This window comes from Bacteroidales bacterium, assembly GCA_021157585.1.
Taxonomy (GTDB): Bacteria; Bacteroidota; Bacteroidia; order Bacteroidales; family UBA12170; genus UBA12170.
In genome coordinates, this window is sequence record JAGGWH010000046.1 from 1 (window position 1) to 52,343 (window position 52,343).

Annotated in this window: 42 protein-coding genes; 15 read left to right on the plus strand and 27 right to left on the minus strand. The window is 34.0% G+C overall.

The features are described from left to right. Positions 1-313: 313 nt before the first annotated feature. Positions 314-1,786, minus strand: a complete 1,473-nt coding sequence (locus J7K39_02960) for a proline--tRNA ligase (GenBank protein ID MCD6178842.1) — start codon at positions 1,784-1,786, stop codon at positions 314-316. Positions 1,787-1,897: 111 nt separating this feature from the next. Here J7K39_02960 and J7K39_02965 point away from each other — a divergent pair, with 111 nt between their 5' ends. From J7K39_02965 to J7K39_02975, 3 genes are all read left to right on the plus strand, one after another. Further along, positions 1,898-3,427, plus strand: a complete 1,530-nt coding sequence (locus J7K39_02965) for a hypothetical protein (GenBank protein ID MCD6178843.1) — start codon at positions 1,898-1,900, stop codon at positions 3,425-3,427. 34 nt (positions 3,428-3,461) lie between these two features. Continuing rightward, complete coding sequence (locus J7K39_02970) at positions 3,462-4,922, plus strand: hypothetical protein (protein ID MCD6178844.1); 1,461 nt, start codon at positions 3,462-3,464, stop codon at positions 4,920-4,922. A 301-nt stretch (positions 4,923-5,223) separates the two neighbouring features. Continuing rightward, positions 5,224-6,009, plus strand: coding sequence for a carboxypeptidase-like regulatory domain-containing protein (locus J7K39_02975; protein MCD6178845.1), 786 nt, complete (start codon positions 5,224-5,226; stop codon positions 6,007-6,009). Between the two features lie 2 nt (positions 6,010-6,011). Here J7K39_02975 and J7K39_02980 read toward each other — a convergent pair whose 3' ends face one another. The 10 genes from J7K39_02980 to J7K39_03025 all read right to left on the minus strand — a co-directional run bounded on the left by J7K39_02980 (position 6,012) and on the right by J7K39_03025 (position 14,424). After that, the gene (locus J7K39_02980; protein ID MCD6178846.1) at positions 6,012-7,505 is read right to left on the minus strand and encodes a hypothetical protein; all 1,494 of its coding nucleotides are present in this window, start codon (positions 7,503-7,505) and stop codon (positions 6,012-6,014) included. A 3-nt stretch (positions 7,506-7,508) separates the two neighbouring features. Continuing rightward, the gene (gene radA / locus J7K39_02985; GenBank protein MCD6178847.1) at positions 7,509-8,876 is read right to left on the minus strand and encodes a DNA repair protein RadA; all 1,368 of its coding nucleotides are present in this window, start codon (positions 8,874-8,876) and stop codon (positions 7,509-7,511) included. A 70-nt stretch (positions 8,877-8,946) separates the two neighbouring features. Then, positions 8,947-9,438, minus strand: a complete 492-nt coding sequence (rfaE2, locus tag J7K39_02990; protein ID MCD6178848.1) for a D-glycero-beta-D-manno-heptose 1-phosphate adenylyltransferase — start codon at positions 9,436-9,438, stop codon at positions 8,947-8,949. Next, complete coding sequence (locus J7K39_02995) at positions 9,431-10,444, minus strand: flippase-like domain-containing protein (GenBank protein ID MCD6178849.1); 1,014 nt, start codon at positions 10,442-10,444, stop codon at positions 9,431-9,433. The genes rfaE2 and J7K39_02995 overlap by 8 nt, the downstream gene beginning before the upstream one ends. Beyond that, entirely contained in the window at positions 10,445-10,795 is a 351-nt protein-coding gene (locus J7K39_03000; GenBank protein MCD6178850.1) for an aspartate 1-decarboxylase, read from the minus strand. 91 nt (positions 10,796-10,886) lie between these two features. Further along, entirely contained in the window at positions 10,887-11,720 is an 834-nt protein-coding gene (locus J7K39_03005) for a pantoate--beta-alanine ligase (GenBank protein ID MCD6178851.1), read from the minus strand. Between the two features lie 4 nt (positions 11,721-11,724). Beyond that, positions 11,725-12,237: a thioredoxin family protein gene (locus J7K39_03010; GenBank protein MCD6178852.1), complete on the minus strand. Its 513-nt coding sequence runs from the start codon at positions 12,235-12,237 to the stop codon at positions 11,725-11,727. Positions 12,238-12,333: 96 nt separating this feature from the next. Continuing rightward, positions 12,334-12,810 (minus strand): hypothetical protein, encoded by a 477-nt coding sequence (locus tag J7K39_03015; GenBank protein ID MCD6178853.1) that lies wholly within the window; start codon positions 12,808-12,810, stop codon positions 12,334-12,336. Beyond that, entirely contained in the window at positions 12,764-13,897 is a 1,134-nt protein-coding gene (locus tag J7K39_03020) for a hypothetical protein (GenBank protein ID MCD6178854.1), read from the minus strand. The genes J7K39_03015 and J7K39_03020 overlap by 47 nt, the downstream gene beginning before the upstream one ends. A gap of 29 nt (positions 13,898-13,926) precedes the next feature. Next, a complete protein-coding gene (locus J7K39_03025) occupies positions 13,927-14,424 on the minus strand; it encodes a hypothetical protein (GenBank protein MCD6178855.1) in 498 nt (165 codons plus the stop codon). A gap of 155 nt (positions 14,425-14,579) precedes the next feature. Between J7K39_03025 and J7K39_03030 the strand changes: the two genes are divergently transcribed. From J7K39_03030 to J7K39_03045, 4 genes are all read left to right on the plus strand, one after another. Further along, the gene (locus tag J7K39_03030) at positions 14,580-15,386 is read left to right on the plus strand and encodes a hemerythrin domain-containing protein (protein MCD6178856.1); all 807 of its coding nucleotides are present in this window, start codon (positions 14,580-14,582) and stop codon (positions 15,384-15,386) included. A gap of 1 nt (position 15,387) precedes the next feature. After that, positions 15,388-15,957, plus strand: a complete 570-nt coding sequence (locus J7K39_03035) for a helix-turn-helix transcriptional regulator (protein ID MCD6178857.1) — start codon at positions 15,388-15,390, stop codon at positions 15,955-15,957. 55 nt (positions 15,958-16,012) lie between these two features. Then, on the plus strand, positions 16,013-16,867 hold the full coding sequence (tatC, locus tag J7K39_03040) for a twin-arginine translocase subunit TatC (GenBank protein MCD6178858.1): 855 nt from the start codon (positions 16,013-16,015) through the stop codon (positions 16,865-16,867). A gap of 138 nt (positions 16,868-17,005) precedes the next feature. Next, positions 17,006-17,776 carry a hypothetical protein gene (locus tag J7K39_03045; GenBank protein ID MCD6178859.1) on the plus strand — a complete coding sequence of 257 codons (771 nt, stop codon included), beginning with the start codon at positions 17,006-17,008 and terminating at the stop codon, positions 17,774-17,776. Here the strand turns inward: J7K39_03045 and J7K39_03050 are convergent. The 4 genes from J7K39_03050 to J7K39_03065 all read right to left on the minus strand — a co-directional run bounded on the left by J7K39_03050 (position 17,773) and on the right by J7K39_03065 (position 23,000). After that, positions 17,773-18,546, minus strand: coding sequence for an alpha/beta fold hydrolase (locus J7K39_03050; protein ID MCD6178860.1), 774 nt, complete (start codon positions 18,544-18,546; stop codon positions 17,773-17,775). The genes J7K39_03045 and J7K39_03050 overlap by 4 nt on opposite strands. Before the next feature lie 3 nt (positions 18,547-18,549). After that, on the minus strand, positions 18,550-19,266 hold the full coding sequence (locus J7K39_03055) for a pyridoxine 5'-phosphate synthase (protein ID MCD6178861.1): 717 nt from the start codon (positions 19,264-19,266) through the stop codon (positions 18,550-18,552). Between the two features lie 12 nt (positions 19,267-19,278). Continuing rightward, positions 19,279-21,051 carry a chloride channel protein gene (locus J7K39_03060; GenBank protein ID MCD6178862.1) on the minus strand — a complete coding sequence of 591 codons (1,773 nt, stop codon included), beginning with the start codon at positions 21,049-21,051 and terminating at the stop codon, positions 19,279-19,281. A 176-nt stretch (positions 21,052-21,227) separates the two neighbouring features. Next, positions 21,228-23,000 carry a chloride channel protein gene (locus J7K39_03065; protein ID MCD6178863.1) on the minus strand — a complete coding sequence of 591 codons (1,773 nt, stop codon included), beginning with the start codon at positions 22,998-23,000 and terminating at the stop codon, positions 21,228-21,230. Positions 23,001-23,153: 153 nt separating this feature from the next. Between J7K39_03065 and xth the strand changes: the two genes are divergently transcribed. Next, positions 23,154-23,918: an exodeoxyribonuclease III gene (gene xth, locus J7K39_03070; protein ID MCD6178864.1), complete on the plus strand. Its 765-nt coding sequence runs from the start codon at positions 23,154-23,156 to the stop codon at positions 23,916-23,918. Positions 23,919-24,175: 257 nt separating this feature from the next. Here the strand turns inward: xth and J7K39_03075 are convergent, their stop codons facing one another. Then, on the minus strand, positions 24,176-24,523 hold the full coding sequence (locus tag J7K39_03075) for a hypothetical protein (GenBank protein ID MCD6178865.1): 348 nt from the start codon (positions 24,521-24,523) through the stop codon (positions 24,176-24,178). A 54-nt stretch (positions 24,524-24,577) separates the two neighbouring features. Further along, positions 24,578-26,392 (minus strand): DEAD/DEAH box helicase, encoded by a 1,815-nt coding sequence (locus tag J7K39_03080; protein ID MCD6178866.1) that lies wholly within the window; start codon positions 26,390-26,392, stop codon positions 24,578-24,580. Between the two features lie 279 nt (positions 26,393-26,671). On the opposite strand from J7K39_03080, the gene J7K39_03085 reads away from it, so the two are divergent. The 4 genes from J7K39_03085 to J7K39_03100 all read left to right on the plus strand — a co-directional run bounded on the left by J7K39_03085 (position 26,672) and on the right by J7K39_03100 (position 32,370). Next, positions 26,672-27,901: a 6-phosphofructokinase gene (locus tag J7K39_03085; GenBank protein MCD6178867.1), complete on the plus strand. Its 1,230-nt coding sequence runs from the start codon at positions 26,672-26,674 to the stop codon at positions 27,899-27,901. Between the two features lie 103 nt (positions 27,902-28,004). Beyond that, entirely contained in the window at positions 28,005-30,359 is a 2,355-nt protein-coding gene (locus J7K39_03090) for an MMPL family transporter (GenBank protein MCD6178868.1), read from the plus strand. An 88-nt stretch (positions 30,360-30,447) separates the two neighbouring features. After that, positions 30,448-31,308 (plus strand): glucose-1-phosphate thymidylyltransferase RfbA, encoded by an 861-nt coding sequence (gene rfbA / locus J7K39_03095; protein MCD6178869.1) that lies wholly within the window; start codon positions 30,448-30,450, stop codon positions 31,306-31,308. A gap of 87 nt (positions 31,309-31,395) precedes the next feature. Then, on the plus strand, positions 31,396-32,370 hold the full coding sequence (locus J7K39_03100) for a polyprenyl synthetase family protein (GenBank protein ID MCD6178870.1): 975 nt from the start codon (positions 31,396-31,398) through the stop codon (positions 32,368-32,370). On the opposite strand, the gene J7K39_03105 is transcribed toward J7K39_03100, so the two are convergent. The 7 genes from J7K39_03105 to J7K39_03135 form a co-directional block, all read right to left on the minus strand. Beyond that, entirely contained in the window at positions 32,367-34,313 is a 1,947-nt protein-coding gene (locus tag J7K39_03105) for an ABC-F family ATP-binding cassette domain-containing protein (GenBank protein MCD6178871.1), read from the minus strand. The genes J7K39_03100 and J7K39_03105 overlap by 4 nt on opposite strands. A 72-nt stretch (positions 34,314-34,385) precedes the next feature. Next, positions 34,386-35,588, minus strand: coding sequence for an FprA family A-type flavoprotein (locus J7K39_03110; GenBank protein ID MCD6178872.1), 1,203 nt, complete (start codon positions 35,586-35,588; stop codon positions 34,386-34,388). A 36-nt stretch (positions 35,589-35,624) separates the two neighbouring features. Beyond that, on the minus strand, positions 35,625-38,399 hold the full coding sequence (locus tag J7K39_03115) for a DNA gyrase/topoisomerase IV subunit A (protein ID MCD6178873.1): 2,775 nt from the start codon (positions 38,397-38,399) through the stop codon (positions 35,625-35,627). Positions 38,400-38,663: 264 nt separating this feature from the next. After that, positions 38,664-41,255, minus strand: a complete 2,592-nt coding sequence (locus tag J7K39_03120; protein MCD6178874.1) for a T9SS type A sorting domain-containing protein — start codon at positions 41,253-41,255, stop codon at positions 38,664-38,666. A 500-nt stretch (positions 41,256-41,755) separates the two neighbouring features. Further along, positions 41,756-42,508 (minus strand): response regulator transcription factor, encoded by a 753-nt coding sequence (locus tag J7K39_03125; GenBank protein MCD6178875.1) that lies wholly within the window; start codon positions 42,506-42,508, stop codon positions 41,756-41,758. Next, on the minus strand, positions 42,495-43,562 hold the full coding sequence (locus tag J7K39_03130; protein ID MCD6178876.1) for a histidine kinase: 1,068 nt from the start codon (positions 43,560-43,562) through the stop codon (positions 42,495-42,497). The genes J7K39_03125 and J7K39_03130 overlap by 14 nt, the downstream gene beginning before the upstream one ends. A gap of 39 nt (positions 43,563-43,601) precedes the next feature. Next, positions 43,602-44,381 (minus strand): hypothetical protein, encoded by a 780-nt coding sequence (locus J7K39_03135; GenBank protein ID MCD6178877.1) that lies wholly within the window; start codon positions 44,379-44,381, stop codon positions 43,602-43,604. Positions 44,382-44,522: 141 nt separating this feature from the next. On the opposite strand from J7K39_03135, the gene mnmA reads away from it, so the two are divergent. Continuing rightward, on the plus strand, positions 44,523-45,596 hold the full coding sequence (gene mnmA, locus J7K39_03140; protein ID MCD6178878.1) for a tRNA 2-thiouridine(34) synthase MnmA: 1,074 nt from the start codon (positions 44,523-44,525) through the stop codon (positions 45,594-45,596). A 79-nt stretch (positions 45,597-45,675) separates the two neighbouring features. Continuing rightward, positions 45,676-46,884, plus strand: a complete 1,209-nt coding sequence (locus J7K39_03145; protein MCD6178879.1) for a hypothetical protein — start codon at positions 45,676-45,678, stop codon at positions 46,882-46,884. Between the two features lie 80 nt (positions 46,885-46,964). Here the strand turns inward: J7K39_03145 and J7K39_03150 are convergent, their stop codons facing one another. Continuing rightward, positions 46,965-47,657 (minus strand): ComF family protein, encoded by a 693-nt coding sequence (locus J7K39_03150; GenBank protein MCD6178880.1) that lies wholly within the window; start codon positions 47,655-47,657, stop codon positions 46,965-46,967. Between the two features lie 40 nt (positions 47,658-47,697). Between J7K39_03150 and J7K39_03155 the strand changes: the two genes are divergently transcribed. After that, entirely contained in the window at positions 47,698-49,425 is a 1,728-nt protein-coding gene (locus tag J7K39_03155) for an ABC transporter ATP-binding protein (GenBank protein ID MCD6178881.1), read from the plus strand. A gap of 65 nt (positions 49,426-49,490) precedes the next feature. Here J7K39_03155 and J7K39_03160 read toward each other — a convergent pair whose 3' ends face one another. Together J7K39_03160 and J7K39_03165 are read right to left on the minus strand one after the other, a co-directional pair. Next, complete coding sequence (locus tag J7K39_03160; protein ID MCD6178882.1) at positions 49,491-50,072, minus strand: periplasmic heavy metal sensor; 582 nt, start codon at positions 50,070-50,072, stop codon at positions 49,491-49,493. Positions 50,073-50,251: 179 nt separating this feature from the next. Further along, on the minus strand, positions 50,252-52,343 hold a 2,092-nt coding region (locus J7K39_03165; protein MCD6178883.1), incomplete at its 5' end, for a glycoside hydrolase family 2 protein.

A 52,343-nucleotide genomic window follows, 5' to 3' on the forward strand; every position in this document is an offset into this window, starting at 1 on the left:
AAAAAAATAAGCTAAAATACTTTGTGACTTTGTGTCTTAGTGGTAAAAAAAGACCACAGAGGCACTGAGGCACAAAGAAAAATTCAATGTTTTGAAAAGCAAGAAAATAATTTAGATTAAAATACTTTGTGACTCTTAGTGGTAAAACAAAACCACAGAGGCACTGAGACACTAAGAAAAACTCAGAATCTTGAAAGATAAAAAAAATAAGCTAAAATACTTTGTGACTTTGTGTCTTAGTGGTAAAAAAAGACCACAGAGGCACTGAGGCACAAAGAAAATTTGTCTCTATCTATTCACTCCGTTCGTCTTGTTAATACGCACGCGCAAAAACTACACGTTTGTTTGACGGTTTACCGGAATAAATACATTTCCCTTCTTCCTCTTTAGCATCCAAAGGAATAGTACGAATAGTGGCTTTTGTTTCTTCTTTAATTTTTTGCTCTGTTTCGGGAGTTCCATCCCAATGCGCATAAAGAAAACCACCTTTTTCTATTTCAACTTTAAACTCTTCCCAAGTATCGACATTTCTGGAATTTTTGGCTCTAAATTCAAAGGCTCTATCAAAAAGATTTTGTTGAATCTCTTCTAATAAAACAACTATCTTATCTTCAATACCTTCCATTGGCATTATTTCTTTTGTAAGATTATCGCGACGAGCGACTTCAATAGTTCCGTTTTCCAAATCGCGTGGCCCTATTCCAAAGCGGACAGGAACACCTTTATATTCATACTCGGCAAATTTAAAACCGGGTTTTTGTGTATCACGATTATCGTATTTTACCCTAATACCTTTTGCACGAAGAGCTTTAGTAATCTCTTTTACCTCTTTAGTAATAGCATCTAACTGATCTTGACCACGATAAATAGGAACAATTACAACTTGAATTGGAGCTAATTTTGGAGGAAGAACCAATCCTTTATCATCGCTATGACCCATAATTATAGCGCCAATCAAACGAGTTGAAACACCCCAGCTGGTAGCCCAGACATATTCTTGCTTATTTTCTTTACTTACATATTTAACATCAAATGCTTTTGCAAAATTCTGTCCTAAGAAATGCGAAGTACCTGCCTGTAAGGCTTTTCCGTCTTGCATCATTGCTTCTATGCAATATGTTTCAACAGCACCTGCAAAACGTTCGTTAGGCGATTTTGTTCCTTTTAAAACAGGAATAGCCATAAAATTTTCTGCAAAATCAGCATATACCTCCAACATTTGTTTTGATTCCTCAATAGCTTCTTTTTCCGTTGCATGAGCAGTATGACCCTCTTGCCATAAAAACTCAGCAGTACGTAAAAATAATCGTGTACGCATTTCCCAACGTACAACATTCGCCCATTGATTAATCAAAATAGGTAAATCGCGATAAGACTGTACCCAGCGTTTATATGTATCCCAAATAATTGTTTCCGAAGTTGGACGAACAATCAGTTCTTCTTCCAATTTAGCATCGGGATCAACAATTATATCTCCACTATCTTCATCAACTTTTAAACGATAATGAGTAACTACAGCACATTCTTTTGCAAAACCTTCAACGTGACTCGCTTCCTTTGAGAAAAAAGATTTTGGAATAAAAAGCGGGAAATACGCATTTTCGTGACCTGTTTCTTTAAACATCCTATCTAATTCGCGTTGCATATTTTCCCAAAGCGCATAGCCATAGGGCTTTATAACCATGCTACCTCTAACAGAAGAGTTCTCGGCAAGTTCTGCATGTTTCACGATATCATTGTACCATTGCGAATAATCTTCCGCACGTGTTGAAAATTTTTTAGCCATATTGAATTGTGGTATAGTATTTGCTTTTTCTTGATTGAATTTGTGCAAAACTAAGCAAAATTTGAAAATTGGCATTTGAAAAATTGAAATATAACAAATAAGGAGGTAATTATGAAAACGCTCATTAAACTTTTAACCATTCTACTAATTCCGTTAGCGTCCTGTGTTACTCCGCAATACTCCGGCATTTACAACGATGACGTTTATTCTTTTGGAGCTAAGTCGCAAGGGATGACTCCCGTGAAGGTTGTTAAAGAAATTACTTACACCTCTCCTGCTTCTCAAGAACAAAATTACGAAAACCAGGCAGAAGCCCAAGACAGCACTTATGGTGAAGTATTAATTGATGATAATTATTACTATGAAGATAATTTTAAATATGATGATTATTACGATTATTCTTATTCTTCACGTATAAGACGATTTAATAATCCACTGTATGGTGCCGGTTATTACGATTCGTATTATACTAATATTTATTGGTACGATTATAATCCTTATGCTTGGGGAACAAGTATCTATATAGGTTATGATTACCGTTATCCTTATGCATACAATAATTTCTACTCTCCATATTCAAGCTACTATCGTTATTCTAATTATTATCCTTACAATAATTTCTGGTATTATAACTTTTACAATCCTTATTACGGATATAATTATTGGAGTCCTTATTCTTATGGAAACGGTTATTATAATGGTTACTGGACCGGATATTATTCAGGACACTACAATTATGGTAATCCTTATGATTTGAATTCACGTTATTACGGACATCGCAACTACAGTACTGCAAATTTAGGAAGAAGTCGTAATTCAAGATCATCGAGTACACTTAAAAAGCCTCTTAGCAGTTCATCATATGTTAGAAATTCCGGCAGCTCCAATTTAGGCAGCCGTGTTTCAAGTTCACGTAACAATAAGGTAGCAGCAGAAAATCGCGGTTACTTTTCAAGCAGTCGTCAATCTTCCGGCATTAAAGCCGATAGAAACAGCTCTTCTTCTTTACGTTCCGAAAACAGAGGAACTAATCAATCTAGAACCGTAAAGGTTGGTAGTTCTACCAGTCGGAAAGTTTCTGATTCACGACAAAATGTTTACCGTAAGCCTAACAGCTCAACCAAAACAAATAGTCATAGATATTCTTTTGATAGGGAAACGACAACTACAAATACCGGATCAAGATATCAAAGACCCAGAGCTACTCAACCCTCAAGCTCAACAGTTAGAAATCCAAATACAAGTCGTACTTACCAGTACAATACGCCCTCAAACACAAATATGAGATCGAGTAGGGAATATTCCACTAGTCGATTAAATAACAGCAGATATCAACGTCCTGCAACTACTAATAGTAATGTACGTTCATCTAGGACTTATTCGCCCACAAAAAGTAGTGGAAGCACTAGAACATACAGAAGTACAAATACAAGAAGCAATCATATTAGTCGACCATCCGGCTCTTCTAAATCCATAAAAAGCTCGGGTTCATCAAGATCTAACCGTTCTATATCCACCCCTAGTAGAAGCAGTAATAGAAGCAGCGGATCCTCTTTTAGATCTTCATCAAGTTCGAGTAGAAGCTCAAGTGGTAGTTCAAGCAGAAGCTCCGGAGGATCAAGCAGAAGCAGCAGACGATAAGCCATAACTAAAATTAACTTAAAAAAATAAAGAAATGAAAACTCGATATTTAATTTTATTACTCGTAATAAGTTTGTTTTCTCAAACATCTTATACACAAAATAGCACTGATGCATTTCGCTTTTCATCTTATGATGTTTTAGGCTCTGCCCGATTTGTGGCTCTTGGAGGCGCATTTGGTGCTGTTGGTGGCGATTTAAGCACTTTAAATTACAATCCGGCAGGTTTAGGAATTTTTCAATCTTCGGAATTTAGTTTTTCACCTACATTAAATTATTCCTCTACTAATGCTACTTATAATGGTACCATAGGAACAAATTCTAAAACAAATCTTAATTACGGTATGTTTGGAATGGTAAATACCCGTCGTATTCGCAATAGAGCGGGAGGAAATAATTCGGGATGGAAAGCTGTTAACTATGGTTTTTCCATAAATAGAATAAAAAACTTTAACAATACATTATTTATGGCAGGAGACTCTTATAGCTCTTCTTTAGCTAATGTGTGGCGCGATAATGCTAATGGTACATTTTACGAAAATTTAAATTCTTTTTCCGAGGGCTTAGCCTGGGAGACTTATATCTTAGATACTGTTCCGGGTAATCCATATCAATATTATAGCGGAGCTCCTATAAGTGGCGTTTCACAAATGTATTGGGAAGAATCTAAAGGTTATATTGATGAAATGTCCTTTGCTATATCAGCAAACTATAACGATAAGCTTATTATTGGTTTTAGTTTAGGAATTCCAAGTTTACATTATGAGCGTCGGATAAGATATGATGAGTATGCTTTAGAAAGCCCTGCCGATTATGAATTTAGTGAATTTCATTATAAAGAAAGGTTGTTAACAGAAGGAAGCGGCATAAATGCCAAAATTGGATTTATTTATGTTATATCACCTAGTGTAAGAATAAGTGGAGCATACCACACTCCAACATATTATGGAGAGTTAATTGACGAGTATGATACCAGTCTTGAAAGTATTATGGGAGACGATGAGTATTATTATAGCGAATCGCCAATAGGGAATATGGTTTATAGTCTGAATACTCCTTCCCGTTTAATGTTTGGTATTAGCTCATTCTTTTACAAAAACGGATTTATTAGTGTTGATTACGAATATATGGATTATGGAAAATCTAATTTATCCTCTTCTTCCTACTCTTTTATAGATGAAAATCAGGATATTATGACTGATTTTCAAGTAACACATACTCTGCGTATAGGAGCTGAATGGAGACTGGACTTTCTTACTTTAAGAGGAGGTTATAATATTACCAGCTCACCTATGAATCCGGATATTAACGATATTATTAGTTCTACCATTTCGTGGGGAGCCGGCTATCGCATAGGCAGTGCATATTTTGATTTTGCTTATTCAAAAAGAAATACCGACAATTTATTCTATATGTATAATCCGGACTATGTTAATCCTGCAAGTATTTCTAATACAACATCAAACTACGTTTTTACAATAGGATATAAATTCTAAACTAAAAGTACATAAAACAATCCTTTTCAATCGGTTATCTTGGGGTTTACAGCTTTCCCTGAGGTAACCTTTTTTTTAGCTTAAGTATACGTTAACATTGAACCAATAGGGGGAGCGCAACAATTCTCTCATAACTCTTACTAATAAGTAATGAGATTTCTCATTCCGTTTCACTGCATTCGAAAGAGGCACCTAAAATATCGCCCAGTAAATATGGTAAATTAACAAGACTTAACAGCTATTAATGCTTCTTAACAATTTGCTTAGTCTCAGTGTTTTATCTTAGCAAAAAAATAATTTCATGAATTCTAATTCCATTAATAGGTTAATTATAATTCTTCTATTTGGATTTATCGGAATAAATCTTTCACTTTCAGCACAAGAATCACTACAAATTATAAGGGGAACTATTCGCGATAGCAGAAATTATGAGCCCATCAGTTTTGCTCTTATAAAAAACCAAATGCTTAAAACAAAGATTATTGCTGATGAACAAGGGCGATATATTATTTCTTTTAAACAGGGGGATTTATTAAAGATTACCGCCATTGGCTATGAAGATGGGTTTTATATTATTAACGACACATCAGAAATCGTTAATGATTTTCCCATACAACTAAAATCTAAAATCTATGAGCTAAAGGAATTTACGCTTACGCCTTATAAAACCGTATTACAATTTAAAAACGCTTTTGTTCAATTAGAATTACCAAAAGACAAACCTACACCTGAGCTTAATCTTCCTTTTTATAAAGTACGTCCGCCTGACAATAATGGAGATAATTTGGGAGGCGTTTCTTTTACGAGTCCGATATCTGCAATTTACAATACCTTTAGTCATAGAGGCAAGATGATGAAGAAATATAAATCGCTGATGACTAATGATTATAATAGTAAAATAGTACAAAAACGATTTACTAGAAACTTAGTCGCCAAAATTGTTCCCCTAAAAACTACTGATGAGTTAGATGCTTTTATTGAATTTTGCAAATTCGATTTTAACTTTTTACTTACTGCTTCCAAGTACGAATTGATATTAGCCATACAGAAAAAATACTTAGAATATATACGGTATAAAATGACATAATTCTATTTCACATGCTGTAAGCCTGCCTTAGCCTTCGCTCTAATACTTCTACGGTATTCTTCAAAATCAAGATCAAGACATTTTTCAAAATAGAATTTCGCTTTCTCATTTATACCTTTTTGTTCGTATATCTCCCCCATTTTAAGACAGCTGTTAGCAGCAAAATAGGAATTAAATTTTTCGCCTTCCTTTAAAGCAATCTGATAAAAAGTAAGTGCCTGATCCAAAGAGTCTAAATGATGATAAATACGTGCTTTTCGGTAAGACAGTTCTATCTTTTCCTTTTTATTAAACTTCGATAAATCAAGATTGTGAAATACCGCTAAAGCTTCTTTTAAATATCCTCCATCGAATAAAATTCTGCTTTTCAATAAATACAGATTTGGCAAATAACCATCTGATACTTTTTTTGCCTCTTTTAATGCAGCATCATCGCCATCGAGCTGAGTACTTGGAAAGTATAAAATTTTAAGCATACTTTGTTTGTAAACTAAAGTATCGCCTTGAACAAAGGCACTCCAAGCTTTTTTTTGTGCTGCCGAACGTTTAAAATTGTTTCCGGGATAGTTTTTCAAATAGTTATCAAATAGTTGATAAGCATCTGCATCCAAGCTATATAATTTTGCCTGTCCTAACATAAATTCGGGATAATAAAATGTAAGAGCATCTCCAAGTACAGGTCGATTTTCAAGAAAAGAAATTACACTATCATTATCTTCTTTCATCAGTAAAACGGCACGAGAGAAATTAAGTAAAGGACTATGCCTGCTCACCAAATCCATTTCTTTTTGCTGATATCTCAGTTTAAGCTCACCATAACGCTCTTCCCCACTTTGAAGATTCAGTTTTAAAAAAGTATATAAAAATAAAGCCTCTGGTTTAAAATGTTGGAATTCGGGATTATCACTATCCAACAAAGCCTCTAATTCGCCCAAACCCTGATCCACACTTCCGTATAATCCTAAGAAATTAATTGCCCATTGATATTGATCCGGAACAAGCCCAATCATAGCATGCAAAACCCCCAATCCCATTGCATTAGGTAAAAAATCGGGATAAAATTCTTTATTCTCTTCTAACAGATGATAAGCTTGATTTATTTCAAAAGCAGCCGTAAGATACTCACCGAATAACACTCGCACAAAAGCCCATTGCATATTCATCTGTGCAATTCCCATGCGGTAATACGGACTATCTTTAGGTCCTTCTTCCCATTTATTAACTCTGTTTTTCTTTTGATATCTGAGATTTTCGAAAAGCTCTTTATCTTCCAATAGAACTATACTTAAAAAATCGATATAATTTTCTAGAACCAAAGGAATCAAATTTTCAGGATGATCGGTATTAACCTTTTCGATATATTTTTTCGCAGAGTCGAATCTCAAGTCAATAATTAAACTGTAAGCTTTTTTACAATCATCACTATAATCAAATTGCGAGAATAGTGGCAAGCTGAAAGTCAAAAACAAAAAAGAGAAAACTATTTTTTTAAACATAGACTATGCAAAAACGTATTTGAAAACTTCTTCTACTTTATTAACGGCAATTACTTGTATTTTTCCGTTTTTGGGAAGTGATTTCTGATTAAATTTAGAAATAATTATTCGTTCAAAACCCAACTTTTCGGCTTCGGTAATTCTTTGCTCAATACGATTAACTGAGCGTATTTCGCCCGACAAACCCACTTCGGCAGCAAAACAAGTTTTATCATCAATTTCAATATCTTCATTCGATGATAAGATTGCACAAACAACAGCCAAATCTATGGCAGGATCGTCTACTTTTATGCCACCTGCAACATTCACAAAAACATCTTTTGTACTCAAGCGAAAGCCTGCACGCTTTTCCAAAACGGCCAAAAGCATATTTAACCTACGACCATCAAAACCCGTAGTAGAGCGCTGTGGTGTTCCATAAGCAGCAGTGCTTACCAAAGCCTGAATCTCTATTAACATCGGGCGCATCCCTTCCATTGTAGATCCTATGGCGATACCGCTTAGCATTTGCTCGCGATGAGAAAGTAATATTTCCGACGGATTGGATACTTGACGAAGCCCAGTATTTTGCATCTCATAAATTCCCAATTCAGAAGTTGACCCAAAACGATTTTTTACAGACCGTAAAATTCTATAGCCATAATTTCTATCGCCTTCAAATTGCAAAACGCTATCAACCATATGTTCTAAAACCTTCGGTCCGGCAAGGCTTCCGTCTTTTGTAATATGACCTATTAATAAAACAGGGGTATTACTTTGCTTTGCATATTTATGAAATTCGCCGGCACATTCGCGAATCTGAGAAACACTTCCTACCGTAGATTCTACCGATTCGGTATGCATAGTTTGTATAGAATCGATAATTAAAACCGTTGGTTGGATTAAGCGAATAGCCTGAGCAATTTTTTGAGTATTTGTTTCTGTCAGTATAAAAGTCTCAGACATTTCTAAATTCAAACGTTCTGATCTCATACGGATTTGTTGTTCGCTTTCTTCTCCGGAAACGTATAATACCTTTTGATTTCTCATCTGTAAGGCAACTTGCAACAGTAATGTCGACTTACCTATTCCTGGTTCTCCTCCCAAAAGAACAATTGATCCGGGAACAAGTCCACCACCTAAAACCCTATTCAATTCTTGATTTTGAGTATCAATACGTCTTATTTGTCCTAACTCAATTTCTGAGATTTTTTTAGGTTGAGCTTTAGCCTCCTGCATTTCGGGAATAGCCCATTGTTCTTTAGTCGGATTTTTTTGAACTACCTCTTCAACAAAGGTATTCCATTGCCCACAGGAGGTACATTTTCCTACCCATTTTGGTGATTCGGCACCACAATTCTGACAAAAGAATGTTGTTTTAATTTTAGCCATGAAAAATTATTCTTGAATGTACGAAGGTATGATATTCGACCTGAAATACCAATATATAAATGTAAAACGATTATCCCTCTTTGATTTTTTGTTCGATGGCAGTGGTAGAATAACCCGATAAAAATTCTATTGTTTTAATTTCTCCACCTCGAGCTTTTACAATATCGTAACCCACAATTTCCTCCGGTTTATAATCGGCACCTTTTACAAGAACATGTGGCTGTACCTTACGAATTAATTCTAAAGGAGTTTCTTCATCGAAAAGTATAAGAGCATCGACAAATTCTAAAGCAGCAAGAATAATCAGTCGGCTATCCTCATCTTGCAAGGGTCTGTTATTCCCTTTTATCTTACTAACTGAAGCGTCGGTATTTACCCCAATAAAAAGGATATCGCCTAAATCGGCTGCCTTAGAAAGATATTCGATATGACCTCTATGCAAAATATCGAAACAACCATTAGTAAAAACAATTTTCTTTTTTTGCTGTTCCCATTTATTTAACAAAACAGTTAAAGATTCCTGACTTTGGATTTTTGATTTGATTTTTGCTAGCTTACTCATTTCGGGGTTTTGTTTTCACCAAAATTAACAGAATATAAGATATCAACCCAACAACTATAATCATTATTGTTTGAGCGGCATGATTTGCCGTTGCATATGCTGCCGCAGCTTTTACCGGCACTTCGTATAATTGACTTAGCAATTCAGTTATAATAAAATGATAAGACCCAATACCTCCGGGGACAGGTGCTACAACCCCCAAACTACCTATTCCGAGTACGGTTATCCCATCTGTAAAAGTTAAAAATGAAGTTTCGGCAAAAGCGTAAAAAGGTAAAACAATCATTAAAAGATAGAGAAGCCAGATAGCAAAAGTATATAGGAAAAACAGTATCTTTTGTTTGAGTTTAGCAATACTCTTCAAGCCATCCATAAAACCATCGATAAACGATTCTATTTTTCCATAAACTGTAGTTGTTTTTAACCAAGGCTTTAGTTTTCTAAAAATAAAAAGAGAAAGTAAAATAAGTAAAACCAAGCCTAATACAACAACAATTATTACCATAAAATTGCCATAATATGCTCCCAAAAATGGTTTAACAAGAATTTCGTTTAAAAAGCCACCTATTATTTGAATTTGGGTTACTACTACCATAACGATAATAAACAGTAAAACCACTAAATCAAAAACACGTTCGGCTATTACTGTTCCGAATAATGCATTAAATGGTATATTTTCTTTTTTACTTAAAAAGCCACAACGGGTAACTTCTCCTAAACGAGGAAGAGCTAAGTTTGCCAAATAGCCCATCATAACAGAGTAAAAAGTGGTTGAAGTACGCGTTTTATATCCCATTTGTTCGATGAGTAAATTCCAGCGAAGGGCTCTAAAAATGTGGCTGAGAATGGCCAAAATAATTGCAACCAAAAACCACCAATAATTTGCTGTTTTTAGCTCTTCCCAAAGCTCATTAAAAGCCAAACCACGGAAAGCTAAAAATAATAGAGCTACTCCAAGAGCAATAAAAAATAAATATTTTAAAACAGAAATAACTATTCCTTTCACCTATAGCGGAATTTTGTTATTATCGTCGGGAAAGATAATCAAAGGTTTATGCTTTTTAGCCTCTTCAAAATCCATACTGGCATAAGAAACGATAATAATCTTATCTGTAATGGCAACTTTACGGGCAGCAGCTCCATTAATACCAATTACACCACTGGCACGTTCGCCTTTAATTACGTAAGTATCAAAACGATTTCCATTAGTAATATTATAAATATGAACACGCTCATTTTCAATGATATTAACAGCATCCATAAGATCTTCGTCTATGGTGATACTACCAATATATTCAAGATTGGCTTCTGTAATACCAACACGATGAATTTTAGATTTTAAAACTTCAATATACATAAGGCTGCAAAATTAACCATTATTTTATAATATTGTCAAGCTGTAACACTATTTAGAAATGATTTTTAAAAACTTCTTAGTATTAAAAGCTCTAAAGCTCCAAATTATCTATTAAACGAACATCCCCCAAAAAGGCAGCAGCACATACTACGGGATAATTTGTTTGATTCCAATCACTTATGGATTGAAGATTATTTCCATCAACAATTTGAATATATTCAACACTAAAGTTTGTCTTTAACATATTAATTGCTTCGCTTTCCAAATGAGCCGGATCGAAAGCATTTTTGTTCTGTTTTATAAAATTTAGTGCTTTAGAAAGCTCAACGGCAGTCTTACGCTCTTGTTTTGATAGTCGTGTATTTCGCGAACTCATAGCTAAACCGTCTTTTTCGCGAACGGTATCTAATCCAATAATATGAATATCGCTTTTCATCTGTTTTACCAAAGCTCTTATTATCGCTAACTGCTGAAAATCTTTTTTACCGAAAAAAGCGAAATCAGGCTGAACTAAGTCGAATAATCTTTTTACCACTACGGCAACACCATTAAAATGTCCGGGACGTTTTGCACCTTCCATTACAGTTTCTAATGATCCGAAATCGAACTTCTCCTCCACCTGAGTAGGATACATCTCTTCTACCGAAGGATAAAAAACAGCATCGCAATCCGCTTCTTCCAACATTTTACGATCACTTTCAAAAGTACGGGGATACTTTTTTAAATCGTCGGGATTATTAAACTGTATGGGATTAACAAAAATACTTGCTACCACCAAATCGCATTGTTCTACAGCCTCAGTTAGCAAAGCGATATGACCCGCATGCAAAGCTCCCATTGTAGGGACAAATCCTATACTTTTCCCCTCAACTTTTGCTTGACTGATAAATTTATTTAATTCAGCCTTTTGCTCAAAAACATACATAAAACTACTGCTTTTTAAGAATTGTAACTAAATCTTTTTCTATGCTATATATCGGGCTTTCAATAATTCGGCCTATTTCTTCATCGCCTTTATAAACAATAAAAGTAGGAACACGTTGAATATCCATCGCACTCATATCAATAGCTCCCGCATTCTTTTTTCGGTTTACTGCCAGGTATTTAATATTAGATATTTGGGCTAAATCTGCTACTTTATAAAAATCGGGCACCTGCATTTTAGAATCGCCACACCAAGTGGCAAATACTACAAGAATATTTAGGCTTTCATCAGCTTCAAAAGCATTTTTCAAAAAATCTATCGATTCCGTATCGGCAACATAAGCATCATATTTTAATTGTTCATCCTCAAGAAAATCTTGCGATATGGTTCCTTCCCTATTAACCCAACCAAACAATATATCTCTGTTCACATCGGCATCAAAAATTACTCGATTTACTTCTTGTGCTTGCACCCCAATAAAAAGCAACATAAATAATCCACTAACAATAGTCTTCATAATCCTTATTTTTTAAGAATAAACAACAAAGGTAAACATGATTTTTATTGCTATCAGAAAAAAGATGATTCTTACAGCATATACTTCAAAAGCATTTTATCTCAACTCTGTATTAAGGAAAAGTAAAAACTTATCGTAATCCGTTGTGCCAAAATTCAAAACCTTTATTATTTTATGTTTATTAGTTTTAATAATTGTAAAATCTGATATATTCATAGTAAGCCTAGAGATTAACTCTTTTTTATCATTAATAACTTTAGCTTTTAAATTCTCTAATGAAGAATATTTACTGCTATTAGCAACAATATAAGTAAAGCTGTCTTGCTTATAATTTTTACTTTTTTCTACAAAAATAGGCAGCAAACTTTTTAAGCAGGATTGACAGGCATACTTTGATAAAATGACATAAAAATGCTCTGATTCTGGTATTGACTCATCAAAAGCGGCAAGATAATTGTCAAAATCTTTAGATATGTTTGTTTTGCCAGAGCAAGAGAACAGGATAAAAAATATAAAAATCCACTTGCTAAGGTGATGGTATTTGAAATAAACTACCTCTGATTTCTTGTTCATTTTCTTGTTTATACTTTAAAATAAATAATCCAGCATCTGTCGGCATCATTCCAATAGGAGAATAATTTCCATCTACAAACTCATATTCAGTGATTTCAGAAAAATTAAGATCCGAAACGAGTAAGCTCCAAGAGATATCAATGCTCTTAACAACCTTACCTTCAACTAAATAATCGCTCTTATGCTTATATACCCTATACACTAAATTTGTATAGGGATCATAAATTAATTGCAAATATCTAGGTTCTTCTAATGTATATTTCCTTTTATAATTGCCATTCCGTAATTCCGTAAGAGAAAAAGGTTTGAAACCCTTCTTACTTCCACTCCCAAAAAAGCGAGCCTCCTTTTGGTTTTTATTATAAATATAAATACTGTCATCACAACTAAATGAATAAGCAACACCATTATTTGGTAATTCAGTTAATTTGGAATAAAAATCGTTATAAAAGTCTCCATTTTGATAACTTAAAGGAAAGTTGCCAAATAATTCTACAGCAGAAATTCCATCTTGTATAGAAACTGCGACTCCTATTTTTCGTGAAAAATAATTATAAATAGACTCTTTATTTTTTATAAAAATGTCGCTATAAGCAATAGGCAAATAAAGTTTCTCGGAAAATAACATAGAACTATTCCAGTAAGACAAGGGGAAAGTATTTCCAGCAATTAATGTATCATAACTTAATATTTCATACTTTTTATTGGCGAGATTAATTAGTACTAATTTACGTTCGTCACTACAAAGAAGAATCGCTTCGCTCCTTGATTTGAATATCAAATCTGTTCCTTGTGAGAATTCAATTTCATTGTTTAAAAAACTTAAATCAAATTTTGTACCTATTGCATTTAAATCACCTATAAAAACAGCCTTATCTTTCCATGAGTAAGAGTAAAGGTAAGTTGAAGATGAGTCAATAATATATTTAAAATTATTCGTGAAATTCCCTATGCTAGTAATATAATTAACATCAACAGGAACAGCGACATCCTTAAAACGGATATCGCTGCTTAATTTCTGTTCTTGATTTTTACAGCCAAATAAAAAAATAACGCTCCATGCTACAAAATATACTATTCTTTTCATACTAGAAAGTAAAAATTTATTTAAATATCTTATTTCTCTGAGAGACTAAGAGGATAAGCCGCAAGAACATTCTTCCCAAAATCTCTTACCGCAATAATTATCGTACCTTCTTGTTTCGAGTCTGGTCTAACTGAAATAATAAAACGCTTATCAATAATTCCAAGATAAATAGTTTCTGTCATGTACGGAAAAAGTTCCTGCCAATTATTTTCTAAAAAATATTCAATTAAATTATTGTCATTATTCGCTTTAATAAACTTGTCAAACTCTTTCTCAACAGAAGAATCACTCTTTGGATATACGATAACATCGTCCCAACAATCTACCGCAGGGAGGCAACAAAACTCATCGCCAGGATTAGGCCAATCCAAATTATACACTCTTCTCAAATGTGTACGCTCTACTTCAAGTACAGGAGATTTAATCAATTCGGCTGATTTAATATTATTCTCTTTTTCAATTCTTTTTGCGCAGCTAGAAAGAACAACTAAACTAAAAATAATGGAGCTAATTTTCAATTTTTCCATTTTGTTTCTTTTTAAGGAGTTATAATTTATAACTACAGTGCAATATAGTAATAATATTTGAAAAGAAAAAGGGTTAATAAATACCTTTAAACGATTAAAAATCAAGCCGTTATTTTTTCAGAAAAAACACCACATACTCCCTTGCATAGTTAGGTATGCTAACTCAAATTATTCTTATTCCATCAACATCCACAAAGAAATTTGTACTTTTGTATTCTAAGGCTTTAATTATGCATATCACTAAAGACATGAAAATGGCCGATGCCATTCATCGTAATTATTTATTGCTTCCGGTTATTAACAGGTTGGGCATTCAATTGGGATTTCAAGATAAAACAATTGAAAAAGTTTGTGCCGAAAACGACCTTGACACAGAATTCTTCCTTACTATCATTAACGCATTTATGGATACTGATGATAGCTTTTCGGAAAGACTTCAGGCACATTCGGTAAGAGATGTGGTATCTTATTTATTAAAAACACACACCTACTATTTAGAGCGAATTATTCCTGAAATAGAAAACAGAATAAACCTGCTTATCCAACATTCGCAACTAACCAAAGAAGAATTTATTCTCGTTAAAAACTTTTTTGAAGAATATAAAAAAGAGCTATACAGCCATATCTCTTTGGAGGAAGAACAGGTTTACCCTTATATGGTTGAGATAGCCGAAGCCTACCGTAAAAAATCGTTAAGTACAGAGCTGTTAGATAAAATAAACCACTATCCTATAAGTAGTTATCAAAAAGAACATTCCGATATTGAAGCAAAGCTTTTCGACCTTAAAAATATTTTGATTAAATACCTCACAACACCCAACGACAGCTACCTACGAAATAGGGTTTTAATGGAATTATTTACTTTGGAACAAGATTTGAGCGATCATGCGCGTATAGAAAATATGGTGTTAGTTCCACAGATTATAGAAATGGAAACAACTTTATTAGCATTAAAAAAATAATATGATAGTTATTGCTACAGCTTCTTTTATTGTTCGTAAAGGCTTAACCGATATACTTAAAGGATTATATACAGGGTGCAAAATAAGCAGCGTTTGCTTTGCCGAAGAGTTAAACAAATTAAATAACATAAATAATATTACACTTCTTTTGGCTTCTACCGAAATTATAACACACCTTGACTTAAATAAATTTAAAGAAACTCAACTTATAAAATTAATTGATTCGCGCCCTGAATATATTGATACTGACTATACAAATTCTGAGTTTCTTTTTTTAGACGATACCGAGAGTTCCATTTTACATATTCTGAAAAGGAATCTGGCATTGATGGAAAAAAACAGCTCAAGCACAAAGACAGAATCGATATTAAGCGACCGTGAGCTTGATATAGTTAGGGAAGTCGCTTTAGGACAAACCAATAAAGAAATTGCCGATAAATTATTTATTAGTGCACATACCGTTATCACTCATCGTAAAAATATCACTCGAAAGCTCGGTATTAAAACCGTTTCTGGGCTTACGGTCTATGCATTATTAAATAAACTGATAAAAATGGGAGACAATATTTAACATCTCCTATCCTAAATCTAACTAAGCCAAAAATATTCCTAAATTTGCCTTGTCTATGGCAGAACAAATAAGCTCAAACAAAAACAAGCGTAAAAAGCAAGCTCCCATCAAAGATGAGAAGGAAATGTCTTTTTGGGATCATCTAATCGAATTACGGGGCACTTTTATACGTTCGATTTTTGCTGTTTTTATTCTATCCATAGTAGCCTTTTTAAATAAAGATTTTATCTTTAACGAGATTATTCTTGCCGTTAAAGACAGTGATTTCATTACTAATAGAGGCTTGTGTTTTCTTGGACAATTAATAGGAATTAATTATTTCTGCGTAAAAGATATAGCTTTAGAAATTATCAATATTAATATGTCGGGTCAGTTTATGACACATATGTATATTAGTTTTGTTATGGGTTTTATAACTGCCGCTCCCTATATTATTTACGAATTCTGGCGTTTTGTAAAACCGGCTCTTTACGACGATGAACGCAAAAACTCGGGAGGAGCTGTAATTATATTTTCTTTTCTGTTTTATTCGGGAGTGCTCTTTTCTTATTTTTTAATCGTTCCGCTTACTCTAAATTTCTTTGGTTCTTACCACGTTAGCGATATGGTTCAAAATCAAATATCATTAAATTCATATATTAGTACTGTTGTTACCGTAACCCTTTCTATAGGCTTAGTTTTTGAACTTCCCGTATTAGTTTATTTTTTAGCTACAATAGGAATTATCAATGTGGAATCTCTGAAAAAAAACAGAAAATACACCTTAGTAGTAGTTCTAATTCTATCGGCAATTGTAACTCCTCCAGATGTCTTTAGCCAAATATTGGTAACTATTCCCTTAATGATTCTTTATGAGTTTAGCATTCTATTGGCAAAACGTGGTGAAAAAAAGAATATAGTATCCGATTAATATGAAAATGCAGCACTTTTTTAATTTGCTAATTTTGAAAAACATACTATATTTGTTATCGGAATTGCTTTGGAGTAATTTATCACTAAAATATTTTTGTAATTCTCGCGTTATCATTAATATATACACTATTTAAAGGTGAACAGACATAAGCTCAACATAATATTGGTATTATTTTTTGCAGGATTTTTAGTTCTTACTTCAAATGCACAAATGCGACCTCATTCTCAGCGTTGGTCTAAACTTTACCATACACCGGAAGCTTATCGCGATTGGATGTTCAACTTGTCAGGAGGTACTGCTCTTTATTATGGCGGTTTAAGTAATTACGATTTAGATCCTTTAAAGAAAATTCCTAATGAAAGTAATTTATCATATAGTGCTTCGGTAGGTAAATGGGTGAGACCTTATTTGGCAATGCGTATTAATTTTCAAAAAGGGAAGTTACATAGCCTAAAAAGCAGTTACGATATGAACTCCGAATATAATGAGTATACCGCTCAGCTAATGATCAACGTTACCGACTTTTTTAATTATCCGGCGGGCTATCAACGTAAGTTTTATTCTTACGTTTTTCTTGGTTATGGGCTAATTGATTTTCGTAGTTCTGTTTACAATACAAGTACAGGAGACTTAATAAAAGAATGGGGAGCTGATAAAATGATTACCGAATGGGTAGTTCCTGCCGGTATTGGCGTTGCATATAACTTTAATCAGAATTTTACTTTTGCTTTTGATGCAACCTACCATTATGTTAATACCGATAAGCTTGATGCTTACTCCAACGACTCAAAAGATTTTATGTTGTATTTAGCACTAAACGTTACCTACAATTTCAACCTTAAACAAATTAACGGCTATATAGTACGACCAAAAAGCAGACGCAGCTTAAAATGGGCTAAATTTTAGTCGCTTAAAAATTCCTCTACATACTTAAAAAACTGCTCAGGAGCTTCGGCATGTACCCAATGTGTTGCCTTTTCAATTGTTTTAATATTCGCTTGCGGAAAAGCATTTATTAAAGGCGGCAAATCTGAGTCTAAAACATAATCCGACGCTCCTCCTCTAACGACAAGAGTAGGTTTGTCTAATGGGTGTTCCGGCTCAATACCATCAAACATCTCATCTAAATTATTAGCAATACAATCTAAACACATGCGCCAAGCAAATTCTTTTTCTTCTTTACGATAAAGATTCTTCATAACAAACTGACGTATACGAGGTGATTCTATATCGTTAGCTAAGATTACCTCAACATCTTGTCGCCTTTCAATTTTAGAAAAATCGACTTTTTTCATCGCATTAATTACTTTTAAATGATAATCGCGAGGAGGATATTGACGTAAGCTGATATCTACAACTATTAATTTGGAAAGATAGTCGGGATTCTCTAATGCAAAACGCATAGCTACTTTCCCGCCCATAGAATGGCCAAGAATAATAGCGTCTTCCAATTCATGCTCATCAATAAATTCAAATAAATCGTCTACCAAAGCCAAATAATTAAAATTTGGGCTATGAGGTGATTGGCCGTGATTTCTCTGATCTAAAATAAAAACCTGATAGCCAAGTTCTGCAATTTTTTTTGCGAAACTTACCCAGTTATCAGAAATACCGAAAAGACCATGTAAAATAATAAATGGTTTTCCCTCACCGTAAGTTCTATAAAAAAGCTGCATCGTTTATTTCCTCAAGCAATTCAAATACATCTGAACGGTATTTTCCAATCCCAAATATAAAGCTTCACAAATTAGAGCATGCCCAATAGACACTTCGAGTAAACCGGGAATATTATCCGCAAAATATTTCAGATTTTCCAAATTTAAATCGTGACCCGCATTCAATCCCAAACCTACTTCATTGGCAACAATTGCAGCCTCAACAAATGGTTTTATTGCTTTCTCTTTATTAGCAGTATAATTAGCAGCATAGGCTTCGGTATAAAGCTCTACTCTGTCAGCTCCCGTTTTAACGGCATTTCGAATCATTTCCGCATCCGTTTCGATAAAAATGCTTGTACGAATACCTGCAGCTTTGAATCGACCAATAACCTCAGTTAAGAAAGCTTGATGCGTAATGGTATCCCAACCTGCATTAGAAGTTAGAACTTCCGGCGGATCAGGAACCAAAGTCACTTGGGCAGGAACAACTTCTAAAACCAAATCGATAAAGGCCTTATTGGGATAACCTTCAATATTAAATTCCGTAGCGATAGCTGGTTTTAATTCACGCACATCGCTATACCTGATATGCCGCTCATCCGGTCTGGGATGTACCGTAATTCCCTGTGCTCCAAAACGTTCTATATCTAAGGCAGATTGTAAAACATTGGGCATATTCCCACCTCGCGCATTACGTAAAGTGGCAATTTTATTAATATTTACACTTAATTTAGTCATAATATTTTGAATTTAATCGTCAGAAAAGTCTTTTAATAATTTCCGATAGGCAGAATACACATTTGCACGCGAAACAAAGCCAAGATATTTATCATTCTGAATAACCGGCATGGTATAATTACCCGTTTTATTAAATTTATTGGCAACTTCTTCCATTGATTCATCGGGACTAACCGTTGCCAAAGGCTGGAACATAAACTCCGATATTTTCACTTCATCATAAAGCTCTGACTTAAACATAACATTACGAATTACATCTAATGTTATTAAGCCATAAAAGTGATTTTTATCATCAACAACAGGAAAAATATTCCGTTTAGCTTTTGATACCAAATTCACCATATCGCCAAGAGTTGCATCAGGATCAATGGATCTAAAATCTTTTTCAATCAATTTATCTACCCGCATTAATTGCATTACTGATTTATCTTTATGATGGGTCATCAACTCACCACGTTTAGCCAGCTGATAAGTATAAACAGAATTTGGAATAAAAAGGCGAGCTGTGATATATGCCAATGTTGAAGTAACCATTAGAGGAACAAATAGCTGATATCCCGTTGTAATTTCGGCAATAAGAAAAATAGCCGTAAGAGGGGCATGAAGTACTCCGGAGATTACGCCAGCCATACCTACTAAAGCAAAGTTGGATTCAGAAAGACGAGTAAAAGAGGTGAGGTTGATTATTTTCGCGAAAAATATTCCAGATAGAGTTCCTAAAAATAGAGCCGGAGCAAAAACACCTCCAATTCCGCCAGCACCAAATGTAACAGAAGTCGCCACTACTTTTAAAAGTATTACAGCTACCATAACGCCAAGAAAAACCCATATTTGATTCTGATAATTTTCAAATAAACTATTTTCAAACATTAAAGATAAATCGCCATGTAAAGAGGCGTTAATAAATTCATAACCCTCACCATATAAGTTAGGGAATAAGAATATTAAAACACCTAAAATACTTCCTCCAATAAATAATCGCTTATACCATTTTTTTACTCTCGAAAAAAGCTCACTTATCTTTATGTAAACTTTGGTAAAATATACAGAGATAAAACCTGCAAAAACACCTAAGAGCGCATACCATAACAAATCAGAAATAGCAAACGGATCAATGGCTTGAATGGCATATACAGCTCCTCTTCCCATAAATAAATAAGAGGTAACTACAGCAGAAACAGAAGCTAATAATAAAGGAATTAATGCCATCATGGTAAGGTCAATCATAATTACTTCCATAGCAAATACAATTGCCGCAATGGGAGCTTTAAAAATGGCAGCCAAAGCAGCAGCACTTGCAATTGCTATTAAATGCGTGATTTGACGATAATTTAGCTTCACCACCTGACCTACACCACTTCCGATGGTAGCACCGGTAAGTACAATCGGACCCTCTAAACCAACAGAACCTCCGAAGCCAACAGTAAATATTGAAGTTATTATATTGGATATAACATTATGCTGAGGGATCATTCCTCCCTCTTTAGCAATAGCGTAAAGTACCGCTGGAATACCATGTCCGATATGACGCTTAATCACAAAATTGATAAACAAAACCGCCAAACTAATACCAATTATGGGGTAAATAAGATGAAAATATTCGTGATAAGGAAACCCATCTAATTTTTCTAAAAGCGATTGCACTAAATCTACTCCACGCTTAATAATTATTACCGAGATCCCAACTAAAACACCAGTTATTATACTTATGTAGTTAAGAAATTGCTTTCCTGCTAACTTTTTAAACCTGCGAATTTGAAATCTAAGAATTGTTTTATTACTCATTAATAAGTATATATATCTGATATTCAATAAATAAAAGCAAATTTACTTTTCATCAATTCAGTTTGCAAAATTAGTAAAAGATTGCATTGTAAAACCCTTACTACTACTTTTTATAATAAAATAAATTTTGGTAATTTTTTAAGTTGAATTTTTTTAGAACTAAAATTCAAAGACTATTAATCTTCAGAAAAATCTTTTAATAATTTCCGATAAGCTGAATACACATTAGCACGAGAAACAAAGCCAAGATACTTACCGTTTTTAATAACCGGCATAGTATAATTACCCGTTTTATTAAATTTATTGGCAACCTCTTCCATTGATTCGTCGGGGCTAACTGTTGCCAAAGGTTGAAACATAAACTCTGATATTTTCACCTCATCGTAAAGCTCTGGCTTAAACATAATATTACGAATAACATCGAGTGTAACGATACCATAAAAATGATTTGTATCATCAATAACGGGGAAAATATTCCGTTTAGCTTTAGATACCAAATTCACCATATCGCCTAAGGTCGCATCAGGTCCAATAGCTGCAAAATCTTTTTCTATTAACTTGTCAACACGCATCATCTGCAGTACCACTTTATCTTTATGGTGTGTCATTAATTCCCCTCTTCTTGCAAGCTGATAAGTATATACAGAATTGGGAACAAATATTTTAGTCGTTGCATAAGCAAGAGCCGAAGTAATCATTAATGGAACAAACAATTGATATCCGGTAGTGATTTCGGCAATTAAGAATATAGCGGTAAGCGGTGCTTGTAAAACCCCCGAAATTATACCTGCCATTCCTACTAAAGCAAAATTAGATTCCGACACCTGAGCTAAAGATGAAACATTTATTGCTTTTGCAAATAATAAGCCTGAATAAGTCCCTAAAAATAGTGAAGGAGCAAAAACCCCTCCAATTCCTCCCGCTCCAAAAGTAACCGAAGTAGCTATAGCTTTCATTAATATAATAACAAGCATTAGTCCTAATATAACCCAAATATTATCTTGAAAATCAACAAATAAACTATTGTCGAACATCAAAGAATAGTTTCCGTGTAAAGCACTATTTATAAATTCATATCCCTCACCATATAAAGCAGGGAATAAAAAAACCAAAAAACCTAAAATGCTACCGCCAATAAGTAAACGTTTATACCAGCTTTTGATATCAGAAAAAAGCTGAGCGATTTTAATATATACTTTGGTGAAATAAATAGATACAAAACCCGCAAATACGCCTAAAAGCGCATACCAAATTAAATCGGAATATGAAAAAGGATCTATTGATTGAATGGCGTATATCGCTCCACGCCCCATAAAAGCATAGGAAGTAAGAACAGCTGTTACCGAAGCCAACAACAAAGGAACAAGAGCAACCATAGTCAAATCAATCATAATCACTTCCATAGCAAAAACGATAGCTGCAATTGGAGCTTTAAAAATAGCTGCCAAAGCAGCAGCACTTGCAATTGCTAACAACTGAGTAATTTGTCTGTAATTCAACCTGAATATCTGGCCCAAACTACTTCCAAAAGCAGCCCCTGTAGCAACTGTAGGACCTTCCAGACCAACAGAACCACCAAAACCAACAGTTAAAATAGAACTTACAATACTTGAAAAAGTATTATGCTTTGGAATTATCCCATTCTGTTTAGAAATAGCATAAAGCACCGATGGAACGCCATGCCCAACATGTCTTTTTATAATAAATTTAATGAAAATAACGGCTAAACCTATTCCTATTAAAGGATATAAAATATGAAGGTAGGATTGGTATTGAAAATCTTTAGCAAACCGCAAAAGAGCTTGTAGTTGATGCACTCCTGTTTTAATTAAGGATGCAACTAAACCGGCTATAATACCAATAACTATACTAATAATGTAAATAAACTGTTTCCCCGCAAGTTTTTTTACACGAATAATCCCTATTCGTTGCAATAATTTGATATTCATTATATGCTTTTCATTCTTTTTTCAATCTACAAAAAATTGCATTCTATTTTTTAAAAAACAGCTCGCTAAAGTAACAAAAGATTAATAAACAGCACACTAATATTTGCTTTTTATGTCAAATTGAATTTTGTTACTTTAGCAAAAAAAATGAAAATGAAGATAGTAACATATAATGTAAACGGCATACGCGCCGCCATGAAAAAGGGCTTTATTGATTGGTTGAAAAATGAAAATCCGGATATCGTTTGTATTCAAGAAACCAAAGCTCAAGTTGATCAAATACCAATCTTTGATTTTACGGAAGCCGGATATTATACTTATTCTTTTTCTGCTCAGAAAAAAGGATATAGTGGTGTTGCTATTCTTTGCAAACAAGAGCCCGATCATGTGGAATATGGTATGGGAATTGAAAAATACGACTCTGAGGGTCGCTTTATTCGGGCTGATTTTGGTAATATCTCTGTCATCAGCGTTTATCATCCTTCCGGATCAAGTGGAGATTTACGTCAAGCATTTAAGATGCAATGGTTGGATGATTTCGCCAACTATATTCAGGAACTTAGAAAATCAAGACCAAAATTGGTTGTTTCAGGCGATTATAATATTTGTCACGAAGCCATAGATATTCACGATCCCATAAGAAACAAAAACAGCTCCGGTTTCTTACCGGAAGAGCGTGAATGGATGACAAATTTTCTCAACTTGGGGTTTATTGATTCTTTCCGTCGTTTAAATAAAGAACCGCATAATTATACGTGGTGGTCTTATCGTGCAAATGCACGTAATAACAATAAAGGATGGCGTATTGATTATAATATGCTCACCGAAAATTTAAGCGAAAACTTAAAAGATTCGGGTATTTTGCCCGAGGCAAAACAATCAGATCATTGCCCTACTTGGGTGGAAATTGATATTTAAGCAAAAAACCATTCCTAAATTAACACCAAAACCGTCTTTTTTTATCACCTTTTCTGCGATAATCCACGTTATTTGCAGAAAAAAATACATCTTGATAAAAATGCTCCCGCAGATTTCGCTGATAGACGCTGATAAGAAATTCTAATAGTATCTGGCATTATTGCCAAGGCTAAACAATCGGATCATTGTCCTAATGGGTTGAACTAAAAATCAATACTGACTAAAAATAATTTGTTTTCAGAAGAAACCCCCTTCTATTAAAATCGGGGTTTTTCTCCTTCTGTCTTTTTTAAATACTCCCGATATGCTAATCGCGTTTTTGCTTTTTGCATTTCACGCTCTAAAACAAGATCTGCTAATCCTGAAGTAAGCTCATCACCCATTTGAGTATCTATAATAGTATTGAATTTCTGCTCGTGAATATCGAGACGATAAAAAATATTAACTAAAGTATGGAAATCTGTTTCTATATACCAAGTAATAACATTTTGCAAATACAACTTCAGGTCGTTTTCTGTCAGATCATTATGCAATTTCAGAGCTGTTTCCTCTTCCTGCCCAAAATCCTTATTCAACAAAAAAGCAGTCTCGTTAATTAATTCCATAATTTTTTAAGTATTAACAAATACAAAGTTGAAAAATCACAGTAATTATTTTAGTTAATCTCTACGATTACTTCTACGAGGATTGGATCCGTTCTTCTTAAATTTATTATCTCTTCCTGAATTATACTGACGTTCACTACTCCTAGATTTACTTTTCGTTAATTCTACTTTTAACTCAACGCCTTGGAAATCCTGATTATTAAAATGTTCTAGAATTTCATTTGATTTTGCTTTATCAACTTCAAAGAAAGAAAACTTCTTCAAGATTTCAATATCACCAATTTCAACAGAACTTAATTTAGGATTCTGATTGATAATCCCCATTAAGCGACCAGGATTTAGTTTGTCTTTACTTCCAACATTAACGTGAAAGCGAGCCATATCCATTTTTCTCTTGCGACTATCTTTTTGATAACCATCCGAAGTTCTTCCATCGCGATTGGATCTTCTATCTCCACGGTCTCTATCCCCACGGTCACGATCTCTGCCTCGGCGATCACGATCTCTTCCATCTCTACTTCTGCGTCCGTCATCTCTATCGTTACCTTTAATATTCAAATCGGGTGCGTTTTTATAATATTTTAAGAAAGAGTTAAATTCGTAAGAAACAAAATGCTGAATCAGCTCTTCACGACTTAAATTCTCTAATTTATTATAAATAGCAGGTAAAAATTGTCCTATTTGTTCGGTGTTTACATCAATTTTTTCAACTTTCTCTATTAAGTTAAACAAACGAACATTACAAATTTCTGCACCACCGGGCACTTGTCTACGTTCAAATTCTTTACCTATTTTACGCTCCATATCGCGTAGTTTTCCTCTTTCGCGAGAATGGATTAGGGAAATAGAAATACCTTTTTCACCGGCACGTCCTGTTCTTCCGCTACGATGAATATAAACTTCGTTATCATCAGGAAGGTTATAATTAATAACATGAGTAAGCTTATCCACATCTAATCCGCGAGCAGCCACATCAGTAGCAACAAGTATCTGTAAGTTCTTCTTACGGAAACGCCCCATCACTTTATCGCGTTGATCCTGTGATAGATCTCCATGCAATGCGTCGGCATTATAACCATCAGCCATTAATTTATCGGCTATATCTTTTGTTTCCATACGAGTACGACAAAATACTATACCGTATATATCCGAATGAATATCAGCCAAACGTTTTAATGCTGCATATTTATCTCTTGCCGCAACTTGATAATAAATATGCTCTACATTTTTCGCGCCGCTATTCTTAGTTCCAATAGTTATTTCGTGATAATCACCCATATAGTTTTTAGCTATACTGAGAATACCTCTTGGCATAGTTGCAGAAAAAAGCATTGTTTGTTTTTGCTCGGGAGTATTGGATAAAATCTCATCCAATTCGTCTTTAAAACCCATACTCAACATTTCATCAGCTTCGTCTAAAACAAGCCACTTAATACGATCGACTTTAAGTCTTTTGCGTTTAATTAAATCTAACATTCTACCCGGTGTTCCAACTACTATTTGACCACCACGTTTTAATGCATTTATTTGGACTTCAATACTTGCTCCACCGTAAACGGGAATTACTTTTAACTTTGGCATAAAAGCCGAAAAAGTTTCTAAATCCTTTGCTATTTGCAAAGCTAATTCGCGTGTGGGAGACAGTATTAGTGCTTGTATATCTTTTGATTCACTATCGATTTGCTCTAAAATAGGCAAACCAAATGCTGCTGTTTTTCCGGTACCCGTTTGGGCATTAGCAACCAAATCTTTATTTTCGTTTAGTAAAAAAGGTATTGCTTTTTCTTGTACTGGTGTAGGCTCAACAAAACCCATTTTATCTAAGGCTTGTTGAATGTTGGGTTTTAACCCTAATTGTTCGAATTTCATTATTGTTATTTAAATTAAAAGAATGAGTATCAAATCAATTATCCCATTCAAAAAAGTGTGCAAAAGTATGCTTTATTTTGCAATAAATGCTTAAAAATAAATAATTTATAGAAAATATCTCTCATCCAAGATAAGGATATAATCATAAACACCAACTCTCAACAGCCTAACAACTTAAATTCAGTTGAGAAAGCCGTTAGTAATCTTTATGCTGAATTCATCTTAACAAGCAAATTATTCTTAACTTTGCGCCACCAAAAAAATTTAATATATTCTATCATGCAAAAGTCGATTATAATTCTGGCCGGAGGTGGTCCTGCACCCGGTATAAATACGGTAATAGCCACAGTAGCAAAAGTTTTTATTAAAGATGGATTTCGTATAATTGGCTTAAATGGTGGATACAAAGCGCTATTTGAAGAAAATCCAAATATCACTGAAATTGATTTTAAATTAGCAGATCGCATCCATAAAGAAGGAGGTTCTGCAATTCAAATGAGCCGACATAAACCAAAGGATAGCGAATTTAACACTAAAATATTTATCGATAATAACGTTAAATTATTAGTTACTATCGGAGGTGATGATACTGCCAGTACGGCTAATAGAATCGCAAAATTCTTAGCTAAGAATAATGTTCGTATTAAGAATATTCACGTTCCAAAAACAATTGATAACGATTTACCTTTACCTGAGGGAAACCCTACATTTGGTTATCATTCTGCAAAAAGCGAGGGCGTTCGTATGGCTACTACTATTTACGAAGATGCTCGTACAAGTGGCAACTGGTTTATTGTAAGCGCAATGGGAAGAGAAGCCGGACACCTTGCGTTCGGAATAGGAGCTGCTTGTCATTATCCACTTATTATTATCCCCGAGATGTTTAACAAAACCAAAGTTTCGTTAGATAAAATAATTCGCTTGATTATTTCATCTATTCTAAAACGAAAAGTTTTAGGAATCAATTACGGTGTTGTTATTGTAAGCGAAGGTGTTTTTCATTCTATGGGAGATGAAGAAATTGAAAGCTCCGGCATTGTATTTACTTACGATGAGCACGGACATCCTGAATTAGGCAATTTAAGTAAAGCCCACATATTTAATGTATTACTTCAACAGAAGTTAAAAAAGCTCAATATTCCTGTAAAAAGTCGTCCGGTAGAAATAGGTTATGAAATCAGATGCGTTCCTCCTGTTGCCTTTGATTTAGTTTATTGTGCATTATTGGGGATGGGAGTAAAAAAACTATTCGATCAGGGTATAAGCGGTGCTATGGTAACCTCTGACCAAAGAGGTGATATTTTACCCCTTTACCTGAAAGATGTAGAAGACGAGAATGGAAAAATTAAACCACGGTTGGTAAACATTGAATCCGAACGCTTTAAAATGGTTTATGAAGATAACCAACAGTATATTGTAGAATCGGACTATGGCACAGTAAAGCAAATAGTTGAAAATCCCGAAGATTATGATTTTCATAAAATCCTTAACTGGGTTGAGAATAAATAAGACAAGATTTTTAGCTTTAAATCTATTTTTTATTCTCGCAAAAAAAACCTTAGCTTTGCCGCTGCTAAGTAACGGCTATTGAGAACCTTTTGCGTCAGAAATAATGTGGAAATATATCATTAGGGGAATTTTAAGGTATCGCATAACCAATCTAATTATTATAGGATTGATTACTGTGTTCTTTGCTTTTCAGGCGCGTTCTTTAAAGCTCTCTTATGAGTTTGCTCAAATGCTCCCCGACAATCACCCAACCTTACAAGCCTATAAAAAGTTTAAAAAAGAATTTGGTCAAGATGGGGCCGTTATGTTTGTTGGTGCCGTTAATCATGATGTTTTCAAATTAAATAATTTCAATTCTCTTTACGACTTATCTGCTGAACTGAAAGAAATCAAAGGTGTAGAGGGCGTTGTTTCTGTTGCGCAAATTTATACTCTCGAGAAAAACACTAAAGAAAAGAAATTTGAATTTAAAACTGTTGTCAGCAAACGTCCTGAAACTCAACAAGAATTAGATTCATTAAAAAACGTTATTTACTCTCTGCCTTTTTATGACGGTCTACTTTATAATCGCGAGTCGGATGTTTTCCTACTTATGATTACTCTTGATAAGGAAATCTTAAACTCCAAAGATCGAGGGCCGCTTATTTATAAAATTAAAGAAAAAATTGATAGAAACGCACTAGAACAAGGCGTTGAAGTACATTTTTCCGGCTTACCATATATCCGAACAATTACAAGCGATCTAATAAAAAAAGAACTTAATCAGTTTATTTTTTATGCTCTTTTTGTGGCAGCATTTATCTTGCTCATCTTTTTCCGCTCATTTAAGATGGTTTTTTATCCTGTCCTTACAGTAGCTATTAGTGTTATATGGGCACTTGGAACTACTGCTTTGCTTGGGTTTAAAATAACTATTTTAACAGGAATTATACCGCCATTATTAATTATTATCGGTATTGAAAACAGTATATTTTTACTAAATAAATATATAGCCGAATACAGTGTTCACCAAAATAAGATTAAAGCACTAACAAGAATGGTCAGTCGTATTGGAAGTGCTAACTTTTTGACTAATGCCACTACTGCTGCAGGCTTTGCTGCTTTTATTATAACTGGCAATAAGCTATTGGTTGAATTTGGAATTGTTGCTGCATTAAATATATTTGGAATTTATCTGTTGACACTCATTATTATACCCATTCTTTTTTCTTTCAAGGGAAATCCTAAACCCCGTTTGCTTGCAAATGTTGAAAGCGGTATAGTTTCTCGACTTGTTGATAAAATATTAATCGTTGTTTCTAAGCATCGTAATTGGGTTTATGCGCTTAGTATTTTCCTTGTTATTATAGGTTTTATAGGGATTAGTCAATTAAAAACAACAGGGAATATTGTAGACGATATCCCAAAAGACGATGTTCTTTATCAAGACCTGCTATTTTTTGAAAAACATTTTAAAGGGGTTATGCCTTTTGAAATTACTATAGACACAAAAAAACCACGTGGCATATTGCAGTTAAGTACCATTAAAAAAATTGATCGTTTACAAAATGAGCTTATAAAATATCCTGAGCTTTCTCGCCCATTATCTTTAACCGAAGTGGTAAAATTCTCTAAGCAAGCATTTTATAATGGAGATAAAACAAAATATACCTTACCCAACAACCAAGAAAAGAATTTCATTTTAGCTTATATGCCTAAAATTGATTCGGGTAACCAAAATACACTAAACAGCTTTGTAGATAATAATCTTCAAACAACCAGGATTACAGTTCAGATGGCCAATATTGGAACCAATGAAATTGAAGAATTAAAAAAGGACTTAAGAGTTAAAATCGACAAGATATTTAACCCCAAAAAATTCAATGTTGAAATGACAGGAACAAGCGTTGTGTTTTTAGAGGGGACTAAATATCTTGTTAAGAACCTTTTACAAAGCTTACTTTTAGCATTAGTTGCTATTTCTCTTTTGATGGCATTACTATTTACATCTGCAAGAATGATTATATTATCGCTTATCCCGAATCTCTTACCGCAACTTCTTACGGCTGCAATGATGGGCTATTTTGGTATTCCCATAAAACCTTCTACAATATTAATTTTCAGTATTGCCTTGGGTATTTCTGTTGATAATGCTATCCATTTCTTATCCAGATACCGACTGCATTTAAAACAAAATAATTGGCAAATAGAAGTCTCCGTTTTAAATGCACTAAAAGAAACGGGTTATAGTATGATTTACTCATCTATTGTGCTCTTTTTTGGGTTTTATATTTTCACCCTTTCTACTTTTGGAGGAACTCAAGCTATGGGATACTTAATTTCGTTCACCTTACTTATTGCATTAATATCTAACCTTTTCTTGTTGCCATCTATCCTACTTACACTTGATAAGTTTATGACGACAAGAGCATTTAAAGCTTCTGTTTTAGAAGCTGCCGAAACAGATACAAACAACTAAGTTAAACTCCAAAATATTATTTTCCTTAATTTCTTTTAGATAAATTTTATATCTTAGAGGCATATTAATAATAAAGAACTCATTTATAATGAAAGGAATTATATTAGCCGGCGGCTCCGGTACGCGCTTACATCCTTTAACTATTGCCATAAGCAAACAATTGATGCCTATTTATAATAAACCTATGATTTATTATCCATTATCGGTTTTAATGATGGCAGGAATAAACGAAATCTTAATCATATCAACGCCTCATGATTTACCTCATTTTAAAAAATTATTTGGAACAGGCGAAGACTTAGGACTTAAGTTTAGTTATAAAGAACAAGTTATACCTAATGGTTTAGCTCAAGCTTTTGTTTTAGGTGAAGAATTTATTGGTAAGGATAAAGTGGCTCTTATTTTAGGTGATAATATTTTTTATATGAGAGGTTTAACAACTCTATTAAAAAGCGTAAGTAATCCTGACGGAGGAGTTGTATTTGCTTACCAAGTAACAGATCCGCATCGCTATGGTGTTGTTGAATTTGATGATAGTATGACAGCAATTTCTATTGAAGAGAAGCCGGAAAAACCAAAATCAAATTATGCTGTCCCCGGATTATATTTTTATGATAATTCTGTTGTTGAAATTGCCAAAAACATTAAACCAAGTGCTCGTGGCGAATATGAAATTACCGATGTAAACAGGTATTACTTAGAACAAAAAAAGTTAAAGGTTGCACTATTAGGTAGAGGAACAGCTTGGTTAGATACCGGCACATTTGAATCCTTAAACGAAGCCTCCCAATTTGTAGAAGTTATTGAAAAGCGACAAGGAATGATGATTAGCAATATAGAAGAAATTGCATATCGAATGGGATTTATTGATGCTGATCAGTTACGTAAATTAGCAGAACCTTTACGAAAAAGCGGCTATGGAGAATATTTATTGACTTTAATAAAATAAATCTCTTTATTTCTTACAATATCTACACCTTCTGTCTTTTTAATTATCCAAAGCTTTAACTACCTTTGTTGCGATTAACAAATTACTATGCAAACCTTCGAAGAATACCAAAGTTTAATTCAGTCTGTTATTGAAAAAGAAATTGGTCATCGTGAACCGGTTGAATTGTACGACCCTATTAATTACACCCTAACTATGGGCGGAAAACGCTTACGCCCTTTATTAACTCTATTAAGCTGCGATATCTTTGATGGAAATTTGCAGGATGCTCTTTATCCTGCACTTGGACTGGAAACTTTTCACAATTTTACCCTATTGCATGATGACATAATGGATCAGGCACCAATAAGACGCGGATTACCAACAGTATATAAAAAATGGGATGCTAATCATGCTATTCTTTCCGGCGATACAATGATGGTTATGGCATACGATTTTATTTTAAATTCACCCAAGGATTTACTTTTTGATATTTTTACCATATTCAATAAGGTTGGCAGAGAAGTTTGCGAAGGTCAGCAATACGATATGAATTTTGAAACTAACAACAACGTTAAACTTGATGAATATTTAAAAATGATTCACCTGAAAACGGCAGTCTTATTAGGTGGAAGTATGCAAGTTGGAGCTATCGTTGCCCGAACTACGAAAAAAAATTCTCAATTAATCTATAATTTTGGCGAAAGTGTGGGAATGGCTTTTCAGCTTCAAGATGATTTATTAGATGCTTTTGGTAATGAAGATGTATTTGGGAAAAAAAATGGTGGGGATATTAGAGCTAACAAAAAAACCTATTTATACCTTAAGGCAATGGAGTTAGGTTCTACGCAACAACAAAACGAGCTTAAAAAATTATTTGATATCCAAAATGGGCAAGATGATGATAAAGTAAAAAAGGTTTTAAATATTTTCAATGATTTGAATATAGAAGCCGAAACGCAAACTTTAATGGATCACTATTATGATAAAGCAATGAAAACGTTGGAAGAAATAAACTTAAACCAAGAAAAGAAAGCTATTTTAGTTAAGCTTGCCGAAAGTTTAATGAATCGTGATAATTAGGTTTTACGTTTTTCTTCAAGTTCTAAACTAACTTTTTCCCAATCATTTAATCGACTTTCTAAATTAGTCTTTAATTTTTGGTAACTCTCAAAAAAACTACTATCATTAATCAATTCTTTATATTTTTCAGGATCGGCTAATTGAGAATCCGAAATCTCTATCTCTACCTCCATTTTAGCAATTTCTTTTTCAACCCTTAGCAATTGATTTTCCAACTTACGTAACTCTTTATCATTAGCTTTTTTATTAATATAAGCCTGCTTATTTTCCGAAACTGTTTTTTCTTTTTGACTACTACTAATACCTCTACCCGATTTTTCTAACTGTTGAAAATTCTCGATTTTTCTCTTTTCCAGAAAATTATGAATATCGCCCAAATGCTCTTTTGTCTTGGCTTTTTTAAACTCAAAAACTTTATCTGTCAAGCCCTGTAAAAAATCACGGTCGTGCGACACTATTATCAGGCTACCGTTGTACTGCAATAAAGCATTTTTAAGAATTTCTTTCGACTGGATATCTAAATGATTTGTTGGCTCATCAAGCACCAAAAGGTTGTACGGTTCAAGCAACAATTTTGCTAATGCTAATCGCGATTTTTCACCACCGCTAAGCACACTTACCTTCTTATCTATAGTCTCTCCACTAAAAAGAAATGCACCCAAAATATCACGTACTTTTTTTCTTAAATCTCCGGTTGCTACATCGTCTATGGTATCAAAAACGGTTTTATGCATATCGAGATAATCGGTTTGATTTTGTGCATAATATCCCAACTTTACATTATAACCTATTTTAAACATCCCCTCATATTCCAGCTCTCCTACAATAATTTTAGCTAAAGTAGATTTACCCATTCCATTTTTCCCGACAAAAGCAACCTTCTCTCCTTTAAGCAAAACAAAATCTAATTGATTTAATACTAAGTTAGTGCCAAAACGCTTATTTAACTTTTGTGTTTCTACAATTATTTTTCCGGCTGGTGGAGCATCTTGAAAACTGAACTTAATACTTGAACGATCAATAGTATCGACTTCAATACGTTTTATTTTCTCGAGCATTTTAACTCTCGATTGTACTTGTTTTGCCTTAGTTGCCTGATATCTAAAACGCTCTATAAATTGCTCAATTTCCTGTATCTGCCGTTGCTGGTTTATATATGCTGACTTTTCTCCAATCAATCGCTCTTCGCGCTCTTTAACATATTTACTATATGGCATTTTATAATCATAAATACGCCTTTTGCTAATCTCTATTGTCCTTTTAGTAACAGAGTCTAAGAAAACCCTATCGTGAGCAACCAACATTACGGCTCCCTTATAATTCTTTAGAAAATTTTCCAACCACTCTATAGATTCAATATCAAGATGATTTACCGGTTCATCAAGCAAAAGCAGATCGGGCTGTTGTAAAAGGATTTTGGCAATTTCTATCCGCATACGCCATCCTCCGCTAAATTCGGCAAGTGAACGTGAAAAATCATCAGACGTAAAGCCGAGTCCCAGTAGTACTTTTTCTAAATCGGCATCACGATTTTGACCTCCTAACAACTGATATCTTTCTGTAGAAATGCTTAACTCATTTGCTAAATTCAAATATTGTTCGCTTTCGTAATCTGTCCGGCTAATTAAATCTTTATTGAGTTGTTCTATTTTTTTTTCAAGATCGTTAATCTGACTAAAGGCTTTTTGAGTCTCCTCATAAATACTTAATGTACTGTTATTCTTTAGCTCCTGCGGTAAGTATCCTACTGTTTTCCCGTCGGGAATTACAATCTCTCCTCCATCAAAATCTAATTCTTTTGCCAATAGCTTTAGCAATGTAGATTTTCCTGTACCATTTGCTCCAACTAATCCAATTTTATCATTTTGATTAATAAGAAAAGACACCTGATCGAAAAGCAGGTGACCGGAAAAAAGCATGCTTATATTTTGGACTGAAAACATTTATTTATTTGTAAAAAAACCCATCGGATTACATATTCTCCCGACAGGTTAAATTATATTTTTAATACTCTTTTATTCCTCTAAAATTTTAGCTGTAAAATCACGACCATAAGCCTTACATTTTTCCAATTCTATTTCATTGGGAGTAAATTTAAAAAACATCCCAACGGTAAAGAAATCGAGTTTTAAGTTACGTAAATTATTTTCTATCAGCTTAGAACCCTCACCACTCCAACCGTAAGAGCCAAAAGCTCCTGCAAGTTTACCCTTATCGCGCAAGGGATTTATAATTGCAAAAAGCTTATAAATGGGCAATAAGATATTTTGGTTAATTGTTGGCGAACCCACAATAATACCACTTGCTTTTTCCATTTGTATATCAAGTTCACCAATAGCCGTTTTTTCAATATCAAGAAGAACAGCATCTACTTCGCCCGACTCCCGAATACCTTCGGCTATAGCTTCAGCAATTAATCCTGTTTTATGATAAGCAGAAACGTAAGGAATAAAAATATATTTCCGTTCGGGTTGTGCTAAAAATTCTTTTGAATAATCTTCTGAAAGCTGAACATATTTGCGCCAGTTTTTACGTAAGAGAGGGCCGTGTCCGGGAAGAATTGCATTTATTCTCAAAGGCTTTATTTTTTCAATAGCCTTGAGCATAAATTTACTAAATGGTTTTAGAATTACATCAAAATAATATTTAAATGCATCATCAAAATTACCAACTTCGTCATCCCACATATTATCATCGGCATAATGAGAACCAAAAGAATCGCAAGTAAAAAGCAAACGATCTTCTACTAAGTAGGTATATATAGAATCGGGCCAATGCAAATTAGCAGCACCTATAAAACGTAGTGTTTTATTCCCTAAATCAAGGGTATTTCCGTCTTTAACAATTTGATATGGGAAATCGGCTCCCATTAAATCTTTTAAATAACGAATAGCATTACCGGATCCGACAACAGTTGCTTTTGGTGCCAAGTTTAATAAATTACGCAAATTACCCGAATGATCGGGTTCGGTATGATTAACGATAATATATTCTATCTCAGCAGGATCGACAACACTTTTAACTTTCTCAATATAAGTATCCCAAAACCGCTCTTTACTGGTATCTATTATAGTTTTTTTCTCAGCATTAATAAAAAACGAGTTATATGTTGTTCCGTGTTCGGTTTCCATAACCACATCGAAAGTAACAATCTCTCTATCTAAAACCCCTATCCAATGTACATCGGGAGTTATTTGAATATTTTTTTGTTCAGCCATTTTAATCTGATTATATGTTTTATTTATATAAAGCGTCTAAAAATCTAAAACAATTTGTCCATCATCATCTAAATTCTCATTTTTGTTCTTTTGTTTCTTCTCAGGAGTAGTCTTAGTTTCTGTAGGTTTATCAACAATAATATGTTTTTCGTCTACTTCTATTTCGAATTCAATATTATTTTCAGAATCAACAGTATCGGGATTATCTCCTTTTATATCTTGTTGTTGTTCAGTATTTTGATTTTCTTGCTCTGATTTAATAAAAGGATATTCGGAATCAATAGGATTTAGCCAAGTTGAATTTAGTAGTTTATCTGTTGTTATTCTTTTTCCTTTGGCTTTATAGCTTTTTACGCCTATAAATTCGTCCACATCAATTCTTAATTTCAGATTTCCTTTTCCTTTAGATGATTTTATAAGAACCTTAACCAATGGTTTATAATCGAGGCTGTAATCTATCAATTTAGCTTTTGCCGAATCTCCAATAAAATTAATTTTCTTTTCTGTTATTTCCGGAATAAATCTTTTAAGATATGGGGTTTTAGAATTTGCTTCAATATATATTGCGCTTACAATTTTATGCGGCTGGAATTTTTCTATCAGCAGCATATCTTCTTCAAAATGATTAGTTAAATCAAAATTATAAAGTTTATATTCTCCCGATTTCATAATTGTAAAAATCTTTTCCTCACCGGAGAAAGCGCCTAAATATCGTCCACGTTCGTCAGTATTCAAGCGTTTTACACTATCGTCAAACCAAATATCTATGGCTCCTAAAGTTGAAACCCCGTCTTCTTTTTTAACAATCTTAGCTATAGGTTTTTTACTTAAAATATTTCCTTTTGCTCCTCTGCCTTTTATTGCAAGTTCGCTAAAATCAAAATCAAAAGTTGTTTTTTTAAGCTTTGGATTGGGTCGTAAATTTATTTTTAAAAGCTCGGCTTCACCATTTGGATTAGCTGTAAAGTATAAAATTTTAGAGCCTTTTGTTTGACTAATAAAATCATATTCTTTATCTCTTGTAATGGAGGTTACAGCAAAACGCTTCACAAAGCTATTTCCTCTTAACCCATCTCTATAAACTACATTATAAACGGTTCTGTCGTCGCCTTTTTTAAATACATCAACATGCAATATTTTCTTTCCTACAAAGACTTTTCCGTTTACTTTGGAAACCACAAATTTACCATCTTCTCTAAAAACTATAATATCATCGATATCGGAACACATACCAACGTATTCGTCTTTTTTCAGAGAAATACCTACAAAGCCATCTTCACGATTTACATACAGCTTTTGACTTGCCACCGCAACCGTAGCGGCATTAATATTTTCAAAACTGCGAATTTCTGTTTTTCTACCTCTGCCTTTTCCAAAACGCGTTTTTAAATCCTTAAAATAATCAATTGCAAAATCTATTAAATGATCTAAATTGAAATCAACTTTTTTAAGCTCTTCATTTAAATCTTTTATCTGCTCATCGGCTTTAAATGAGTTATACTTAGAAATTCGCTTAATTTTTATTTCTGTCAAGCGAATAATATCATCGCGAGTAACTTTACGGATAAATTTTTTAGTATAAGGCTTTAATCCTTTATCAATAGTTTCTATTACTTCTTCAAATGATTCACAAACCTCAATATCGCGATAAATGCGATTTTCTATAAATATTTTTTCGAGTGAAAGATTATGCAGATGCTCTAATAATTCGTTCTTTTTTATTAGGAGTTCTTTCTTGAGTAATTCTACCGTAAGATTAGTTGACCTTTCTAATATCTCATCAACACCTAAAAAAGCAGGTTTATCATTATCGATAACGCAGGAATTAGGAGAAATTGAAACCTCGCAATCGGTAAAAGCATAGAGTGCATCTATAGTTTGATCGGGAGAAACGCCCGGCGAAAGATGTAAAATAATTTCTACTTCGTTAGCTGTATTATCATCAATTCTCTTAATTTTTATTTTGCCTTTGTCGTTTGCACTGATAATAGTATCAATAACGGTATTTGTTGTTTTTGAAAAAGGTATTTCAGTAATGACAAGGGTTTTATTGTCGAGCTGATTTATTTTTGCTCTGATACGTATTCTACCGCCTCTTAAACCTTTATTATACTTGCTTACATCTACATATCCACCAGTCTGAAAATCAGGATAAATCTCAAATGATTTCCCTTGTAATATCCGAATAGAAGCGTCTATTAATTCAATAAAATTATGTGGTAATATTTTAGATGCCAATCCAACAGCAATGCCTTCAACCCCTTGCTGGAGCAATAATGGAAACTTAACAGGTAAATCGTTAGGCTCTTTATTTCTTCCATCGTACGAAAGCTTCCATTCGGTAGTTTTAGGATTAAAAAGAGTATGTAATGCAAATTTTGTAAGTCGAGCTTCAATATATCTGGGAGCAGCTGCACGGTCACCGGTATGGATATTTCCCCAGTTTCCCTGCATATCAATTAGTAAATCTTTTTGACCGATATTTACTAAAGCATCACCAATGGAAGCATCACCGTGAGGGTGATATTTCATTGTATTTCCAATGATATTGGCCACTTTATTGTACCGACCATCATCTAACTCTCGCATAGAATGCAAAATCCTCCTGTGAACCGGTTTTAATCCGTCTACAACACTAGGAACAGCACGTTCCAAAATAACATAGGAAGCATAATCCAAAAACCAATCCTCATACATACCCGAAATATGTGTAGCTGATTGCATTTTACCTTGTGATTGCTCATCATGTTGATGTTCTTCGGTATTCACATTCTCATCAAAATCTTCTATTCTGTCTTTTTTTTCATCCATTCAAAAAATCGTCTTCTTATCCCAGTAAATTGGTTTGCAAAAGTACAACATCCCTAAGACATAGCTTCTTGAAATTAACATAAAAACTCATAAGGCTCACTTAAAAATTGAGTTATCTAATTTAAAAGATACATTTCAAGATTATATCTGCGATGTTTGATGGTCAAATTTACAAGTAATCAACCATTTGTCAATACTATGAACAAAAAAGATTTAAACAAAAAAAGCCCTCAGAAGAGAGCTTTTAAATGTTTTTCAGCTAAACTATTTCTGTATTACAATACTTTGTCCAAACAGCTGATTATTTTTTTGAATCTGTAGCACATAAACACCATCGGCAAGATATTCTAAATTAATTGTATTTGTCTGAGCGGTTAAACTGTTTTTATACACTAATTTACCACTTAAACTTCTAATTTCCACTTCAATTTCTTCACCGTTATAATCTTTAAAATCGATTCTAAACTGCCCTGTTGAAGGGTTAGGATAGATAGATTCTATAACTTTAGACAATGACTCTGCTCTTGTTTGAATACCACTATCATATACTTTTGTTTCCCATAATCCACGACCATAAGTTGCTGCTTTTAATTTGCTTTCACTTGGAGTTACCGCATCATAATATATCTCTAATTCGCTTACTACAACATTTGGGAGCCCTGTACTGAAAAACACCCAAGGATTGTTACCCAGCTTAAGATACACGCCAATATCTGTTCCGGCGTAAAGCTCAACTTCTGACGTATTTAATTTATTTTGTACAATAGTATTGCAAGGAACATCGGGAAGTCCATCTGAAATATTTGACCAATCTTGACCTGCATTAGTACTTTCCCAAACGCCATAACCATCATAACCACTCATAGTAACCCAAACGGTATTTGCGTCATCATCCTTTACAGCAATATAAGTAATCTTAGCATCACTAACAGGAAGAGTTCCGGTAATATCAATCCAACCATTATCGATATTATCTGTATGATATATGGTATAATAAGTAGCAGCATAAATAGTATTTGTATCAGCCGGAGATATTGCTAAGGACTGCAAAGGAGATTCTTGAAAATCACTTATCTGAACAAAATTATCACCTCTATCTTCCGTCTTCCAAATTTCATTATAACCAACATATAAACTTTTTGGATTAACCGGATTCAAAATATAAGGAGTTATCCACGCCCCATCAGCTCCACCTGGAATATTATCTGAAATATCAGTTTCAGATCCCGACCAATTAGCCATAGTTCTAGAAATTTGACCGTTTACACCAGATCCATACTGTATGTCTTCATCGGTATAATCTATTATACATTCTGCTCCATCACCTCCTTTTACGGTATACCAATCATCATAATACGAAAGCTTTGTTCCGTTATCCTGCAGTCCGGTAATACCCTGATTAACATCCGTTTGAGAAGTACTTAATCTGTAGATTTGAGAATTAACAATACCATTAGTTAAATCAGTCCATTCTGTGAAATTACTTGTTTTGTATATACCCCCATCATTTCCCTCGAACAAATTTCTTGTTCCTGTCTGAAATCCCAAATAATGCTTATCAGCGTGAACCTCAGGTGATTCAAATCCGCCATACCAATGATTCATCATCTCCCAAGTTAATCCACCATCAATTGATATCCACGTATTTATACCACCAATAAAAAGAAAATTTGCTGAAGTTGGAGATACAGCTATAGCTAAATCATACCATCCTTGACCACCGTCATCATCACCATTATCCCAACCAAGGATATTCAAACCTCCTTCAGCAGCTGGATCATAAACCATATCAAATGATTCTCCGGCATTTTCCGATTTAAAAACGCCGTACAAACCATCATCATCATTTACCATAACAGCGTAAACATATAGTGGATTAGCCGGACTTACAGCCAGTTCCGTACGATTTCCTTGAGATTCATCTATAATTTGATTCCAATCATTACCACCATTCGTAGAAACGAATACGCCACCTTGTTTAGTAGAACCATATAACGTATTAAAATCGTCCGGTTTAAACTCCATATCTATAAACATTTCATCAGAAATCTTACTCCAATTCCCATTTACACCACTACCTTTATAAGTACCAAAATTTCCTGTTACAATAATGGTTTCATTATCAAAAGGATTTAACAGAGCTCGGTAAATCATTCCGTTTTGATTGGTCGTAAAATTGAAATTTATATTTTCCCAATTTGCACCTTCATCAGTGGATTTTAAAAGCCCTATACTTTTTGTGTCGAAAGCATCTCTATCGCCGGTAGCTAGATAAATAGTATGAGAAGTAAAATAATCTGATGGGATAATAATATCGCTAACACCAAGTGTTTGCATATCATCGTTTAAAACTTCCCAACTTTGACCACCATCAACTGTAACCCATAAACCACCAGAAGCTGTTCCTACCCAAAACATATCGGGATTAGTTGGATGATAAGCGATTACATTAATTCTACCTATTCCGAAGTAACCTCCCGAAGAAGAATTAGGTCCTTTACTTAGCCATAATTCACTGGTTTCATTAAAGGCAGCAGCGCGTTTTTCTTGTTTAAAAATAGTATTAATATCCTGTATAGGAAACTCTCCTGTTTCAGGATTTGTACGCGTTTCCCAGAAATACTCCCATCGCTTAAATTGTTTCCAACCCGGTGCTTTCTTCTGTTCACCATTATCGTCGATATAAAAACCTCCTTTTACATTATACGGTTCCCAATAAGAATAAAAAGCTTTCTGATAATCAAAAAAAGTATGTGAAGAAGATGCTTTTTCTTTAGGTAAATTATTTGTCCATTGTTGTGCATTTACAAATACAACAAACATAAAACTCAAAAAAACTAAACTGATTTTTTTCATGCGTTATAAAGTTAAGTACCACTAAATTTAAATTGCTGATATTATTGCGAGAATATCGTCACAAACCTACATAAAATAATCCTAATTACCACCATAAAAATAGAGCCCTTTATAAAAATATGACCTCTATTTACAATAGATTTAGCGCAAACTGATTACAAAAAAAATTAAACGAATTAAGTTATCATTGATAATCAATTTCGGTAGTTATATTAATTCTATTTATATTCTTCGCCAATTCTTAACTATGAGATGAACATAAGAAATAAGGCAACTACATATAATACCGTTAGGAAATACAGTCTTAATTTCATGCTTATACTTTTTTAGTTATTGTTCGTTTTATCTCCTTCTAAAACCTTGCCAGAAATGCCTTTCAATACGACTTAAAATCTTATAAATTGATAATCAAACACTTTTAAAAAAGATGAATATAAATCCATATTTAGATTGCTACTTATTTTTATCTCAAATTGAGAAAATAATTTCAAAATGACAACTCAAAGATGTAAAATTTCACGTAGCAACACTAAACCGGAACGGCTAATTTTAATATTTTCTCCATTTGACAGAATAATTTGATGCGAATCCTTACTGTAATTTCCAATTTTTGAAATTTCATCTATATTTACTATAAATGACCTATGAACTCTTACAAATTGACCATTAGGCAAGCTATTCTCCAAAGAACGCAAACTAGTTAATTTTAAATACTTCTGCTCTTTTGTATGAATCATCACATAATCGTCTTGCGCTTCAATAAATAATATTTCAGAAACAGGAATTATATGAACATTTACACCTTCTTTTACAACTATTCTATCCAAAAGCCGCCTTTCTTGTTGTGCATTTTTAAGTTTAGATAAAGACTTTTTTAAATCGGGAACTAATACTTTTTGAGTATCCAACACTTTATTAACGGAGCGCTCAAACCGTTCTTGTGAAAAAGGTTTTAATAAATAATCTATTGCGGCTAACTCAAAGGCTTTAACAGCATATTCGTGATAGGCTGTAGTAAAAATTATTTGGGGAGGGTCATCCAAAAGCTCAAGAATTTCAAGGCCATTCAATTTTGGCATTTCTATATCTAAGAAAACAAGATCAGGCTTTTCTGCCTGTATAGCTTTTAAAGCTGAGAAACCATCGGCATAAATACCAATTAAAATAAGTTCCGGTATAGACTGTATCCACTTTTCTAATAATTTTTGAGCGGGTAATTCATCCTCAACTATAAAAACCTTAAGCTGTTTCATCATTATCTGTTTGGGGAATTATAATATTAACTTTAAACAGATTATCTGTTTTTTCGAGCCTAAAATCGGCTGCATTTTTGTAAATTATATTCAAACGCTTACGAACATTATCAATACCTTGTCCGGATCCTTTTTTAACATTAACAGATTTATCATATGTATTACATACTTCTATCAATAAATTAGTATTACTTTCTTTTGCTTTTATTTTAACATCAACATCACCTAATTTACTTCCTAAACCATATTTAATGGCATTTTCCAAAAGAGGTTGTAAAAGCATTGCGGGCAATTTCAAATCTAAAGCTTTTTCTTGAATATTTTTATTGAACTTCAGGCGATTTCCAAAACGAACATGTTCTATAGCCATATAACGTTCCAAATTAACAAGCTCATCCTTAAGATCTATCTTTTCTTGTTTATTTTTTTCAATGGAAAATCGCAAAAAGTCAGATAATTGCAACAGCATTTTACTCGCATTTTCAGGCTCTGTCTGAATTAAGGCATTTAAGCTATTTAAGCTGTTAAACAAAAAATGAGGGTTAAGTTTAGATCTTAATAAATCTATTTCGGCATTTTGTAAGCTTGAATGAAGCTTTAATTCTTTTTCTTTTCGTTGCTGTTGCCGAATATAATTTGCATACAAATAGTAAACAACAATCAGAATAATGTATAACAGAAACCCATTTCCATATCGCCACCCTATTGTTCCCCACAGTAAATTCACATAATCGGGAGATAAAGAAAAAATATGTGCTAATATATAGGTTCCGCTGTACACCCAAATACTAACCAAAACAAAAGCCGAAGCTAAATGTTCTAAAATCAAAGGGAAAAGTTGATTTTTCTCAAAACTGGCATAACGAATAAAATACCACACTCCTATTCCAATAAAGAAATAAATACTTCCGAAAAGAAGACTGTCAATTACTGCATAAAACCACGAAACAGAAAACAACTGAAAAAAGGATAGAGTTTGAATGCTAATCAGTATAACCCAAGCCAAAATATACATTCCAAATGCTGTCTTACTGCTGAAAAGAGGATGTTGCATAGAGGATTAAAATTACAAAAGCCTTTTGAAAAGACAAACTTAGTAAGATTTTAATTCGGCTCCACCGAATAAAACAAGTCCTTTAATCACCAATACTGAAGGAGCACCTTCTGTAATTTCTTCTGGCTTTCGCACATATCTTTTATCACTAAACCCACCAAAAACAGAGATCGTTTCTACTTTTATTACCCAATCTGCAGGAACAATTATTTCCGATCCTCCAAAAACAAAGAAAATATCAAGCACTTGTTTTCCTGGGGCTAATTTAGCACGATGCATCTTTATTTCAGAGCCGCCAAAAATGGCGGTTAGCTTTCCTCCTTTAAAATTCTTACTTGTAATTACACGAGACCCACCACCAAAAATGGCAATATCGTTAACATAATCATCCTGTGCAAAATCGCCTTGTTCATCAGACTGATTCTCATTTCTGTACTTATTGCGCTCTCTTATTCTGTTCTTCCAAAAACGTTCACCATACTTACTTTCAGAGGAATTAAACAGAAGAAAAATACCAACAGCAACAATCGCCATAGGCCAAATAAATCGCCCCATACGAATTGGAATATGAATAATATCCGGAATCCAAAACATTATACCAACTGTCAGCATAATAAATCCGCCCGTTCGGTTATGCGAAAATAGAAGGTTTAAAGTTCCGATAGCTATTAATAACGTTTTCCAACTAAAAATATAATACCTCATTTGTGGAGGCAATACATTTAGATTATTAAGCAAGAACAATAAACCTGCAACCAAAATAATAATACCGGCTATTACACGTCCGTTTGAATCTTGTCTTTGTGGATGATTTCTCATATAGTTTATTTTTTTTGTTTTCAATTTTTAGCGAAACTAAAGACATTACCACAATAAGTCAAGAAGTTTTCGGCGAATGGCATTCATTTATCGGCGAATGACGAAAAACACTTATTTTTGCAAAAAAATCAGATTGATTAAATGAAAATAGCAGCATTAGTTTCGGGAGGTGTCGACAGCTCAGTTACAGTTCACCTGTTAAAAGAAATGGGTTACGACCCTACAATCTTCTACATAAAAATAGGCTTGGAAGATGAGCCCGGATACGTTTGTCCAAAAGAAGAGGATATTGAAATCACCAGTTATATTGCCAAAAAATATGGCTGCAAAATGGAGATTGTCGATTTACAAAAGGAATATTACGACACCGTTATTAAATACACCCTGGATACCGTAAAAAAAGGACTTACACCCAATCCGGATATTATGTGTAATCTGCTTATTAAATTTGGTGCATTTAATGATAAATACGGTAAAGAATTTGATAGAATTTCTACCGGACATTATGCGGGAATAGAAGTAATTGATGGACAAAACTATTTGCATACGGCTGTTGACAGACATAAAGATCAAACCTACTTTTTAGGTCGGATTAGCAATGCTCAATTACAAAAAGCGATGTTTCCATTACAAAATATCCCTAAACCCGAGGTAAGAAAAATCGCCTATAATATCAAACTACCATCAGCAGGAAGACCTGATAGTCAAGGAATTTGCTTTCTTGGGAAAATAAACTATAACGATTTTATCCGCCAATATGTTGGCGAAAATAAAGGCGATATTGTTGAATTAGAAACTGGGCGACGTTTAGGTGAGCATCGTGGATTATGGTTTCACACTATTGGCCAACGAAGAGGATTGGGATTAAGCCAAGGTCCTTGGTTTGTGGTAAAAAAAGATATGGAAAAGAATATTCTTTATGTTTCTAACGGTTACGATCCAATTGCTCAATACGAAGATAAAATTTGGTTAGCCGATTTTAAATTTATTAACGAGAAAGCCGATCGTGATTATTCTGTTTTTCAAGATGTAAAATTTAAAACACGCCACACCCCCGATTTTACAAAAGGAAAACTTATTCAGAAAGGCGATCAATACTTTATTCAATCAGATACTGCAATTGCAGGCATAGCAGCAGGGCAATTTGGAGTAATTTATGACGAAGCGGAAGAAATTTGCTTAGGAGCAGGAATCATTAATAATTCGCTTCTTTAAAAACTTTATTTTCTATTAAATTTGGGATATAAGTTCTCTTTGTTGTATTTTGGTGCTGAAATTTAAAACTCGCATCAAAATGAAACTTAATAAACTTTATTATTTCGTCTTATTTATTGGCTTAGGAATCTCTCTTTTTAGTTGTACAAAAGATGATACTGACACTCCCGATAATCCTCAAGCAGTTCAAAGAGGCGACCTGATAAAATCTGTTAAGATGGATGACATCACCATAACAGAAATAAATCTGGGCTTAACCTTAACCGGAGCACATACAATCTTAAATCCTGAATATAAGGTTGAAATGATTAAACTTTCCTATTCAACTATTGATAGTGAAGGAGAGCCTACAACAGCTAGTGGTGCTTTATTCATTCCGGTAACAGGCGGCACATTCCCTATGTTAAGCTACCAGCACGGCACCTTAGCTAAACGCACTAATGTTCCAACTTATATGGGTTCAAATTCCACAGAAGGAATGGTTGGAGCACTTGGCGCTTCTCTAGGATTTATCAGTTGCTTACCTGATTACTTAGGCTTAGGCGATTCTCAAGAAGTTCATCCTTATCTTCAATCCGAATTATCGGCGTCAGCAAGTATTGACATGCTAATTGCAGCTGAAAATTATTGTGATGAGAATGGAATCTCTTATTCAGGCGATTTATACATTTGTGGGTATTCTGAGGGCGGATATGTTACTATGGCAACTCAAAAGGAATTAGAAGCCGATTATAGCTCAAAGTTTAACCTTAAAGCATCGGCACCAATGGCAGGTCCTTATGATGTTGAAGCTACTGCTGATGGTATATTAACATTAGATACCTACAGCTCACCGGCATTAATTGGTTTTATATTATACTCTTATGCTGAATATTACGACAATTTAGATTTATCGGATATTTTTAATGCTCCTTATGCAGATCTAGTTTCTAGCCTATACGATGGAACCAATGACTTGAGAACTATTAATGCCAACCTAACAACAGATATGACAGCACTATTAAATCAAACTTTTGTAAACGATTTTAAAACCAATGATAATCATGTTTTACGATTAGATTTTCGCGAAAATTCTTTGCTTGACTGGAACCCTAAAAATCCCATCCGATTTTATCACAGCCTAGCTGATGAAATTGTTCCTTACGCTATCAGTGTAAATGCAGAGCAAATTTTGAGTGCAAATAGCAGTTCAACCGTTGAATTGATAAGCATTCAAACTGGTTCTCACACAGATGCTGCCGTACCCATTATATTATCTGCTTTGGAGTGGTTTGATTCTTTAAAATAAGTAACAAACTTTTTACATTGAATTAAAACCTTGTTATTGAACTTTAAATAAAGAAAACATCGGCACAGAAAAAAGTCTCTTTAGCGATGTGCCGCAGCAATTGCTGCAACACTAATTTTTAGATTAGGAATCTCAAGCAAGACACGAGCACAAGCTTCCATAGTAGAGCCTGTTGTAATTACATCATCAACAAGCAAAATATGTTTACCCGACAGTTCTTCAGAATTAACAAGACCAAAAATATCCTTAACATTTTCCCAACGTTCAATCTTCGTTTTACGTGTTTGCGTTTCAGAAGCCGTTTTTCTATACAAGCTTTTAGAATCTACAGGAATATTCATTGTTTGAGCTAATCCAAGAGCAAACATCTCACTTTGATTATAGCCTCTTTTCTGTTGCTTTTTAGGATGAAGAGGGACTGGGATTATCAGATCCACATCATCAAAAGGCGAGGCATTTTTTAGCTGTGTACCGTATCGTTTACCCAAATATATTCCAATCTCCCGCACATTTTTATATTTAAATTTATGCAATAGCGTTTGCACACGATTTCCGTGATGGAAATAAAACATGGCCGTCACTCCTTGTATTGAAACCTTTCCCCAAAAAACAGCGTGCAAAGGATTACTTTCGTCTTTATGCCAATGCGTATAGGGCAACCTACCCAGACAATACGTACAAATAATCTCTTCATTTTTATAAAGACTATTGCCACAAATCTCGCAGGACCGAGGGAATAATAAAGACAGAAAATCATCAATAAAAGAAGCCATAAGCTTGTTTTAGCTTGCAAAAATTTGATTAGATTGCAGCATGATTCCGCTTTTAGAAATAAACGAACTCACCATTAGTTTCCAAGGAAACGAGCAGAGCAATAAAGCTATTGATAATATTAGCTTAAAAATTTATCGCGGAGAAACACTTGGTATTGTAGGCGAATCCGGTTCCGGGAAATCGCTTACTTCTCTAGCGATTATGCAATTATTATCAAAACAAGCTCAACTGAATGCTGGTGAAATTATACTGCATCTCAAAGATACGGAAAAAATAAACTTGACTCAACTGAGCGAAAAGGAATTACGAAGATTACGCGGAAATCATATTGCGATGATTTTCCAAGAACCTATGACTTCCTTAAATCCTGTAATGACTTGCGGAAAGCAAGTGAGTGAAATATTATTATTGCATAAAGATTTATCGAAAAAAGAGGCCAAAGAAAAAACACTACAACTTTTTGAGGAAGTGAAACTGCCGAGAACTCAATCGGTGTACAAAGCCTATCCTCACGAATTATCTGGAGGTCAAAAACAGCGTATAATGATTGCAATGGCTATGGCTTGCGAACCCGCTCTTTTAATTGCTGATGAACCCACAACAGCTTTAGATGTGAGTGTACAGCAATCTATTCTGAATTTGATTCAGCAATTGAAAGAAAAATACAATACTACTACTATTTTCATTTCTCACGACTTGAATTTAGTTTCTAATATTGCAGATCAAATAGCCGTAATTCATCAGGGAAAGATTGTTGAAAAAGGCTCTACAAAAGAGATTTTCTCTAATCCAAAACACCCTTATACCAAAGGATTATTGGGTTGCCGACCTCCACGAAACAAGCGATTAAAACGACTTCCTTTGATGGAAGATTTTTTGAACGAAAAAGCAAAGGATCGATTGTCCTATTTATTGGGCGAAGAAAATGTAATCTCATCAGAAGAACGAGAAAAAAGGCAAATCGATTTATACAATCAAGAACCTCTTTTAGAGGTAAAGAATTTAACGTTAAGCTATCCGCTAAAAAAATCCATTTTTGGTAAAGTTCTAACCGAAGTTAAAGCTGTTGATCAAGTAGGTTTTTATCTTTTTCGAGGAGAAACTTTAGGCTTAGTCGGAGAATCGGGCTGTGGAAAAACCAGTTTAAGTCGGAGTTTATTATTGCTGAATAAACCAACTGCTGGAAATATCCTATTTGAAGGAAAAGAAATATTAACGTTTACAGCGAAAGAGATTAAAACCTTTCGAAAAAAAGTCCAGATTATCTTTCAAGACCCCTATGGATCTCTTAATCCAAGAATAACAGCTGGGGCTGCAATTATGGAACCGATGGTTGCACATAATTTGCATAAAAAGCCAGACAGAAAACAAAAGACGATTGAATTATTAGAGAAAGTTGGGCTTGGTGCTGATAGTTTTAATCGTTATCCCCACGAATTTTCGGGAGGACAACGCCAAAGAATTTCAATCGCGAGAGCTTTAGCTGTAGAACCCGAGTTCATCATCTGTGATGAAAGTGTTTCGGCTCTTGACGTTTCCGTTCAAGCACAAATTCTCAATCTTTTAAACCAATTAAAAGAAGAATTGAAACTTACTTATCTTTTTATTTCGCACGATTTATCGGTAGTACGTTATATGTCGGATCGGATTATGGTAATGGAGGAAGGAAAGATAATTGAAACCAAAGAAGCCGACGAACTATTTACCAAACCCGGACAGCCTTACACCCAAAAACTCCTTGCCGCTATTCCAAAACAAAAGGCATAAAAAAACCGGAAAACTTTCGTTCTCCGGTTATAATGACTATCAATTATGAGATTTTTTAATTTTTTCTAGCGGAATAAACCTATTCCTAATCCAGCTCCGCCACCAAAGTTACCACGATTTCCTCGATTACCACAGTTGCCCATATTTCCTCTATTCATTCTGCCTTGACCTGCACCAAAATTTCCATTTCTTCTGTTGCCTTGACGAGCATCAAAAATTACTTTTTGATCATCAGTTAATAAAGCACGAACAGCTAAACGGTGCTCTGCAGCATTTTTTCTGATTTGAGCCTGAGTAGCAGACATATCATCAATTAAATTAGAAATGTCTTTTAAATTTTGATTATTACCCGTTCTTAAAGCTTGCATTTGAGCACGCATTACGGCTAAATCGTTACGCAATGGAAGGTTCTTCTCTACTAAAGCCGTACGCAAATCGTTAATTTGAACTTGCTGATCTTCGCTTAATTGCATATAAGCACAGTTGCCTGCAAATTGTCTATTTTGATTATATCCTTGTCCTTGATTAAAACCTTGTCCTTGGTTATATCCTTGACCTCTTTGGCCACGCTGTGCACTTGCACTTAAACTCATTCCTACTAATAAAACGATTGCTAAAATGCTTGTTGTAATTTTGTTTGTTTTCATGATATTATATTTTTTTGTTGTTTTGTTATTTTCTGATTCTTTGACTAAACTGAAAATAAAAGGTTTAAAAGATGAATGCATTTTTTTGAATTAAAAAAATTACACCTGCGTAACTCGGTGAATATCTATCAATTATATTTTAAATATTTTTTAAGGAAAAACTAAGCAGAAAAGAAACTCTAGCGTTCAATTGAATTCAAAGAGGTGAAATCAAGATTATGAAGCAATTTTTCCTCAGGGTAAAATTGTAAACAAACAGTATCTTTTGGCAAAAGGTCAAAATAGTTTTTGGAGAAATGCACTGGTCTTTCAGTTTTGAGAAAAACGTTTTTAATAAGTATACTCGATTTAGACCAAAGCTGTATTTGATTGCCCTCGATTAGATATTCTATTTCTGAATTTTCAGGAAGTACTAATTCTTTTGGGCGAGTAAAATAATATTTATTCTCAGTAAGCAGTGTAGAATTATTATACAAACGAGCAGATAATACCATCTTATTCTTATCAAGCACTCCCTTTAATTGGTTTAGTGAAATTCCAAACACTTTTTCAGAACTGTTCGCTTGGATTTTCAAATTGAGCTTTTCGGAATACAATATCTTTCCGTAAAAATCCATCAGTCTTAATTCCAATTCAGCGTCAACCATATTTAAACTATCCGAAACCACAAAAACAGTCAAGACATTGCTTTGCTCTTCAAAAGAGATCAAAAAAGTTTTGAAATCGTGTTGCGCTTCATAATGCATAGCTTTCCAATGGCCAAAATAATCAAGGCTCGACCAAGAAATTCCTGGCCAGCAATCGTTTAATTGCCAATAGAGCGTTCCCATACAATAAGGTTTTGCCCGGCGTTGTGCTTCCAATGCTTTTCCTACTCCGTAAGCTTGCAAGAGCTGACTAACATAAACAAAATCTTCAAAATTTTGCGGGACAGGGAAGTCTCGCTCCATATATTCTACTATTGTTTTGTTACCAATACTACTTTTTTGATGTGCTTTCATTGCTTCTGACTCCAAATTCATCTGACTTGAATCGGCAAAAGTTAGAAGTGTACTCATTTGCGGCAAGGATTGAAATCCAAACTCGCTAGAAAAACGGGGAATTTTTTCTTCATAAACTTCAAAAGGTTCTTTTCCCCACCATATTCCCCAATAATGAGAATCGCCTTCGGTCATACTTTCAGGATGTCCCCAACCAATTTTTGGTGAAGATTCCCAATAGGTTATTTCCGGATTTAATTCACTGATTAAATCGGGCAATAACTTATTAAATAAAGTTTGATAATCGGTCCGAATTTTAAGCGAATCCGCTTTTGAATAATTAAACTTTTTCTGATAACCCCAATTGTGCCAAAGCTCATTTATTTCATTATTTCCACACCATAATGCCAAGCTCGGATGATCGCGTAATCTTTTGATATTATCTTTTGCTTCTTCTTTTACATTCTTCAGAAAGGCGGAATCCCCTGGGTACAGAGAACAGGCAAACATAAAATCCTGCCAAAGCATTATTCCATTTTCATCACATAAATCGTAGAAAATATCGTTTTCATAAATACCTCCACCCCAAACGCGAAGCATATTCATATTGGCTTCTTTTGCACTTTTAATAATTTGCTCATAGCGAGAAGAATCCACGTTTGGTAGAAAATTATCTTGAGGAATGTAATTGGCTCCTTTAGCGTAAACAGGAACATCATTCACCTTAAAATAAAAGCTTTCGCCGATAGAATCTGTTTTTGTTACCAGCTCAATCGTTCTAAACCCTAGCTTTTTATTTTCCTCAAATTTGAAGTTTTCAGCATTTAGCTGAATACTAAAATCATAAAGCGTAGGATTGCCATAACCATTAGGGCACCATCGCTTTGGATTTTCGATACGAAAAGTATCTGCAAGCAGATTCATACCTTTTCTCAGCTTAAACTTCCGATTGATCTTCTCTTCTTTTCCAAGATTTATCAGACAATTCAATTCTGTTTCCGTTTCTGAAAAAACCTGAGCATTCCAAGCAATAATTGCTTCTGCATCGGATAAATGTATTTGGTGTAAACGATTTTCCGTTACTTTGAATTCAGTCCAAAAGTTTAAAGAAATAGGACGCCAAATCCCCATAGTCACATAGCGCGGCCCCCAATCCCAGCCGTATTGATAAGGTGCTTTTCTTGTAAATACACTGGTTTGTTTATCGTTTCTATCGTTATCAGCCGGAAGGCGATACGGGAGGGAATCGTATAATGGAATTGCTTTTTGAATGGGACTTTCAAATACTATT

Bases quoted from the DNA above. Each gene is read 5' to 3' on its own strand.
- J7K39_03005 (MCD6178851.1), bottom strand. From the start codon at position 11,720: ATGTATGTTTTTGAGCAAAAGGCTGAATTAAATAAATTTATCAGTCAA.
- J7K39_03050 (MCD6178860.1), bottom strand. From the start codon at position 18,546: ATGCAGCTTTTTTATAGAACTTACGGTGAGGGAAAACCATTTATTATT.
- J7K39_03025 (MCD6178855.1), bottom strand. From the start codon at position 14,424: ATGGAAAAATTGAAAATTAGCTCCATTATTTTTAGTTTAGTTGTTCTT.
- radA (MCD6178847.1), bottom strand. From the start codon at position 8,876: ATGGCTAAAATTAAAACAACATTCTTTTGTCAGAATTGTGGTGCCGAA.
- J7K39_03075 (MCD6178865.1), bottom strand. From the start codon at position 24,523: ATGGAATTAATTAACGAGACTGCTTTTTTGTTGAATAAGGATTTTGGG.
- xth (MCD6178864.1), top strand. From the start codon at position 23,154: ATGAAGATAGTAACATATAATGTAAACGGCATACGCGCCGCCATGAAA.
- J7K39_03090 (MCD6178868.1), top strand. From the start codon at position 28,005: ATGTGGAAATATATCATTAGGGGAATTTTAAGGTATCGCATAACCAAT.
- J7K39_03120 (MCD6178874.1), bottom strand. From the start codon at position 41,255: ATGAAAAAAATCAGTTTAGTTTTTTTGAGTTTTATGTTTGTTGTATTT.
- J7K39_03150 (MCD6178880.1), bottom strand. From the start codon at position 47,657: ATGGCTTCTTTTATTGATGATTTTCTGTCTTTATTATTCCCTCGGTCC.
- J7K39_03145 (MCD6178879.1), top strand. From the start codon at position 45,676: ATGAAACTTAATAAACTTTATTATTTCGTCTTATTTATTGGCTTAGGA.
- J7K39_02970 (MCD6178844.1), top strand. From the start codon at position 3,462: ATGAAAACTCGATATTTAATTTTATTACTCGTAATAAGTTTGTTTTCT.
- J7K39_03030 (MCD6178856.1), top strand. From the start codon at position 14,580: ATGCTAACTCAAATTATTCTTATTCCATCAACATCCACAAAGAAATTT.
- J7K39_03110 (MCD6178872.1), bottom strand. From the start codon at position 35,588: ATGGCTGAACAAAAAAATATTCAAATAACTCCCGATGTACATTGGATA.
- J7K39_03115 (MCD6178873.1), bottom strand. From the start codon at position 38,399: ATGGATGAAAAAAAAGACAGAATAGAAGATTTTGATGAGAATGTGAAT.
- J7K39_03105 (MCD6178871.1), bottom strand. From the start codon at position 34,313: ATGTTTTCAGTCCAAAATATAAGCATGCTTTTTTCCGGTCACCTGCTT.
- J7K39_03085 (MCD6178867.1), top strand. From the start codon at position 26,672: ATGCAAAAGTCGATTATAATTCTGGCCGGAGGTGGTCCTGCACCCGGT.
- J7K39_02975 (MCD6178845.1), top strand. From the start codon at position 5,224: ATGAATTCTAATTCCATTAATAGGTTAATTATAATTCTTCTATTTGGA.
- J7K39_03000 (MCD6178850.1), bottom strand. From the start codon at position 10,795: ATGTATATTGAAGTTTTAAAATCTAAAATTCATCGTGTTGGTATTACA.
- J7K39_03135 (MCD6178877.1), bottom strand. From the start codon at position 44,381: ATGAGAAATCATCCACAAAGACAAGATTCAAACGGACGTGTAATAGCC.
- J7K39_03155 (MCD6178881.1), top strand. From the start codon at position 47,698: ATGATTCCGCTTTTAGAAATAAACGAACTCACCATTAGTTTCCAAGGA.
- J7K39_03125 (MCD6178875.1), bottom strand. From the start codon at position 42,508: ATGAAACAGCTTAAGGTTTTTATAGTTGAGGATGAATTACCCGCTCAA.
- rfbA (MCD6178869.1), top strand. From the start codon at position 30,448: ATGAAAGGAATTATATTAGCCGGCGGCTCCGGTACGCGCTTACATCCT.
- J7K39_03130 (MCD6178876.1), bottom strand. From the start codon at position 43,562: ATGCAACATCCTCTTTTCAGCAGTAAGACAGCATTTGGAATGTATATT.
- rfaE2 (MCD6178848.1), bottom strand. From the start codon at position 9,438: ATGAGTAAGCTAGCAAAAATCAAATCAAAAATCCAAAGTCAGGAATCT.
- J7K39_02965 (MCD6178843.1), top strand. From the start codon at position 1,898: ATGAAAACGCTCATTAAACTTTTAACCATTCTACTAATTCCGTTAGCG.
- J7K39_03020 (MCD6178854.1), bottom strand. From the start codon at position 13,897: ATGAAAAGAATAGTATATTTTGTAGCATGGAGCGTTATTTTTTTATTT.
- J7K39_03055 (MCD6178861.1), bottom strand. From the start codon at position 19,266: ATGACTAAATTAAGTGTAAATATTAATAAAATTGCCACTTTACGTAAT.
- J7K39_03100 (MCD6178870.1), top strand. From the start codon at position 31,396: ATGCAAACCTTCGAAGAATACCAAAGTTTAATTCAGTCTGTTATTGAA.
- J7K39_03060 (MCD6178862.1), bottom strand. From the start codon at position 21,051: ATGAGTAATAAAACAATTCTTAGATTTCAAATTCGCAGGTTTAAAAAG.
- J7K39_03035 (MCD6178857.1), top strand. From the start codon at position 15,388: ATGATAGTTATTGCTACAGCTTCTTTTATTGTTCGTAAAGGCTTAACC.
- J7K39_02980 (MCD6178846.1), bottom strand. From the start codon at position 7,505: ATGTTTAAAAAAATAGTTTTCTCTTTTTTGTTTTTGACTTTCAGCTTG.
- J7K39_03010 (MCD6178852.1), bottom strand. From the start codon at position 12,237: ATGAAGACTATTGTTAGTGGATTATTTATGTTGCTTTTTATTGGGGTG.
- tatC (MCD6178858.1), top strand. From the start codon at position 16,013: ATGGCAGAACAAATAAGCTCAAACAAAAACAAGCGTAAAAAGCAAGCT.
- J7K39_03160 (MCD6178882.1), bottom strand. From the start codon at position 50,072: ATGAAAACAAACAAAATTACAACAAGCATTTTAGCAATCGTTTTATTA.
- J7K39_03015 (MCD6178853.1), bottom strand. From the start codon at position 12,810: ATGAACAAGAAATCAGAGGTAGTTTATTTCAAATACCATCACCTTAGC.
- J7K39_03065 (MCD6178863.1), bottom strand. From the start codon at position 23,000: ATGAATATCAAATTATTGCAACGAATAGGGATTATTCGTGTAAAAAAA.
- mnmA (MCD6178878.1), top strand. From the start codon at position 44,523: ATGAAAATAGCAGCATTAGTTTCGGGAGGTGTCGACAGCTCAGTTACA.
- J7K39_03080 (MCD6178866.1), bottom strand. From the start codon at position 26,392: ATGAAATTCGAACAATTAGGGTTAAAACCCAACATTCAACAAGCCTTA.
- J7K39_02960 (MCD6178842.1), bottom strand. From the start codon at position 1,786: ATGGCTAAAAAATTTTCAACACGTGCGGAAGATTATTCGCAATGGTAC.